The following is a 57,671-nucleotide window of genomic DNA, read 5'->3' on the forward strand; positions in this document are numbered from 1 at the left end:
GCCATCACCCAGGCCGTCGTCGGCGATACGGCGCTGCGCACCCTAGCGCTCATGCGTGCGGACGTCGCGTTCATCGGAACCAACGCGCTCACCCTCGACCACGGCCTGTCGACCGCCGATTCGCAGGAGGCCGCGATCAAGTCGGCCATGATCACCAACGCCCACAAAGTGGTCGTGCTGTGTGACTCGACGAAGATGGGCACTGACTACCTCGTGAGCTTCGGCGCCATCTCCGAGATCGACGTCATCATCACCGATGCCAACGCTCCGGAGTCCTTCGTGCAGGCACTGCGCGACAAGGGCGTGGAAGTGGTCATCGCGCCGTAGGCGTCGACAAGCAGCAAAAAGCCGGTCGTTCCCCTCTTGCATAGAAGGGAGCGACCGGCTTTGCGCGTTGCTTAGCTCGGCTGGATGACCGCGCGAACGGCGGCGCGGGCCTCGGTGGCACCCTCGGCGTCGAGCGCCGCCTCGGCTGCCTTCTGGCAGGTCTCGAGGTCGACGGCTGCCAGCTGCGCGCCTACGCCGGCGATGGCGGTGGATGCGGCGGACAGCGAGTTGACGCCAAGGCCTGTCAGCACGCACGCGAGCAGCGGGTCGGCAGCGGCCTCGCCGCACACGCCCACGGCGGTGTTGAAGCGCTTGCCTTCCTTACAGGTGTGCGAGATGAGGCGAAGCACCGCGGGCTGCCACGGGTCAGTGAGGTACGCCAGCTGCGGGGACATACGGTCGGCAGCCATGGTGTACTGGGTCAGGTCGTTGGTGCCGATGGAGACGAAGTCGAGGTACGGCATCAGCTTGTCGGCCATGAGCGAGGCGGCGGGCACCTCGATCATCGCGCCCGCGGTGAGGTTGCGCTCGGCGCACAGGCCCGCGAACCACTTCGCCTCGCGGGCGGTGGCGACCATCGGTGCCATGACCCAAGTGGGCGAGTTCTCGTCGCGGCCCAGCTCCTTGGCAGCCAGCGCGATAGCGTCGAGCTGGCGGGTGAGCAGGTCCTCGTTGGCGCGGGCGACGCGAAGGCCGCGGACGCCCAGGGCCGGGTTCATCTCGTCCGCCATGGACGCGAACGCGACCGGCTTGTCGGAACCGGCGTCGAGGGATCGGACGACGACCTTGGAGTGCGGGAACTGCTCGAGCACCTTCTTGTACACCGCTGCCTGCTCCTCCACGCTCGGCTCCTCGGTGGCGGTGAGGAAGCACATCTCGGTGCGGAAGAGGCCGATGCCCTCTGCCTGGGACTCGGTCGCGGCGATGCGCGCAGCCTTGCCGTCCTGGACGTTCGCCAGCAGCTGGACGCGGTGGCCATCCTTGGTCTGGGCCGGGCCGCGCCACTGGGCGATACGCTCGGCGAGCATCTTGGACTCCTGCTCGGCCAGCTTGGCCACCTCCGGGTCGGAGCCCAGGGTGACGGTGCCGAGAGAGCCGTCGACAAGCACCGGCTCGCCCGCCTTGATGTCCTTCAGCTTGGCGCCCACCGCGACGATGCAGGGGACGTTGAGCTGGCGAGCGATGATGGCGGTGTGGCTGGTCGGGCCGCCGAGCTCGGTGACCAGTCCGACGAACAGGTCCGTGTTCAGCGCTGCGGTATCCGCCGGCGAGAGGTCGTCGGCGAAGAGGACCACGGGCCCCTCGACGTCGGGCAGGCCCGGCTCCGGCTCCCCGCGCAGCTCCGCGATGACGCGGTCGCGGATGTCGCGGAGGTCGGTGGTGCGCTCGGCCATGACACCGCCGGCAGCCTCGAACATGGTGACAAACTTGGTGGTTGCGGCAACCACGGCGTACTCGGCCGGATGGCCGCCCTGGATGCCCTTCCTTACTGCCTTGCGCCAGCCGCGGTCGCTGACCATGCCTGCGGTTGCCTTGAGGACTTCCGCGGCAGCGCCCTGCGCCTTGGAGGAGCGATCCAGCAGGCGGGCGGCGACGGCATCTGCGGCGGTGATGAAGCGTTCGAGCTCAGCCTCGCGCTGGGCCTCGTCGACGACCTCGCCCGCCTGCGGAAGCTCCGGTCGGGGGCTGATCCAGACTGCCTTGGCGTAGCGAACACCAGGAACGACAGCCGTACCCTTGATAACAGTGTCTTTGGTCACGTTTTCCAACGTATTTCCCCTGTCTTCACAGATGGTTTATTTCTTCCCTCTACATCACCACAAAATCCACATTCTCGCAACAAATCAGACAACAAAATGTTGACAACCAAAAAGAAATGGGCATAAATTTAGGGATAGAACCAACATTTTGGGTTCTACTCATGAAAGAAAACCCATTATTTCCTCGGAAGATTCCGAGAAATCAGGCACCCGCCCTGAGAAATGGGACATTGCACGGTAGGAGGTGACGATGGCCACAGTCGCTGAGGTACAGCACAGGCAGTCAACAATCGTTGCCCTCACTCGGGAATTGGGCCGCTGCTCGGTCTCCGATCTCGCAGCCCAATTCGACGTCACGCCGGAGACCATTCGGCGCGACCTCAAGGTCTTGGAGAGCCAAGGCCTGCTCCGCCGCGTCCACGGCGGTGCGGTCATTGGCGCGCCAAGCAATCACGCGGACCTACTCGCGGTCGATGACGACGATGAGCTTCCGGTTCACCAGTCGCAGCGCCGCAAGCAGTCCATCGGACAGAAGGCCTTGAGCCTCATCCCCGGCCCGCACGCGTCGATGCTCATCGACGCCGGGTCGACCACCGAGGCCTTCGCGAACGTGCTGGCGAGGAACTACCTCGGCCAGGATTGGTCAGTTGTTACAACATCACCGAACATCGCGAAGTCGCTCGCCTCAGCTGGCGTGCCGCACGTGAGCATGATCGGCGGCACCGTCAAGCCGCGGACCCAAGCGATCGTAGGTCCGAGGGCGCAAGACGAGCTTCGCGTCCTCCGCGCGGACATCGCCTTCCTCGGAACCAGCGGCTTCAGCCTAGAGCGGGGTTTTACCACCTCCGACTCCCGCGAGGCGGAGATCAAAAAGCTCATCATCAACCAGGCGAACTTCTCGGTCGTCCTGTGCGACTCCGCAAAGATTTCCAAGGATTCCACACTCACTTTTGCAATGCCCGACGACGTGGAGGCGATCATTAGCGATCGCAACGCTCCGAAGTCGTTGGAAGACGCGTTGCTTCCAACCCACACAAGACTGGTGATCCCGTGATTCTCACACTCACACCCAACCCCAGCATCGACACGACGCTGTCCATCCCCCACCCGCTCAAGCGGGGCGAGGTCCAGCGAGTATCCAGCTCTGAGTCCGTCGCCGGTGGCAAGGGAGTCAACGTTTCCCTCGCCGTCCTGCGCGCTGGCCTGGATAGCCTCGCGCTCTTCCCCGCCGCCGAGCGCGACACCTTCCTCGACCTGCTGCGCCAGGTGGAGGTGCCCTTCGAGAGCGTTCAGGTCCCGCTGCCCGTGCGCGTCAACACCGCCATCACGGAGCCCGACGGCACCACCACCAAGGTCAACGGCCGCGGCGCCACCCTCGACGAGGCCGTGATCGCCAAGGTCGAGGAGGCCCTCGTCCAGCACTACGACGACGCAAGCTGGGTCGTCCTCGCGGGCTCCTTGCCCCCGGGGGCCCCGGTGGACTGGTACGCCCGGCTGGTCGCGCTGCTGCGCCAGCACAACCCAGCGCTCAACATCGCGGTGGATACCTCCGATGCCCCGCTGGTCGCCCTCGGTGAGAATTTTCACACCGCCGCCCCGTCGCTCATCAAGCCCAACGGGCTGGAGCTCGGGCAGCTGGTCGGTGTCGACGGGCAGGCCTTGGAGGACCAGGCGGAGAAGGGCAACTTCACCCCGGTCATCGAGGCCGCCCGCAAGGCCATCGAGCTGGGTGTGGAAACGGTCCTCGTCACCCTGGGCGCCGCCGGCGCGGTGCTGGTCACCGCGGATCAGGCGTTCAAGGCCACCCCTCCCCCGTGCGTTGCCGTTTCCACGGTTGGCGCGGGTGACTGCACCCTAGCAGGATTCATCATGGGACGGGTCCGTGGACTTTCCCTCGCCGACAGCCTGAAGCAGGGCGTGGCGTACGGAACGGCGGCGGCCTCCCTGCCCGGAACCACCATCCCGACCCCAGAACAAATCAACCTGGCCGAGACTTCGGTCGAAGAAGTGTTCTGACCACAACTTCATCCTCACTAACAAAGGCCACAAGCTGGTAGTAGATGCTTGAGGCCACCTACTATCGAAGGATTCAGGGAATCATGTCCGAATCTATTATCAACACGAAGTTGGTGCGGCTCGATGCCGACTTGGGCGCCGACAAGCAGGAGGTCATTACCTCCCTTGCTGGCGTCGTCGCCGATGCTGGCCGCGCCGCCCCCGTCGAAACCCTCGCCGCCGACGCGCTTGCCCGCGAGGCCAAGTCCCCCACCGGCGTCCCCGGCGGAATCGCCATCCCTCACTGCCGTTCCGAGGCCGTGACCGAGCCGACCCTGGGCTTCGCCCGCCTGTCCCGCGCGGTTGACTTCGGCGGCCCCGACGGCGACGCCAACATCGTCTTCCTCATCGCGGCCCCCGCTGGCGGCGGCAAGGAGCACCTGAAGATCCTGTCCAAGCTGGCGCGCGCGCTGGTTCGCCAGGACTTCACCGACGCCCTGCGCAACGCCTCCTCGGAGGAGGAGATCGTCACCCTCGTCACCGACGTCGTCAACGCGGCGCCGAAGAAGAAGGCCGCACCCGCCGCGGCTGAGGCTGCGGCACCGGCCAAGGCTGGCGTGACCAAGATCGTGGCCATCACCGCCTGCCCGACCGGCATCGCCCACACCTACATGGCGGCCGACTCGCTGACCCAAACCGCCGAGAAGCGCGACGACGTCGAGCTCGTCGTCGAGACCCAGGGCTCCTCCTCGGTCACCCCTCTGGACCCGGCCGTCATCGAGGCCGCCGACGCCGTCATCTTCGCCACCGACGTGGGAGTCAAGGACCGCGAGCGCTTCGCTGGCAAACCGGTCATCGAGTCCGGCGTCAAGCGCGCGATTAACGAGCCGGTCCAGATGATCGACGAGGCCATCGCGGCCTCCAAGAACCCGAACGCCCGCCGCGTGGCCGGCACCGCGCAGGCCGCCTCCAGCACCGCGGAAGAGGGCGAGGGCCTGTCCGTGGGCAAGCGCATCCAGCAGTCCGTCATGACCGGCGTGTCCTACATGGTCCCCTTCGTCGCGGCTGGCGGTCTGCTCCTAGCCCTGGGCTTCCTGTTCGGCGGCTACGACATGGCCAACGGCTGGAAGGCGATCGCCACCGGCTTTAGCCTCACCGACCTGCCGGGCCACACCGTCATGGTCGACGGTGCAGAGATGACCTTCGAGCGCTCCGGCTTCCTGCTCTACATCGGCGCCGTCCTCTTCGCGACCGGCCAGGCGGCGATGGGCTTCATCGTCGCGGCCCTGTCCGGCTACATCGCCTACGCCATGGCCGGACGCCCCGGCATCGCACCAGGCTTCGTCGGCGGTGCCATCTCCGTCACCCTCGGCGCAGGCTTCATCGGCGGCCTCATCACCGGCCTGCTCGCTGGCTTCATCGCCCACTGGATCGGCTCCTGGAAGGTCAACCGCATGGTCGCCTCCCTCATGCCGGTTGTGATCATCCCGCTTCTGACCTCGCTCATCGTCGGCCTGCTCATGTTCCTGCTGCTGGGACGCCCGCTGGAGTCCATCATGACCGGTCTGCAGAACTGGCTGTCTAGCATGTCCGGCTCCTCCGCCGTGGTCCTCGGCATCATCCTGGGCCTCATGATGTGCTTCGACCTGGGCGGCCCCGTCAACAAGGCGGCCTACCTGTTCGCTACCGCTGGCCTGTCCACCGGCGACCAGGCCTCCCTGCAGATCATGGCCGCCGTCATGGCAGCCGGCATGGTTCCGCCGATCGCTATGTCCCTGGCCACCTTCCTGCGCAAGAACCTGTTCACCCCGGCGGAGCAGGAAAACGGCAAGTCCGCGTGGCTGCTGGGCCTGTCCTTCGTCTCCGAGGGCGCCATCCCGTTCGCCGCTGCTGACCCGTTCCGCGTGATCCCGTCCATGATGCTCGGTGGCGCCACCACCGGCGCTCTGTCAATGCTCTTCGGCGTCGGCTCCCGCGCTCCTCACGGCGGTATCTTCGTCTTCTTCGCCATCGACCCGCTGTGGGGCTGGATCGTCGCCCTGCTGGCTGGCATCGCGGTGTCCACCGTCGCGGTCATCATGTTCAAGCAGTTCTGGCCGAACAAGACCATCCAGGCCGAGGCCGCCAAGGCCGAGGCTCAGAAGGTCGCCGCGTAGCACGCGCTCTGCCCACTACGACTCGCCGATCCGCTCCCCGCGGTCGGCGAGTTCGTCTTTGAGCCTTCCCCAACACACAGGTCACGGCCCTAACGCGACAAAACCGAACCCAATCAGAAATAAGCGCTACAAATCACAGATTTTCCCACAGGAAATGTCTACTTTTTGTGGCAAACCTCCCGGGCTTTGCCTAGAATCGGGCATAGGTTGTTTAGCACCGAAGTGCCCGATCAACAATTCATAACTCGCTGAAACATTCAGCCAAAGGAAAGGACCATCTTATGGCTTCCAAGACCGTCGTCGTCGGCTCCGCTGTCGGCCTGCACGCACGTCCTGCATCCATCATCGCCGAGGCCGCTGGCGAGTACGATGATGACATCTTCCTCTCCCTCGAGGGTGAAGAGGACGACGAGACCGATGCCGCCTCCTCCCTGATGATCATGGCACTGGGTGCCGAGCACGGTGACAAGGTCACCGTCACCTCCGACAACGCTGAGGCCGTCGAGAAGATCGCCGCCCTCATCGAGAAGGACCTGGACGCGGAGTAATTCGCCACCACTTCCTTATAACTTCCTAGGCGCTGGGACGCTCTGCCCCGGCGCCTTTTTCTATCCCTGCTCCCCGTGAGGAAACCACGGGTTAAGTAGCAAAAAGTGTGTCCGGTCGGCGTGTCGCGGACTGGGCGCACTGGGTTAGTTGATGTGGCCTTTTCTGATCCCTATGGAGTGGCTGTACTCGGTTGGGATAGGGCTGTCGTAGACAGGCTGGGTGGCCTGTCGCGGCGTTTTCGTGTGGTCTGGTTGCCACAGCCAGGATCTTCATTTCGCCAGCACTCGGTGCCGGATACGGTTGTGCCGCTTTTCTTCATTGGTCCTGCACAAACAGGACATCGGGGTCGGTTTGTGGTTACAGGAAAAGTCAACCAACGCCCCGATACCACAACCGGTTTTGAAACCGTGGATTGAACGAAAAACAGCCTGGAATAACGATCGAAACGTTATTCCAGACCGACTTAAGTAGCTTGACCAGCGCTAACGCCAAAATCTAGACACACTTTTTGCTACTTAACCCGAAACCACGATGCCGCGCAAGCTCATCACCACCCTCTTCTACTCCGTCAACGGCGTCGCCGAGGCCCCCAACACCTTCCAATTCGATTCCTTCGACGACGACCTAGCCCGCCTCATGAGCGAGGCCATCGCCTCCATCGACACCAACATCCTGGGCCGGGTGACCTACCAGGAGTGGGCGCAGGCGTTCAGCGGCCCCGAGGCCGACCCCTACTTCGGCCCCTTCATCAACAAGACCCGGAAGTTCGTCGCCAGCCGCACGCTCGCGCCCGAGGACATCACCTGGGCCAACTCCGAGCTCATCGAGGGCGACCTCGTGGCCTTCGTCCGGGAGCTGAAAAGCAGCGAGGGAGGGACCATCGCCGTGCAGGGTTCCTTGTCCGTCGTCCGGCAGCTCGTCGAGGCGGGGCTTATCGACGAGCTGACGCTCATCATCCACCCGGTGATCGCCGGCTCCGGGGCCGGGCTCTTCGACGGGCTTGCTACCACGCGTCTGAAGCTCCTGAGCGCGAAGGCCACCGAGAGGGGCAACATCCTGGCCACCTACGCTCCCTTCGAGGCCTAAGCCTCCGCCCAGAACATGGTGACGGAGCGGGTCTCCGCGGCCGGGCCTTGGGCCTCGTCCTCCCAAGCGAGCTGCCCCAGCGACCCGCCCGCGGCGAGCACCGCCTCGCCGAAGCGCTGCCAGGCGTCGCCGATCTCCTCCCGCGGGCCCGACCACTCGGCCCGCCACACGCGCTTGGCGGGGAACTCGGTCAGCTCGGGGGCGTGCTCGGGATCGGCGTCAACGATCGCCTTGGCGTCGGAAAGCAAAGCATCGACGACAACGGTCACCGCGACCTCGAGCGAGCGCCCGGGGGCACCGAAGTAGACCGTGCGAAACTCACTCACCTCGTGGCCGGCGGAGGCCAGCAGACGCGCGAGCTCCTCGCGCACGACCGCGCTAAAGACGCCGAAGTCCTCGGCCGCGAGCTTCCTGCTGCGACCGAGGACGTGAAACGACGGGTGGGAGGCTACTGAGACGTTCATGCCCCCGAGGATAGCCCGGGCTACTTCGGCAGGTGCTGCCCCTCCCCGATCGTGCGGTAGAGCTTGTTGAGCAGCGGGTAGACCACGATGATGCCCACCGAGCCCCACGCGATGCCTTCCAGCTCCACGCCGAAGACGGTGAGCGTGAGGTTGCCGATGCCCGCGACCAGCGCTACGGCGGCCGCCGTGAGGTTGACCGGGTTGTTGAAGTTGACGTGGTTGTCCTGCCAGATGCGCACGCCCAGCATGCCGATGAGGCCGTAGAGGACGAGCGCCGCGCCGCCGAGCACGCCCGTCGGGATGGTGAAGATGAGCGCGCCGAACTTCGGGATGAACGCCAGCACCACGGCGGTCAGCGCCGCCACCCAGTAGGCAGCGGTGGAGTAGACGCGGGTGGCGGCCATGACGCCGATGTTCTCCGCGTAGGTGGTCGTGCCCGAGCCGCCGAAGCCGCCCGCGAGGGTGGTGCCGATGCCGTCGGCGATGAGCGCGTTGCCCGCGAGGTCGTCGAGGTTGCGGCCGGTCATCTCGCTCACGGCCTTGACGTGGCCGACGTTTTCCGCGATGAGCACGATGACCACCGGGAGGGTGACCAGCACGGCGGAGACGGTAAACTGCGGGGTGTGGAACTGCGGCAGGCCGATCCACGCCGCCTGCTTGATCGTCTCCGCCGCGCCGTCGGCGAGGTTGCCCGTCACGGCCGCGAACACCCAGCCGATGATGACGCCGATGAGGATGCCCAGGCGCGCCAGCATGCCGCGCCCAGCCACCGTGAACACCAGGATCGACGCCAGGGTGACGAAGGCGACCAGCGGCTGCGCCTGGAAGTTGGTCACCGCGCTGGGAGCGAGGTTGAGGCCGATGAGCGCCACGATCGCGCCGGTCACCGCCGGAGGCATGACTAGGTCGAGGACCCGCTTGCCCGCGGCCTTGACGATGAAGCCCACCGCGATGAGCGTGAGTCCCGCGGCGAAGACGCCGCCGAGCTGCACGCCGATCCCCTCGCCCTGGGAGGCCATGAGCGGGGCGATGAATCCGAAGGAGCTGCCCAGGTAGGAGGGCAGCCGGTTGCGGGTCAGGAGCAGGAAGATCATCGTGCCCAGGCCCGAGAAAAGCAGCGTCGTGTTGACCGGGAAGCCGGTCAGCGTGGGCACGAGCAGCGTGGCGCCGAACATGGCGATGACGTGTTGCATGCCGATGCCGATGGTGCGTCCCCAGCTCAGTCGCTCTTCCGGCGCGACCACCGCGCCGGGAGAAATGGTCTTTCCGTCACCGTGTAGGGTCCAACCCCAGGTTGCATTACTCACGAAACTGCATTATCGCAGTTCACGGCGGATAACTTCAACTCGTGGGCCGGAAATGACGCAAAAGGATGCCCGATCCCACACTCGGGGTGCGGAAATCGGGCGTCTTGGCTCGAACCGGCGCTGGGCCAGAGAAGGCCCGGCGCCGCGATGGCTAGACCTCCTGCGTTGCCTCCACCTGGAACTCCCTCAGCTCGGCGGCCAGTTCCTGCGGCAGGCGCACGTCGATGAGCGTTCCGGTCTCGGTGTACGACTCTCTTAGGACGGTGCCGAACTCGTGCAGGCGCGAGACGACGTCGCCGCGGGTGAACGGGATCAGCAGGCTCACATGGGCGTCGAGCGAGTTGAGGAACAGCTCCACCCGGGCTTCGAGCTCCGGGATGCCCTCGTGGGTGTGCGCGGAGACGAAGACGACGTCGTCGAGGGCGTGGCGCAGCTCGGCCAGCACCAGCGGGTCCGCGGCGTCGATCTTGTTCACGACGATGATCTCCGGCGGGGCGGGCACGTCGAGCTCGCGCACGATGTCGCCGATGACGGAGTTGACCGCCTCGATCTGCTTGAGCGGGAACGGGTCCGAGCCGTCGACGACGTGGAGCACGAGGTCCGCCTCCACGACCTCCTCCAGCGTCGAGCGGAAGGCCTCGACCAGCTGGGTGGGCAGGTGGCGGACGAAGCCGACGGTGTCGGTGAACACCACGGCGCGTCCGTCGGCGAGCTCGGCGCGGCGGGTGGTCGGGTCCAGGGTCGCGAACAGCGCGTCTTCGACCAGCACGCCCGCGCCGGTCATCGCGTTGATGAGCGAGGACTTGCCCGCGTTGGTGTAGCCTGCGATGGCGATCTGCGGGATCGTCGACGCCCGCCTGCGCGAGCGCTTGACCTCTCGGGCCGTCTTCATACCCGCGATCTCGCGGCGGAGCTTGGCCATGTCCGAGCGCAGGCGGCGGCGGTCCGCCTCGATCTTGGTCTCACCGGGGCCGCGAAGGCCCACGCCGCCGTTCGACCCGGCGCGGCCGCCCGCCTGCCGGGACAGCGCCCCGCCCCAGCCGCGCACGCGGGTGATGAGGTATTCCATCTGCGCCAGCGAAACCTGCGCCTTGCCTTCCTTCGACTTCGCGTGCTGGGCGAAGATGTCGAGGATGAGCATGGTGCGGTCGATGACCTTGACGTCGAGCGCCTTTTCCAGCGCGATCATCTGGCCGGGCGAGAGCTCGCCGTCGCAGATGACGGTGTCCACGCCGGTGGACATGACGATGTCCTTCAGTTCCGCGACCTTGCCGGAGCCGATGTAGGTGCCCGGGTCCGGCTTGTCACGCTTCTGGTAGAGCATCTCCACGACCTCGGAGCCCGCGGTCTCGGCGAGCGCCGCGAGCTCCTGCATGGTGGCCTCGATCTCCGCGGTGGTGCCGGTGGTCCACACGCCGACGAGGATGACGCGCTCGAGGCGCAGCTTGCGGTACTCGACGTCGTATCCGTCGTCCTGGTCGGTGGCGTGGATATCGCTGCCGCGGGTGAGCCTTCTCAGGCTGGAACGCGCCTCGAGGTCGAGCTCGCCGGTCGTGGGCGTGTGCGCGCCCTCGGGGTGCTCGGTGACCGCCTCAAGCCCGGTGAGGTCCACTCCCTTCGGCTCTGCGACGGTGTCATAGTGGTCCTTGAACGCCTCGGCGAGGAGGTCGTTGTGGCGTGAGGGCGAATGTGTGTGATCCACGTGTAGTTGGGTCTTCTCTTTCTACTAGTGCGGTGCGCTTTGCCCCATTCTTGCACGAACCCGCGACAAGTTTCTATCGTCGCTTATCGACGCCTACGGCGCGCCATCGGAAGGCCTTATCCGGATGCGTAGTTTTCAACAAACTCAGCGTAGTATGTGTGCCCATGAGCACTGATCTGCAAAGCCTAGGCATGAACTTTGACAAGTGGCAAGACGCCGTGGAGGCCGCCATTTCCACCAACAAGCTCTCCGTGGCCGGCGAGGTCCGTGGCGGGCAGTTGATCCAGTACGCGGACTCCTCCGGCGCGCAGATCAATATCCTCGCGGTGGAGCCGTTCGCGACCTTCGCGGGCTTCGACTCGGTCGCCCAGTCCTTCGCCCACGTGCAGATGCTCAACGACGTCGTGGCCCTGTGCGAGGTCGTGGATTACAACGGCAACCCGGTGACCACCGTGACCTGCAACCTGGCCCAAGGCCCACTGCTGGTCGACGAGCCGGAGCAGCGCTGGCAGCAGATCGGGCTCACCGCACTCGCCCAAGACGTCACCCGGTACCCGGACGTCGCCGCCTTCGCCGCGGAAAACGGCGAGGACGCGCTGGGGTCGCTCCGCTCCGCTGGCGCCGAGTCCATCAACGACGGCTCCCAGGTTCCGACCGCCGCCGTGGAGTTTAGCGCCCGCGTGCTGGAGTCCGACTACCGGACCAACGCCCTGACCGGCGACCGCTACATCCACGCGACCGTCGATGGCTCCTTCGCCTTCGACGTGTGCCTGCCCGATGAGGGCGAGCTCCCGGCCAAGGACTCCGTGCTCAAGGTCTCCGGCGTCATGGCTGGTTCCCTCGTCGCCCCTGGCGGCTGCGGCGACGGCGGCTGTGGTTCCGGCAGCTGCGGCTGCGGCGGCCACTAGCCAGCGTTTGTGAAAACTACCCCCGACGGCGCAGCGATTGACAGGGGTGCGGGTTGCGATAAAGTGACTTCTCGCACACTGTGGTCGTGTTCACCGACGGGGGTAGTGGTGTTTTCCTCTCTGATTTCCAATGCGCACGGCGTGATCCACATCCGCGATCACCGCCACGTCGCCGACATTCCGAGTACTTTCCTTGCCGCGTGCGTCCAGGGGGAACTCGTCAAGCTCTCGCGCGGCGGCTACGCGCGCCGCCGGCACTTCGATTCGCTCTCGTGCTGGGATCGGCACCGGGTTTGCATCGCGGCCACCGCGGTGGACTTCCCCTCCGCCGTCGTCGTGGGCGGCTCCGCGGCGCTCTGGCACGGGCTGTGGACGATTGATCCCGCGCCCGCCGACATCGAGCTGTACCGGCCGGGTACGAGGGCGCGGATGGCTTCTCGAGCCCTCACCCCGATCCGCCTGGTACACACCCCGGTCCACGAGCGCGAGGTGATCCATCGCGCGGGCGTTCGCGTCACCAGCATCGCCCGAACGCTCCTCGATGTCTGGCGCATCCACGGGCCCGAGGCGGCCTTCGTCTCCATCTGCCACGCGCTACGCAAGGGGGCCATCGACCACGACGGCCTGCGGGCTTCGTTCGAGGAATGCCCGTGGAAGGGGCAGCTAGCGGCGGGAATCCGGATCATCGAGGCGGCAACCTGCGAGCACGAGCACCCCATCAGCGCCCTCCTCCACGCGCAGATCCTGCTCGACGGCCGGTTGAGCGTGAGCGCGGTGAGAGGAACCGTCCTCGACGTCGACCAGATCCGCGATCCCATCTTCGTGAAAGCGCCGGAGTGCCCCATCTCCCATGAGATTGAGCGCTCCGGCGCTTTCGACGAGGAGTGGGACTCCTGCGCCCCGCCGGGCGGCGCCCTCGTGATCGAGCCGGCGTGCATTCACGCCCGGACCGCGGTCACCCGCTTGCTAGCCCACCAATCCTAGAACCAGGCCGTGCCTTCCGCGACGATGCGCGAGGGTCCGGTCAGCGTGGACTCCTCGCCGGCGATGGTGACCTCCACCTCGCCGCCCGGGATGCGAACGCGCACCGTCCCGTCGACCTGGCCGGCGTCGGCAAGCGCCGCGCGGGCGGCCGCCACAGTGCCGGTGCCGCAGCTGCGGGTCTCCCCCACGCCGCGCTCGTAGACGCGCATGTCAACCGTCCCGTCGCTCAGCTCGGTGAGGATCTCGACGTTGACACCCTGCGGGAAGAACTCCTCGTCGAATCGCGGCTTGACCAGGTCGAGCGCCGCGAGGCTTTCGGCATCGAGCCCCGGCACGACGCAGGCGAGGTGCGGGTTGCCCATGTCCACGCCCATGCCCGCGAACTTCGACTCGCCGACAAAGCACGAGGACACGCCCGTGACCGCGGCCTCGCCCATCTCCACGGAAACGGTGGCGCGGTATTGGTCGGCCTCGCTGACGGTGACCTTCTTCGCCCCGGCACGCGTGCCGACGAGGAACTCCGCCTCGCCCACCAGCCCGCGGGAATACACCCAGTGGGCGAAGACACGGGTGCCGTTGCCGCACATCTCCGCGATGGAGCCGTCGGCGTTGTAGTAATCCATGAACCAGTCGGTGCGGGACAGCGCCGGATCGACCTGGTCCACCACACCGGCGTCGAGGAGCGCGCCGACTTGGGCCACGCGCAGCAGCCCGTCGCCGCCGATTCCGGCCCGGCGGTCACACAGGGCAGCGACGAGCGAGGCGTCGAGCGTGAGCTCCGCCTTCTCGTCGGGAAGAATGACAAAGTCGTTCTCGGTTCCGTGGCCCTTGGCGAAGGTGATGGCGCTCAGCTCGTGATTCATTCCACCGATCTTAGCGCCCACATGGCCTCGGTCAAGGTATCGCCCGAGGCTTCCAGCCACGTCGTTCTGGGGTCCCTGCGAAACCAGCTGCGCTGGCGGCGCACGTAGCGGCGGGTGCCCGTGATGGTCCGCTCGAGGACGTCCTCCCACGGGAGCCTGCCCTCCATCGCGTCGAGCACCTGGGCGTAGCCGATCGCGCGGCCCGCAGTGGAGTCGGCCACGAGCCCCGACTCCTCCTTTAGCCGCTCTACCTCCTCGACGAAGCCGGAGTCGAACATCTTCTGCGTGCGCAGCGCGATGCGCGGGTTGAGCCACTGCGCGTCGGTCCGCAGGCCGAAGATGTGGGTGCCCCAGCGCGGCGCGCCGTCCTTCGGCGGCTGGCTCGCCTGGAACGGCTTGCCCGTGAGTGTGATCACCTCGAGCGCGCGCACCGTCCGGCGCGGGTCCTTATCCTCGATGATCCGGGCCGCCTCGGGGTCGATGTCGGCGAGCTCCGCGTGCAGCCTCTCGATGCCGACGTCGTTGAGCCGCTGCTCGAACCTCGCGCGCACCCCCTTGTCCGTGGGCGGAAACTTCCAGTCGTCGACAAGCGACTGCACATAGAGCATCGACCCTCCCACGAGGATTGGGCGCTTGCCGCGGCTCATGATGTCCTCGACGTCCGCGATGGCGTCGTGCTGGAAGCGCGCGACGGACGCGGTCTCCGTCACCTCCCACACGTCGAGCTGGTGGTGCGGGATCCCCTCGCGCTCCCCCAGAGGAACCTTCGCCGTTCCGATGTCCATGCCCCGGTAGAGCTGCATGGAGTCGACGTTGACGACCTCACCGTCGAGCTCGTGGGCCAGCGCGATGCCGAGCCCCGACTTGCCTGAGGCCGTGGGGCCGACCACCGCGATCGGGCGGATGCTCATCGCTCCTCCTCCCAGACGCCCACGTAGCGGCCGACGCCCAGGGGGGCCTCGGACACGAGGCAGCGGCGCCGGAGATCCGCCCGCCTGCTCAGGGCCGCAACCTCGAGCCACGGCGCGGGATCCACGACGCCTCCTTCGCGCAGCCACCTCTCGAGCTCTTCTTCCGGCAGCTGGTCGGCGGCCTCCCCCGCGATGAGGGACCGGCAGAACTCGTGAACCTCCTCGGCGCCGGGCAGCAGGGATAGAGGCGCCCTGGGGGTCAGACCGGCGCTGCCGTCGAGGACCACGAGGGTGAGCGCCTCCCCGCGCGGGGCGCCGATCCGGGCGCGGGAATCACCCACGAGCGGCGCCCAACGCTTTCCCAGGACGTAGTAGGCGAGCAGCTCGGGCAGGTACTCCCCCGCCGCCACCTTCACGTCTTTCCCCCACGCGGCAAAGGAACCCACGTGAGCTGTGCGCAGATGCTCGTCCCGCGCGCCGACGATGTCGATCGCAGTTGGTACGGCCTCGTCGATCAGCTTCCTCAGCAAGGAAACGATGGCGGCAGCGCTCTCGACCCTCGGGGCGAGCTCGCGAACGAGCGCCGGGCTACCGGGCATAAACAGCAGTGTCATGATGCATCGGATTATAGCGAAGCACCCCGACACCACCACCGCGCGCCGGGCGGCGCGGTGCCACGTTGCCTCGCCGCAAGTGCTCCCTTGCTGCTGACATCCCGGGAGGTTTCACGGTATCTTTTAGGTAGGAAACTTGGGCCCCGCGTCGGGGCTTCGGAGTTCCACCCGGAATCTACCTTTGGCAGTCACGTCGCGTGACACCCTGAAGATAAGGAAACATTGACATGACCACTCCTTCCGCACCCAAGCCCGGTCCGCGCCCCGGCCCACGACCAGGAGCGAAGCCGGGCCCTCGCCCGGGAACGCCAGCGGCGCAGGCGGCCAAGGTTGCCAAGGCCAGCGATCCGTCCCAGTGGGGTCGCGTCGCGGAGGATGGTTCCGTCTTCCTCATCACCGCCGACGGCGAGCGGCTCATCGGTTCGTGGCAGGCGGGTACGCCGGCCGAGGGGCTTGCCCATTACGCCGCCCGCTTCGAGGATCTGGTCACCGAGGTCGAGCTCCTTGAGGCACGCCTGCAAAGCCACCCGAACGACGCCGAGCACATCAAGCAGCAGGCGGGAGAGCTCATCGCCTCCCTCCCCGAGGCGACAGTCATCGGCGACGTGGCGGGCGTCGAGAAGCGCCTGAACGCGCTCATTCACGGCGCCGATGACGCAGGCGAGCGCGCCAAGGAGGAGAAGCAGGCGCGCCGCGCGGACGCGATCGCGCGCAAGGAGAAGCTCGCGGAGGAGGCCGAGGAGATCGCCGAAAAGTCGACCGACTGGAAGGACGCCGGCGACCGCATCCGCGCCATCCTCGAGGAGTGGAAGACGATCCGCGGTATCGACCGCAAGACCGACGACGCGCTGTGGAAGCGCTACTCCCGCGCCCGCGATGCCTTCAACCGCCGCCGCGGCTCGCACTTCGCCGAGCTCGATCGCGGCCGCGCCGCCGCGAAGCGGCTCAAGGAGGAGCTCGTCGAGCGCGCCGAGCAGCTCAAGGACTCCACCGAGTGGAACGAGACCGCGCGCGCCTTCCGCGATCTCATGGCCGAGTGGAAGAAGGCGGGCCGCGCCCCGCGCGACATCGACGACAAGCTCTGGGCAGCGTTCAAGGCCGCACAGGACCACTTCTTCAATGCCCGCAACGCCCTCAACGACCAGCGCGATCGCGAGTTCGAGGCCAACGCGGACGCCAAGCTGGCGCTGCTCAAGGAGTACGACCCGCAGATCGACCCGGCCTCCGGCCTTGACGAGGCTCGCGCCAAGCTCCGCGAGCTGCAGCAGAAGTGGGAGGAGATCGGGTACGTGCCGCGCAACCGCGTGCGCGAGTTCGAGGACAAGATCCAGGCCATCGAGGAGCGCGTGGAAAGCGCCGCCAACGCCCAGTGGCGCCGCACCGACCCCGAGGCGCAGGCCCGCGCGGCCCAGTTCGTGGCCAAGGTGAAGGACTTCGAGGCGCAAGCGGAGGCCATGGAGGCCAAGGGCAACACCAAGAAGGCCGAGGAGCTGCGCGCGCAGGCAGCGCAGTGGCAGGAGTGGGCGGACGCCGCCAGCCAGGCCGTCAACGACCTCTAGCACGTGACAGTGGCCCCGAACCGATCGGTCCGGGGCCACTTCTTTGTAGGCTGCAAGCGCCTAGTGATGCTTGCGCTTTTCCGCGGCCTTCTTGCGGCGGTCGTCGACGAGCAGCGGGTTGGTGTCCGAGGTGTTGAGCTGTCGGCTCACGAGCGCGGAGCGCTGGGCGTAGCCCACCTCGTCGAGGTTCTCGTCGGCCGCACGCTTCGCCGCCAGCTCCTTTTGCTCGTCGCTCCTGGCGAGCACCGTGCAGCTGAGCGCGTAGACCTGAAGGATCACGGCGAAGACCTCGAGGTAGAAGCCGTAGCTCACGCCCGCCTCGCCCTGGGTTTCTGCGCTCTGCATGCGCATCCACAGGCCGAAGAGGCTGGTCAACAGCGCCATTCCGGAGAGCAGGAAGCTGATGTTGGCGAAGACGGTGCGCTTGGTGATAAGCAGCAGCCCGTTGAAGACGATGAGCGCGAGGCTGCCTAGGATCACGAAGACGTACTCCGCGACCTTGGTCCCGCCCGCGTGAGACTCCGAGGTGAGGAACAAGACGTCGAGGCCCTTGACTCCCCCCGAGTGTGGGAGCGCCAGCGAGACGAGGAAGGCGCCGAAGGCGATGATCATGAACTTGGCGTAAGAGCCCAGCTCCACCCGCGAATTGGCCTTCCGCTCGCTCCGGGCGAGCGACCGGGTGTTCTCGACGCTTTGTGAATTCTCCACGTGGAATCTTCTTTCCTTAAAGATGCAGCTTAGGTGGGGTCGTCAAGGGCCCGCTTCGTCGATACTACTAGCAGCCGCAGGCGTCCGCCGCGGGCTTGGCCGCCGGTGCCCCGATGCGCGGCAGGCCTAGGCCGACGCCCACCGGCGCCGTCGTGGGAACCTTGCCCAGCTCCGAATTGTCGCCGGCCTTGGTCCTGCGATGGCTCAGCACGCCCTCGTCCGCCAGGAGGAAGTGCGGTGCGGCTTCGGTGAGGCGAACCGTGACCATGTCGCCGGGGCGGATTTCGCCGTCGATTGCGCCCTCGGGCTTAAAGTGCACGAGCCTGCCGTCGCGCGAGCGCCCGGTCATGCGGTGGGTCTCGCTGTTCTTGCGGCCTCCGCCCGCCTGGACGAGGAGCTCCACTTCTCCGCCGACGAGCTTCTGGTTCTCCTCCAGGCTGATGCGCTCCTGGAGCGCGAGCAGGCGCTCGTAGCGCTCCTGGACCACTTCCTTCGGGATCTGGTTCTCGTAGTCTGCGGCCGGGGTGCCGGGGCGCGGGCTGTACTGGAAGGTGTAGGCGCTGGTGAACCGGGCCTTTTCCACGACGTCGAGGGTGGCCTGGAAGTCCGCCTCGGTCTCTCCCGGGAAGCCGACGATGATGTCGGTGGTGATGGAGGCGTTCGGGATCTTCGAGCGAACCTCGTCGAGGATCTTGAGGAACTTCGCCGAGCGGTAGGAGCGGCGCATCTCCTTGAGCACCTTGTCGGAGCCCGACTGCAGCGGCATGTGCAGCTGCGGGCAGACGTTGGGGGTCTCCGCCATGGCGTCGATGACGTCGGAGGTGAATTCGGCGGGGTGGGGGCTGGTGAAGCGCAGGCGCTCGAGGCCCTCGATCTGGCCGCAGGCGCGCAGCAGTTTGGAGAAGGCGGTGCGGTCGCGCTCCAGCTCGGGATCAACGAAGTTCACGCCGTAGGCGTTGACGTTCTGGCCCAGCAGGGTCACCTCGGAGACTCCCTGGTCGACCAGCGCCTGGACCTCGGCCAAGATGTCGCCCGGACGTCGGTCGACCTCCTTGCCGCGCAGGCTCGGGACGATGCAGAAGGTACAGGTATTGTTGCAGCCCACGGAGACCGAGACCCAGCCGGCGTAGGCCGACTCGCGCTTCGCGGGGAGCACCGACGGAAACTGCTCGAGGGAGTCGACGATCTCCACCGCCGCCTTCTTGTTGTGGGAGGCGCGGTCGAGCAGCGCGGGCAGCGAGCCGATGTTGTGGGTGCCGAAGACCACATCGACCCACGGGGCCTTCTTCACCACGACGTCCTTGTCCTTCTGGGCGAGGCACCCGCCCACGGCGATCTGCATCCCTGGATGGTTCTCCTTGACCTGCCGGAGCTGGCCCAAGGTGCCATAAAGCCGCATGTCGGCGTTCTCGCGCACGGCGCAGGTGTTGAAGACGACGAGGTCCGCCTCTTCTCCCTCGGGTGCCGGAACGTAGCCCGCGTCCTCGAGCAGGCCGGACAGGCGCTCGGAGTCGTGAACGTTCATCTGGCAGCCGAAGGTGCGCACCTCATAGGTACGCCCCTGGCCGTTGTCGAGTGGGCTGATAGCTGTTGCGTCCGCGGATGTTTGCACGTCGGCCAATTCTAGCCTTCCCTCGAGCCAATACCTAAACGCCCCGTGCGCGCCGGATCACAGCGGCCGGGAGCCCCTAACCGCCCAGCTCAGCGATGCGTTCCTCGAGCGCTCGCTTGGACACGGCCAGCGCTTGTCCCGAGCCAAAGCCCCTGCGCGCGAGCATCCCCACCACTCGACGCAGCACTTTGTCGTACTCGCCGCGGTCTGCAGGCACGCTGCGAAGAGACCGAACCTTCTTCTCAGCGAGCGCGCGGGCGGTCGATTGCTCGTCTGCGTCGCTGATCTGGGAGAGCGCCTCCGCCCGCGTCGAGCTGTCGACGCCCTTGGCCTTGAGCTCCTCGGCTAGGGCTCGGCGCGACTTTCCGCGTCGGGCGCTGCGCTGGCGAACCCACTCCGCGGCGAAATCGGAGTCGTTGATAAGCCCCGCGCGCTGGAGATCGTCCAACACCCCGCCCACGAGGGCGGGCTCGAACTCCAGCTTCACGAGGCGCCGGTGCAGCTCCTCCCGGGAGCGGGCGCGCTGGTCGAGCAGGAGCAGAGCCCGGTTGCGCACCTTCGCCTTTTCTTCCTCGAGCTGCCGGTCGAAGAGCGGGTTGGCCCCGGGCTGGTACTGCTCCAGGGCCGTGCGTAGCACCTCCAGCTTGGTCTGGTCGGGCGCCGACGCGTGAATGCTACTCATCGTCTTCGTCGTCGAAGTCGATGTTGGGGACCATGTCCACAGGCTCGTCGGTCAGCTCGTCGTTGTCCTCGGCGTTGGCGTACTCGCCGATGCCGAGCTTCTTGAAGATCTTCTGCTCGATCTCATCGGCGAGCTCCGGGGAGTCCTTGAGGTACAGGCGCACCTTCTCCTTGCCCTGGCCCAACTGGTCGCCCTCATAGGTAAACCACGAGCCCGACTTCTTGATGATGCCGTTGTCGACGCCTAGGTCGATGATCGAGGACTCGCGGGAGATGCCCTCGCCGTACATGATGTCGAACTCGGCGATCTTGAACGGCGGGGAGACCTTGTTCTTGACGACCTTCAGCTTGGTGCGGTTGCCGATCGCATCCTGGCCGTCCTTCAGCGTCTGGATCCTGCGGACGTCGCAGCGCACGGAGGCGTAGAACTTCAGCGCCTTGCCGCCGGTGGTGGTCTCCGGCGAGCCGAACATGACGCCGATCTTCTCGCGCAGCTGGTTGATGAAGATGGCCGTGGTCCCGGAGTTATAGAGCGCGCCGGTCATCTTGCGCAGCGCCTGGCTCATGAGGCGGGCCTGGAGGCCAACGTGGCTATCGCCCATCTCGCCCTCGATCTCGGCCTTCGGCGTCAGCGCGGCCACGGAGTCGATGACGATGATGTCGATGGCGCCGGAGCGAACCAGCATGTCCGCGATCTCGAGCGCCTGCTCGCCGGTGTCCGGCTGGGAGACCAGCAGCGCATCGGTGTCCACGCCGAGCTTGCGGGCATACTCCGGGTCGAGCGCGTGCTCGGCATCGATGAACGCGGCGATGCCGCCGCCCTTCTGGGCCTGCGCGATGGCGTGGAGCGCGACCGTGGTCTTACCCGAGGACTCCGGGCCGTAGATCTCCACGATGCGTCCCCGGGGAAAACCGCCGATGCCGAGGGCAACGTCGATGGCCGTGTTTCCGGAGGAAATGGCCTGGATCGGCGGGCGGTTCTCATCGCCCAGGCGCATGATGGCGCCCTTGCCGAAATCCTTTTCGATCATCATAAGCGCGGCATCGAGCGCCTTCTTGCGGTCATCAGCCGAGGCGGGCTTGGCCGACTTGCTGTTCTTCTTCGGGGCCATGGGTTCTCCTTTAATACATGCTTGAGGCTGGGATATGTTCTGCGCGCGAGCGCCTTACTACGTTCGACTGGGAAATTTGGCTCGCGGCTCCCGCGGGGCTCCTCCGCCGCCCTCGGCGGCGTGGCGCTGCGATACTCACCGTGTGTCAAGCACCTATTCCTGTGATGTGCTGCAGCCAATACTAGCGAACAGCACCCCTCCCCTTCGAAAATACACGCACAAATGTTCGAATGACAACTCGAACGGCGCAGTTGCGCCGGGTTGGGAAAGCGACGGACAAGCCTCCTAGTCGTCCCTGCCCAGGTGGCGCTCGGCGGGAATCTGAAAGTCCCGGCACAGCCCCCACCACACCTCGCGCAGATCGGTCCCCTCGTCCATGAGCTGCCGGGCCGTCTTTCCGGTACCGGACACGACGTGGGAGTCGAGGATCCAGGCGCCACGGGCGGAGCCAAACTCATCGGACACCAACTGCTCAAAGCTCGAAAGTCGCATGGGGCCATCATAGTGTGAAATTCGCACAACCTCGGCGGCACGTCGGGGTTGAACAGCGTTTAAGTGTAAAGTCTTGTTGGTGACTACTACGAATACCAATGCAACGTCCCGCAACGGCTTGGTCGACCTCGCCTACATCGCCGTTTTCGCGGCGCTGATCATCGTCCTCGCCTTCGTCTCCATCCCGGTGGGAGCGGCGGGCGTGCCTATCGTCATGCAAAACGCCGCGATCATCCTCGCGGGCCTCATCCTCGGCGGCCGCCGCGGCTTCCTCGCCGCCGCGCTCTTCCTGCTGCTCGGCCTCGCCGGCCTTCCCGTCCTCGCGGGCGGCAAGTCCGCGCTCGCGGCCATTTCCGGCCCCACCGTTGGCTACCTCGTCGGCTACCTTATTTCTCCCCTGGTCGCGGGCAGCATTGCCTACGCCGCACCGAAGAACAACAAGACCGCCTTCACCGGCTTCCTCGTGGTCGGCGCGGTCGTCGCGCTCGCAGTTCAGTACATCTGCGGCGCCATCGGCCTCGTGTACCGCGTCGGGATGGAGTGGGGTCCCGCTTTCGCCGCGCAGCTTCCCTTCATTCCGCTGGACCTGGCAAAGCTCGCAGTGGGCGTGATCATCGCCCTGGGCGTCCACGCCGCCTTCCCCGACCTGCGCCGCAAGGCCTAGGCGGCCTGACCTGACGCTAGCTTTCATGGGGTGCCACGTCGGCGCCCCATTTCTTTCGTGAAAAACTAGAAGTCCTATGAGTACTATTTCTTTCTCCGACGTCACGGTCGCCTACGACGACAAGCTCGTCCTCGACGGCATCTCCCTCACGCTCGAGGAGAACCGAGTCGGGATCATCGGCGCGAACGGCGGCGGCAAGTCGACACTCGTGCGCCTTATCAACGGGCTGACCGACCCCTCCTCCGGCACCGTCACCGTCGACGGGCTCGACGTCGCCACGCAGGGCAAGCAGGTGCGCAAGAAAGTGGGCTTCGTCTTCTCGGACGCGGAGAATCAGATCGTCATGCCGACCGTCGCCGACGACATTGCATTTTCTTTGCGACGGCTAAAGCTTGACCGCCAAGAGAAGCATCGCCGCGTCGCGGCGATGCTGGAGCGCTTCGACCTGGCAGGGCACGCCGACCACTCGCCGCACTTCCTCTCCGGCGGCCAAAAGCAGCTCCTCGCGCTGTCCTCCGTCCTCGTCCTCGAGCCGGACATCATCATCGCCGACGAGCCCACGACGCTGCTCGACATGCGCAACCGCCGCAAGATCGCGGAGGTGTTCGCATCCCTTCCCCAGCAGCTCATCGTGGTCTCCCACGACCTCGGCTTCCTCGCCGGCTTCGACCGAGTCCTGTGCATCGACGATCACAAGGTGGTCGCCGACGGCCAACCGGAAGAGGTCATCGCCTTCTACACCGACCTCATGGACAAGAGGCCACTGTGATCCGCAATATCCCCCTGGGCGTCTACGTCCCCGGCGCCACCGTCATCCATCGGATGCCGCCGCTATGGAAGTTCCTCGTCCTCTTCGCGTTCATCATCTCCTCCTCCATCGTGGTGAAGGACCCGCGCGTCGCGGCCGCCCTCGTGCTCGTTGCCGCGGTTCTCTACACCGTGGCCCGCATCCCGGTTCGCGTGGCGTGGGGCCAGCTGTGGCCCTCGCTCCCCCTGCTCATCTTCCTCGGACTTTTCCAGTGGTGGCAGAAGGACTTCTCCTTCGCGCTCAACGTCACCCTGCTCATCTTCTCCTCGCTGATGATGGCAATGCTGCTCACCCTCACGACCACTCTCGCGGCCATCATGGAGGCCTTCGAGAAGGCGCTTGCCCCGCTGGCCAGATTCGGCGTCCCGGTGGAAAACATCGTGCTCGCGCTCTCTCTGACCCTCCGGCTCATCCCCCTGATGCTCGGCACCGTCAACGAGGTGCTCGACGCCCGCAAGGCCCGGGGAGCCGCCTTCTCCATCACCGCGTTCGGAACGCCGGTGCTCATTCGCTCCATCCGCCGAGCCCGCGCCATCGCCGACGCCCTCTGGGCCCGAGGTGCGGGCGACTAACAGCCCAAAAAGGCGCTTACCCCGGCCGGGGTAAGCGCCTTCCTTATGCCTTCTTAGGCCTCGCCGCGCAGCTCACGCATCTTCTGTGCGACCGCGTCGTCTGCAGCACTCGGGGCTGCCGATGCCTGGGTGCCCTCCGTGATCGCCTGCTGGGTGCTGGAGGTACCGGCGCCCAGCTGACCCGCCATCTCGGCGCGGATCTGCTCCAGGCGGGAGTGGCCAGCGAGCTGCACGCCCGCCTGCTCGATCTCGGCCATGCGCCCCTGCACGGAGTTCTCGGCCAGTTCGGCGGAGCCGAGGGCGTTGGCGTAGCGACGCTCGATCTTCTCGCGGACCTGGTCGAGGTTCGGGGTGTCGCGGTTGGTGATGGAGTTCATCGACTGGATGGACTCGGCGACCTTCTCCTGCATCTTGGCCTGCTCCAGCTGGCTGAGCAGCTTGGTGCGCTCGGCGACCTTCTGCTGCAGCGCCATGGAGTTGCGCTCAACGGCCTTCTTGGCGGCGTCCGCCTGCTGGAGGGCCTGGTCGTGGAGCTTCTTGGTGTCCTCCACGCCCTGCTCGGCGGTGACCAGCTGCGCGGCGAAGGCCTCGGCGGCGTTTTCGTACTCGATCGCCTTGGCGTTGTCACCGGCGGCGCGGGCCTTGTCCGCCAGCTGAATGGCCTGGCGGGTGTTTCCCTGGAGCTTCTCGATCTCCGCGAGGCGGCGGTTGAGCTGCATCTCCAGCTGGCGCTGGTTGCCGATCACTGCCGCAGCCTGCTGGGACAGTTCCTGATGCTGGCGCTGAGCTTCCTCGATTGCCTGCTGAATCTGCACCTTAGGATCAGCATTTTCTTCAATCTTGGAGTCGAACAAAGCCATCAGGTACTTCCAAGCTTTAGAAAATGGGTTCGCCATGCTAAATCAGGCACCTTTCGAAATTGTCGTATTTTTTACCTCCCCAAGCATAGTGGAGAAGCAGTGTCAACGTCGCCCTAATGCAAGGCGGTTGTAAAAGAAAAACCCGGCTTCACAGTCGGGTATGGGGCGCGCCTGCGGCTAGACCCGGGCCACGCGGGCGAGGTCGGCCTCGGCGCTGCGCACGGCCATGGAGCCGGCGGCCTCGATGAGCACGTCGGACACCGTGGTGCCCAGCGCGTGGCACACGGAGGCGAGCAGCTCGGAGGAGACCTCCTTGCGGCCGCGCTCAAGCTCGGACAGGTAGCCGGGCGAAACGCGCGACGCCTCTGCCAGCTCGCGGAGGGTGATCCCCTTGTCCGCACGGAAGGCACGAAGGGCCGCGCCGAGCGCCTCGCGGAGCAACGGCTCCGGCATGGGAGCCTTGCGCGAAGTCACTGGCTTCTCAAGTACTGCGGTATATTTCATCATCACTTACCCCAACGACTCCCCCGCGCTTTTTGTTCCCGAGGCCTCGATTGCCGCCACGAGCAGGCAAATCGCCTCCCGAACCGATTCCCTTCGGATTTCGTCGCGAGCGCCAGCCAGAAGCCCGCCTGCACCCAGCCGGGTGCTGCGCACGCCATCCGCGGAGGCGATGCCGCACCACACCTCGCCCACGGGGTGCCCGTCCTGGGGGTCGGGGCCAGCCACGCCCGTGAGCGACACGGCCCAATCCGCCCCGCAGGCCCGCCTGGCCCCGAGGGCCATCGCCTCCGCGCACTCTGGCGACACCGGCCCCACTGCCTCGAGGACCTCCGCCGGAACTCCCGCCAGGTCGTGCTTGAGCTCGGTGGCGTAGGTGATGAGTCCGCCGCGCAGGACCGCGCTGGCACCGGGGACCTCGGCGATCGTCGCCGCGAGCAGCCCCGCGGTCAGCGACTCGCAGGTGGCAATCGTCTGCCCTGCCTTCTTCAGCGCCTGCACGAGGCTCGCGTTGTCCCCCATCTCCCCCAAGTCTCCTTACTGCTGGTTGAGCTTGCGCGCGTCGACGAGGTACTGCACACCGGTGACCACGGTGACCACGACGGCCGCCAGCAGCACGATGAACCGCGGGATGTCCATCCACCCGGGCATCGGGCACAGGTAAAGGGCCAGCGCCACCGACTGCAGTGCGGTCTTGATCTTGCCGCCCTTGCTCGCCGGGACCACCCGTCCGCGCCTCAGCTCCGCCATGCGCCAGAGCGTGATGCCCAGCTCGCGGATGACGATGACCACGGTGATCCACCAGTGGAAGGCCCCCACGATGTTGAGCGTGATGAGCGTGGTGATCATGAGCGCCTTGTCGGCGATCGGGTCGGCGATCTTGCCGAAGTCCGTCACCAGCCCGCGCGCCCTAGCGATGTCTCCGTCGAGCTTGTCGGTGATCATGAGCACGACGAAGCACCAGAAGGCCGCCCACATCCACCCGGTGTGGGTGTTGTCGGCCTTCAGCACCAGCCAGGCGAAGAACGGGATGGCGATGATCCGGATGCTGGTTAGCACGTTCGGAAGGTTCCAGTTCGACGGCTTGGGTGCTGCGGGGGAAGGGCTAGTAAGGCTCACGTTAACCAACCCTACCCTGCCGACGGAAAAGGCGGGGAACCTGCACGGGGCGGAGACTGAATCAATGGAGAATGAGGCGTGCGTACCGTAGGCGTCGAAAAGCGGAAAAGAAAACGCCTAGACTTGGGCGCATGACTACTTTTGCCGTTATCTACAAGTACGAGGCGGACAGCGAGAAGATCACCGAGATCCGCCCGAAGCACCGCGAGTTCTTGGGCCAGCTCAAGCAGGAAGGCAAGCTCGTCGGCTCGGGGCCGTTCACCGACGGCGACGGCGGTGCGCTCATCGTCATCCGCCTGCCCGAACCGGCGTCGCTCGACGACGCCATCGCGCTCATGGACACCGATCCGTTCTTCGTGGGCGGCGCGCTCGAGGGCCGCGCGTTCCACACCTGGGATCCGGTGCTCAACATCTGGGACGCCTAGGCGCCCCTCACCGATATACGCCGAAGGAGGCCTCCCCGCGCTGGGGAAGGCCTCCTTTTTCGCAAGCTAAGCCTCGGGATTTGAGGTTGGTCGGTTGTCCACGACCTTCTTCAGCGAAGACATCCGGCGCTGGTCCTCGGCGATGTCATCGTCGTCGTACTCGCGGTTCCACTTCGCGGGCAGGGCGCCCTGGGCCTCGTCGCGCTTGGTCTTGATGACGGAGGCGATCACCGCCAGCGCAAGCACGCCCACGATGAACAGCAGCGAGCCCACTGTGGAGATCTCCGGGACGTGGACGGGCTGGCCGCCGTTGACGAAGCCCAGCTCGTTCTCGTGGAGGGCGTGGAGGACGAGCTTGACGCCGATGAAGCCGAGGATCGCGCCTAGGCCGTACGGCAGGTAGACCAGCTTGTCCAGCAGGCCGTCGAGCAGGAAGTACATCTGGCGAAGTCCCAGCAGCGAGAAGGCGTTCGTGGTGAACACGATGTAGGGCTTGTCGGTGATGCCGTAGATCGCCGGGATCGAGTCGAGGGCGAACATGACGTCCATGAGGCCGATGGCCACGAGCGCGATGAACAGCGGGGTGAGCGCGAACTTCCCGCGCTTGTGCACGTAGAGGTGGTCGGACTCGTAGGTGGCGGTCACCGGGATTACCTTGCGCAGCATCTTGATGATGACCATGTCGTTCGGGTCGGTCTCCGGCTCGTCCCGGATCTCGTCGATGACCAGCTTGATCGCCGTGTACAGCAGGAAGACGCCGAAGATGTAGAACACCCAGCTCCAGGCCTCCAGCGCCGCGGCACCCAAGAGGATGAACAGCAGGCGGAAGATGAGCGAGAGCGCGATGCCGATGAGCAGCACCTTCTGCTGGTACTTGCGCGGGATCTTGAACGAGCCCATGATGAGCGCGAAGACGAAGAGGTTGTCGACGCTGAGCGCCTTCTCGGTCACGTAGCCGGTGAGGTACTCGAGCCCGTGCTGGTGGGGGTTGCCCGGCTCCGACCAGTTCCACCACAGGAACGCGCCGAAGGCGAGGGCGAAGGCGACGTAGAAGATGGTCCAACCCGCCGACTCCTTCAGCGAGGGCTCGTGCGGGGTGCGGACGTGGGAGTAGAAGTCGAACACGAAAAAGCCCGCGATGATGGCTCCCGTGATCAACCAGGTCACAAGGTTGACTTCCATGAAAAAAGACCTCCGGTCTCATTCGAGTTGCGGATGAACCGGAGGTCTCCCCCGCCCCGAGCCGCTTCCGGCTAGGGCCGGTACGACCGGGTCTTTCTCCCTGCACCCGGCGGTTCCACGGCCGGGTACCGAGGAAATTCCGTGTTGACGATCGGTACCGAGGGATGGGGTACTCCCCTCCTATGCAAGGGTTGAGTCTATACCACCGACGGGGCCGGGGCCAGAAAAAGCGGCACCGCCCGCCACAGAATGCTTTCTGCAACGGGCGGGGCCGCAAGTGAAATGGAGCGATCTAGAAGGTTCCCTGCGTCGGGTTGGCGTCGACGACGTTGACGCCGCCCTCGCCCTGGGAGCCCTGCGCGTCCTCCCAGCCGGGCTCCTTCGGGGCCTCGGCGGGGTCTGCGCCCTTGATCATCCACAGGATCGTCTCGAGTTCCTCCGGTTTGACCAGCACCTCGCGGGCCTTGGATCCCTCGGAGGGGCCGACCACGCCGCGGGTCTCCATGAGGTCCATGAGGCGGCCGGCCTTGGCGAAGCCGATGCGCAGCTTGCGCTGCAGCATGGAGGTGGAGCCCAGCTGGGAGGTGACCACCAGCTCCACGGCTTGGAGGAGGTCCTCCAGGTCGTTTCCGATGTCGGCGTCGATCTCCTTCTTGGCCTCGGCGGCCTTGTCCTCGGTAACGCCCTCGGTGTAGTTGGGCTCGCCCTGCGCCTTGGCGGCGTCGACCACGGCCTGGACCTCTTCGTCGGTGACGAAGGCGCCCTGGATGCGCACGGCGCGCCCGCCCTGCGGGATGAACAGGCCGTCGCCCATGCCGATGAGCTTCTCGGCGCCGCCCTGGTCGAGGATGACGCGGGAGTCGGTCAGCGAGGAGGTGGCAAACGCCAGGCGCGAAGGCACGTTGGTCTTGATGAGGCCGGTGACCACGTCGACGGACGGGCGCTGGGTCGCCAGCACGAGGTGAATGCCCGCGGCGCGCGCCTTCTGGGTGATGCGGACGATGGAGTCCTCGATCTCCTTCGGCGCGGTCATCATGAGGTCGGCGAGCTCATCGACCACGCAGACGATGAACGGGTACGGCCGGTACTCGCGCTGGGAGCCAGCCGGCGCCTGGATCTCGCCGCTGCGCACCTTGCGGTTGAAGTCCTTGATGTGGCGCACGCGCGCGGACTTCATGTCCATGTAGCGCTGCTCCATCTCCTCGACCAGCCACTGCAGCGCGGACGCGGCCTTCTTCGGTTGCGTGATGATCGGGGTGATCAGGTGCGGGATGCCCTCGTAGGGGGTCAGCTCCACCATCTTCGGGTCGACGAGGATGAGGCGGACCTCCTCCGGGGTCGCGCGGGTAAGCAGCGACACGAGCAGCGAGTTGACAAACGCCGACTTACCGGAGCCGGTCGAGCCCGCCACCAACAGGTGTGGCATCTTCTGCACGGAGTGCGCGACGAAGTCACCCTCGATGTCCTTGCCTAGGCCGATGAGCATGGGGTCGTGGTCGGCCACGGTCGACGGCGCGTTGAGCACGTCGGCAAGGCGCACCATCTCGCGGTCGGCGTTGGGCACCTCGATGCCCACGGCGGACTTGCCTGGGATCGGGGTGAGCAGGCGCACGTTGTCCGTGGCGGCCGCGTAGGCGAGGTTCGACTGGAGGTTGGTGATCTTGGAGACCTTCACGCCGGGCCCGAGCTCAACCTCGTAGCGGGTGACCGTCGGGCCGCGGGAGAACCCAGTGACGTGGGCGTCGACCTTGAACTCGTCGAAGACCTCGGTGATCGCCTCGATCATGCGGTCGTTGGCGGCGGAGTGGGTCTTCGGCTGCTGGCCGGGAATGAGCAGGCTCGTGCTCGGAAGCTGGTAGTCGCCCTCGCTGCGCGCTGGCAGCGTCTTCGCCCGTTGCGCCGTGTTGGGCAGCGCGTTGGCGGCGGCGGCAACTGCGGCACCCGCTGCGGCCACGGGGGCGGCCTTCATCGCGCTCGCCGCGCCCGCGACCTGGGCCGCGGTGTTTCCCGCCGCCGCGACGGTGCCCGCTGCCGCACCGAGGGTATCGGCGAGGCTCGGCATCGGGGTGACGCGCGCGTTGTTTCGCGCGCGCTGGTCGGCAGCGTCCGCCACCATCGCCTGTCGCGCCTCTACCGCATCCGTGCTTGTCGACGCCTGTCGGCGGCTTGCAGCAGGGGCGCTCGGCGCCTCAAACAGGGTCGGCTCCTCGTCGGCGGCCTCGGGTCGCTGGAAGGACATGGTCGGCTGCGAGTAGAGGTCTTGGTCGGACCGGCGGCCCGCGGCGGCCTCGTCGACCGGGTAGTTGTCCATCGGGGTGCGCCGCGGCGCGGGGCGACGGGACGGTTGACGACGCGGTGCGGCCTCGCGCGGGGCGCGGCGCGGCGCGTCTCCTGCGGCCATGTCCTCGAGCTGGTCGTCGACGTGGGAGTACTGGTCGTCTTCCTCCTCGTCCCAGGCTTCCTGGCGAAGGCGGATCAGCTCGCCAACGGCGTCGACAAGCTCGCGCGCGGAAACGCCGGTGATCTTCTGCGCGCCGAAGACGATGAGCAGGATGAGAAGCGGGACGGCGATGTACTGGCTGAACCCCGCCGCCAGCGGTCCGCCGACGTAGGCGCCGATCGCGCCGCCCGCCGCGCGGCGTTCCTCCCACGTGGTGGGGTTGCCGGCGAAGAGGTGGACGAGCCCCAGCATCGAGGCGGTGATGACGCCGGTACCCAGTGCCACGCGGCCGCGCTCTTCGACCTTGGGCGCGTAGCCCAGCATGAGCGCGAGCGCCAGCCCCACGAGCAGCACGGGAAGGATGAGCGCGCCCGCACCGACGACGGAGTGGGTGATCTCGGCGATGAAGGCGCCGATGGGGCCCGCGATGTCGAACCAGACCGACGCGCCGAGCACGACGGCCAGCGCGATGAGTCCCAGCGCGAGGCTGTCGTAATCGCCCGGCGCCTGATCGTCCGAGTCCTCTTCCCGATCGTCGTGCTGCGGATCGACGTCCTCGTCGCCCGCGGCCCGCTTCCCCGGGCGGCGACCGCGGGTCGGCTGCTCGTCGCGGACGTCATTGTCTGCTGCGTGCTCGTCGAAGCGCTCGTCCTCATCGCCGCCGTTTCGTCCAAGGCGGAGTCCACCCAGAGAGCGCGTCAGCGTCCCCACGCCGCGGGCGGACGCACCGAACATCGCGGAGAAGCCGTGTCCCACAGCCCGAAACGCGCTGCCGGTCCTCTCACTGGACGTGTCGGCAGCGCGGAAGGCTGAGGTAGCGGGGTAACTCAGGCTGTTTCCCGCCCGGCGCCCCTTGGCGCTAGGCGTTGGTCCTGAGCTTCCCTTGCGGGTTCCTTTAGAGTTCGTGTTCTTTCCTGACCGCGATGGAGTTGATGAAGCGCTTCTGACAGTCATGGCCATAAGCTTAGACGCTTAAATCACATTCATCACATCCGCAACACTAATTTCGCTTGATTTTCTTACGTCAGGCCCAAAAACTTGACTTTAAATGCTCGATCGCCGGGCGAGCCCCAGCGGGTCGTCGATGGCGATACCCGGGACGCTGCGCCCGTACAGCCACAAGACGATCGCTCCCGCGCTGCCGCGAACGCAGGCCACCGCGTCTCCTTGTTCTGCGACGCCGAGCCGGTCGAAGGCGACGAACCGCCTGCCCCCGGTGGGTTCGAAGACGACCGGCCCCTTCGACTTCCGCAGCAGCACCTTGGACAAGGCCGTGCCCGCTGTGAAGAGCAACGCGTTTTCCGCCTCGCTCAAGTCGAAGGGCTGCCCTCCCCTGGGCGCGGCGACATCGTAGAGGTGCACGTAGTACTCTGCGGTGTTCATCTTCTCGTCCACGGCACGGGGAAGCTTCGCGCCCCGCCCGTGTGCCCACTCGGACACGAGCTGCTCGTATCCCTTTTGTTTGGCCGTCGCGGTCTCCCGCTCCAGCGTAGAGGCGAGGGCGGGCACGAACATGCCCGCTGCGGCCGCGAGCTTGTTTTCCCTCACGTACAGGTGGGCGGCGAGGTCGGTGGTGGTCCACCCCTCGCACAGGGTGGCGGCGTGCGGTCCGGCGGCGAGCAGCTCCTGCTCGAGGGCGCGGCGAAGTTTCTCAACGAGGCTCATGCCTTCGACTCTAGCCCCGATATCACGCGCGGGCTTGTGCCCAGCACGCACAAAGGTCCGGCCGCGCCATCGCTGGCACGGCCGGACCTGTCGTTGATTCCGAGTTAGAGGCTCTCGCGGGTAGCGCGGATCTCGTCGTCGCCCACGGCCACCTGCGCGGTGGAGGTCGGGATGACGGTCGGCATGATCATCGGCTTGCGGCGCCAGGTCTGCTCCACGTAGCGGGAGACCTTGCGGCGCAGCTGCTGCACCATGCGGTAAGGATCGTTCTCGCCCTCGGAGGCGAGGTCGTTCATGGTGTTCTCGACCAGCTCGGTGACCTCGGGCATCATGGCCGCGGCATCCTCGGAGAAGCCCTTGGCCTGAACGGTCGGGCGCTCCAGCAGGCGGCCGGTGCGGTTGTCGATGACCGCCGTGATGGCGATGAGGCCGCCCTCGCCCAGCGAGGTGCGCTCCTCGAGGACGTCCTGGTCGATGTCGCCCATGGTGACGCCGTCGACGTAGAGGTTACCGACCGGGATCTGACCCACGACACGGGCACGCCCGTCGACCAGGTCGACGACGACGCCGTTCTGGGCGAGCACCACGCGGTCGCGCGGGACGCCGGTAGAGATGGCCAGCTCCTTGTTGGCGCGCAGGTGGCGCCACTCGCCGTGAACCGGCATGGCGTTGACCGGGCGGGCGGCGTTGTACAGGAACAGCAGCTCGCCGGAGTAGCCGTGGCCCGAGGTGTGCACCTTGGCGTCGCGGCTGGTGACCACGGTGGCACCGATCTGGGCCAGCATGTTGATGACGCCGAAGACGGCCTCCTCGTTGCCGGGCACCAGGGAGGACGAGAGGATGATGAGGTCGCCGTCGCGGACGGTGATCTGGCGGTGCTCGCGGCGCGCCATGCGCGACAGCGCGGCCATCGGCTCGCCCTGGGTACCGGTGGTGATGAGCATGACCTTGTGCGGTGCCATCTTCGCGGCATCGTCCATGGTGACGATGGTGCCGCGCGGCGCCTTGAGGTAGCCCAGCTTCTCCGCGATCTCCATGTTGCGGATCATCGAGCGGCCGTTGAAGGCAACCTTGCGGCCTGCGGCGACGGCGGCGTCGACGGCGGCCTGGACGCGGTAGACGTTCGACGCGAAGGACGCCAGGATGACGCGCTGCTTGGCGTCGGCGACGAGCCGCTTCAGGGTCGGAGCGATCTCGGCCTCGGAGCCGGACACGCCCGGCGTGGTCGCGTTGGTCGAGTCGCACAGGAGCAGGTCGACGCCCTCGTCACCGAAGCGGGACAGCGCGGGAAGGTCGGTCGGGCGGCCGTCCGGCGGGGTCTGGTCGAGCTTGATGTCGCCCGTGTGGACGACGAGCCCCGCGCCGGTCTTGATGGCTACGCCCAGGCAGTCCGGGATGGAGTGGTTAACAGCCCAGAAGCGGACGTTGAACGGGCCGCGGTTCTCCACGGACTGCTCGTTGACTTCGATGAGCTTCGGGCGCTGACGGTGCTCGCGGCACTTGGCCGCGATGAGCGCCAGGGTGAACTTCGAGGCGATGATCGGGATGTCCGCGCGCAGCTTGAGCAGCCACGGGATGGCGCCGATGTGGTCCTCGTGGCCGTGGGTGATCACCAGCGCCTCGACGCGGTCGAGGTGGTTCTCGATCGGGCCGAAGTCGGGCAGGATGAGGTCCACGCCGGGCTCGCCGGACGAGGGGAACAGCACGCCACAGTCGACGATGAGCAGGCGGTTGTTGTACTCGAAGACGGTCATGTTGCGGCCGATCTCGGAGATGCCGCCGAGCGCGTAAATGCGCAGGCCGTTCTTCGGGGCCTTCGGCGGCTGAGGCAGGCGCTCGGTGAGGTCGGCGCCCTGCATCGACTTCACGACGTTGCGGCGGCTGCGATTGCCGCCCTTGTTGTTGCCGCCCTTGCCCTTGTTCTCCGAGGCGGCGCTGTTGCCGCCGGAGTTGGAGCCGGAACGGCGGCCGCGGCCGCGGTTGCCGGAGGCGTTCGAGCGGGAGCGGCTGCCACGACGGGAGCCACCCGTACCCTCGTTATCGGACGCGTGAGAAGACTCCTCGGCCGCGGGTGCCGCGACCTCAGGAGCCTGAAAAACGGGGGTCTCCGTCGCTTCCGGCGGGCCAGCCTTGCGGGTGACCTTCCGTGAGCGCGTACGGGGTTCAGTCATATCTATAAAACTCCAGAATTCTCCAAGTCGGCGCGCAGCTCCTCGAGCTCCCGCTCGTTCGGCGGGAGGATCGGCAGGCGCGGATCGCCGACTTCAATGCCCTGCATGCGCAGGGCGGCTTTGGCAAAGCTGACGCCCCCAAGGCGACCTTGGGCGGCGACCAGCGAAGACAGTTGTGCATTGATATCGCGGGCGGTGTCTAGGTCACCGCTCACAAAGCTGTCGCGCAGCTGGCGCAGTTGGCGCGGGGCGGCATGCCCGATCACGGAGATGAAGCCGGTGGCTCCAACGCTCAGCCACGGGAGGTTCAGCGGGTCATCGCCCGAGTACCAGGCGAGGCCGGTCTCGCGGATGAGCGGGGTGGCCACGGGAATGTTTCCCTTGGCATCCTTGACCGCCTTTACCGTGGGGAGCTCCGCGAGACGACGAATCGTGTCCGGGGCGATCTGCACCGCGGTACGACCCGGAATGTCGTAAGCGCAGATGGGCAAGTCCGTGGCCTTCGCGATGGTGGCGAAGTGCTGGTAAATGCCCTCCTGACTCGGCTTCGAGTAGTACGGGGTGACCACGAGCAGCGCATCGGCCCCAGCGTCAGCGGAAGCGCGCGCGAGTTCGACCGAGGCAGCGGTGTTGTTGGTGCCAGCGCCAGCGATGAGCTTCGCGCTGTCCCCCACCTCTTGCCTAACGGCCTTGAGCAGGCTGATCTTTTCTTCCAGCGTGGTGGTCGGCGACTCGCCGGTCGTGCCGGCGAGCACCAGGGAGTCCACCCCGTTTTCCGCCAGGTGCGCAGCAAGTGCGCGGCCCGCGGCGACGTTGAGCTCGCCGTTGGAATCGAACGGAGTAACCATTGCAACCGAAACGGTGCCGAAGTACTCGGCACCGTTCATCGCTGTCAAACCTGTGCTCATGAAAGGTAAGGTTACCTGTTCTGCACACGAAAGTGCACCATTGCCCCGGAAGTAGGCCCGAAATGTTATTCACCCGGGGGCGGCCCGCACACCCCGTGGAGATTAGGTGCGGCGCTTTAGCTGATCGTCGACAAGCAAAAAGCGGGCCCGCGCCTTCCGTTCGTGGAAGATCGCGGGCCCGGTTTGTTTAACAGCAGCGCGTCTGGGGGTTGTTCTCCTGGCTGGAGTACCGCTCGCGCCAGTACTCCTTCTTGCTCAGGATCTCGCAGCCCGGGTGGGTTGCCTTGCAGTGAGCGACGTAGTTGTCGTAGTCGTGGTCGCCGATGATGGCACCCAGGTACCACCACACGCTCTTGGCGACTTTCGTGATGCCCTGCATGCTAGTGCCCCACGTGTCGGCCGGGGTTGCGCGCGTCCCACGCGGCGACCAGCGGCTTCTCGGCGTCGGTGGCGGCCATGCCGACCGGTGCGAAGAGCTTCGACGGGATGAACGGCTCCTCGGAGGTCTCCGGCACCTCGCCGCGAGAATGCTGCTTGGCGGCCTTGATCGTGGCGATGATGCAGGTGAGGACCACGATCGCGGTGAGGATGAGGTAGAGCACCGACAGCGAGCCCTGGACCGCGGTGTTGCGGACCACCGCGGCGATGGCCTCGGGGGTCTTCGCGGTACCGAAGGACGACAGACCCTGCGCCTGGGCGTCCCTGAAGGCCGCGTGCTGGGCCCAGTAGCCGATGGACGGCTTGCTGCTGAAGATCTTCTGCCAGGAGGCGTAGAAGGTGACGATGACGTCCCAGGCCAGCGGCAGGCCCGGAACCCAGGCGTACTTCAGGCCGGTCTTCTTCACCACGACCACGAGGCACAGGCCCAGCGCGAGCGCGGCGAGAAGCTGGTTGGAGATGCCGAACAGCGGGAAGAGCATGTTGATGCCGCCCAGCGGATCGGTCACGCCCATGAGCAGGATGGAGCCCCAGCCGGCGCAGATGATGATGGTGGCGATCCAGGCGCCCGGCTTCCAGTGCGGGTCCTTGAACTTGCCCAGGCCGGGGATGGCGCCGAGGGTGTCGGTGAACAGGAAGCGGGCCACGCGGGTACCGGCGTCGATCGTGGTGAGGATGAACAGCGCCTCAAACATGATGGCGAAGTGATACCAGAAGGCCTGCAGCGAGTCGTTGCCGAAGATGTCGGTGAGGATGTGCGACATGCCGAAGGCGAAGGTCGGGGCGCCACCGGTGCGGGAGACGATGGACTGCTCGCCGATCGCCTGGGCTGCGTTGGTCAGAAGCGACGGGTCGATGTTGTCGCCGCGCAGGCCGAGCCCGTTGACGTAGGCAGCGGCGGTCTCTGCGGTTCCGCCCGTGACGCCCGCGGGGGCATTCATGGAGAAGTAGAGGTGCTGGTCGATGATGCAGGCCGCGACGAGCGCCATCATGGCGACGAAGGACTCGACGAGCATGGAGCCGTAGCCGATCATGCGCATCTGGGCTTCCTTCTCCACCAGCTTCGGCGTGGTGCCGGAGGACACGAGCGCGTGGAAGCCGGACAGCGCGCCACAGGCGATGGTGATGAACAGGAACGGGAACAGGTTACCGGCGAAGACCGGCCCGGTGCCGTCGAGCGCGAAGTGCGTGACGGCGGGCATCTGAACCTCGGGGCGGTCGATGATGATTCCCACGGCGAGCAGTCCGATGACGCCGATCTTCATGAAGGTGGACAGGTAGTCGCGCGGGGCGAGCAGCAGCCACACCGGCAGGATCGCGGCGACCACGCCGTAGATGATGAGTGCCCAGGAGATGGCGACCTTGGACAGGGTGAAGATGTCCTGGCCCCAGTCGGTTCCGGCGACCCAGCCGCCGCCGACGATGGCGAGCACGAGCAGGACCACGCCGATGAGCGAGGTCTCCATGACCGCGCCCGGGCGGATGTAGCGCATGTAAACGCCCATGAACAGGGCGATCGGGATGGTCATGAAGATGGAGAACACGCCCCACGGGGAATCCGCCAGCGCATTGACGACGACCAAGGCGAGAACCGCAATGAGGAAGACCATGATGGTGGCGATGGCGAACATGCCGATCGCGCCGCCAAGCGTGCCGACCTCGTCCTTGAGCATGGTGCCCAGCGAGCGGCCGCGGCGGCGAGTAGAGATCCACAGGGTGAGGTAGTCCTGGATGGCGCCGGCGAAGATCACGCCGATGATGATCCACAGCGTGGAGGGCAGGTAGCCCATCTGCGCGGCGAGGATCGGGCCGACGAGCGGGCCGGCGCCAGCGATCGCGGCGAAGTGGTGGCCGAAGAGCACGCGGCGGTCGGTGGGCATGAAGTCCTTGCCGTCGTTGTCGTACTCGGCCGGGGTCGCGCGGTCGGCGCGCGGCTTGACGATGCGCAGCTCCACGTAGCGGGCGTAGAACGAGTAGGCGATGATGTAGGAGCCGATGGCGGCAAGCACCAGCCACATGGCGTTGATCGACTCCCCTCGGCTGAAGCCGAGGATGCCCCACGCGATAGCGGCGATCACGGCGATGATCGCAAACACGATCTTCTTCTTCGGGCTCATCTTCCGCTTGTCGTCCACGCCGACGGGAAGATCGGTGGCGTCGCTGTAGACGTACTCGACCCCCTCGGGCGCCTCGGCGAGGCCATCGTTCGTTTTCAGGGAACTGGTCACACCACGCTCCTTATCTCTTAGCAGTGTTAGGTATCTACCCCCACGCGACGCAAAGTGACCCACGTCTCGTTTGGTTGAAAATAGTATGCCCTTTAATGGTTTGAGATTCCACCCCGTGGGATTTCCAAGCCCAGAGAGACTGTTTCATGGCAAAACTATCCCACATTAGGAGATGTTGATTTTCTAATGCAAAATAGGCGCAAGAAAAGCTCTCTCATTTAGGCGGGGCTTGTACGCAAGCACCCCCGCGCACCCGTTTTGGCCACGCCGTTTTTATCGATCAAGGCGCGCGCCCTACCCCCACAGGATCGCTCAAAACACAGAATCGCAAGGACCGCCCCACCGGCCCCACAAGGCCGCTCCCCGCCAAATCCCCGGCGCGAAGCGAACGACGCTTGGGTGGGCCAAGTTCCCACCACCCCTAAAGCGGGGGTTGCTGCCGCCGCGAAGCGATCAGCGGGCGGTCCTTGCGTGATCGGTTAAGTCGGCGGCGGGTTGGCTGGTCGCGAGGCCGGGTCGGCTCGCGCCGCGTGGCCCTCCACCCTAATTCAGCACCGAATCAGCCAGTCGCCTGCAAACACGCGCTTTCTTGACGCCCCGTGCGGCGCGAATCCGCAGGTGGTCAAAAGTGAAGCCTGTCAAACAAGCGCTTGTTTGACAGGCGGCGACCGCGGATGGCGACAATGGCCCCAAAGAAACAGCAACGGGAGCCGACCTGCGGTCGACTCCCGTTCCACTGCCCCTCCCAAAGCTAGGTGCGGGGCAATCCCAGCCTAGAAGTCCGTCACGTACGGGCTCGTGGCCATCTTCGAGCCATCCACGAGCGTGGTGATCTCGAAGTCGCCGAAGGCGACCGGGGCCTGCTCCTTGAGCAGCTCGAGGCACTCGACGGCGAGGGTACGGATCTCCACGTCCGCGTGCTCGGAGGCGCGCATCCCGATGAAGTGCCGCCACGTGCGGAAATTGCCGGTGACCACGATGCGGGACTCCATCGCGTTCGGCAGGATGGCGCGGGCCGCCTGGCGGGCCTGCTTCTTGCGCAGCAGGGCGTTGGGCTCGTCCGCGAGCTTCTCCTCCAAAGCCTTGAGTATCTCGTTGTAGGTAAAGCGGGCCTCGTCCACCGCGCGCAGGAACAGCCGCCGCAGGTCCTCGTCCTCGTCGATGAGCGGCGGGACGATGACCTCGGTCTGCTGCTGGTGCACGAAGCGCTGGGACAGCTGCGAGAAGGAGAAGTGGCGGTGGCGGGTCAGCTCATGGGTGGCCGAGCGCGACAGGCCGCGGATGTAGAGGGTCGCCGTCGGGTGCTCGAGCAGCGCCGTGTGGCCGACCTCCATGATGTGGCGCAGGTAGGCCTCGTTCGACGCCGTGCGCGGGTTCGGCTTGTCAAAGCTCTCGTAGCACGCCCGCCCGGCGAACTCGATGAGCGCCTCCGACGGGCTAGCCTCGGTGGACCAGTCCACGTCCGACGGGGGGAAGAAGGAGCTGCACGCCACCAGCTGAACGTTGAGCAGCTTTTGCTTTGCCATGGCTTACAGCCCGAGGTAGTTCTCGAGCCCCACGGTAAGCCCCGGGTGCTGGGCGATCTCGCGGACGCCAACCAGCACGCCCGGGACGAAGGACATGCGGTCGTAGGAGTCCTGGCGGATGGTCAGCGACTGGCCCTGGGCGCCGAAGATGACCTCCTCGTGGGCGACCATGCCGGTCATGCGCACGGCGTGAACGTGAACGCCGTCGACGTCCGCGCCCCGGGCGCCCTCCAGCGACTGGTTCGTGGCGTCCGGCATCGGGGCCATGCCTGCCTCGCGGCGGGCGGTAGCGATGCCCTCGGCGGTGTGGATCGCGGTGCCCGACGGTGCATCCAGCTTGTTCGGGTGGTGGTACTCAACGACCTCGGCGGAGTCGAAGAAGCGCGCCGCCTGCTTGGCAAACTGCATGGTCAGCACTGCGGAAATGGCGAAGTTCGGGGCGATGAGCGCGTTCGCGCCGCCCGCCTTGGCCCACTCCTCAACCTGGGCGAGGCGCTCCGGGGTAAAGCCGGTGGTGCCCACGACGGCGGAGATACCGTTGGTCAGGCAGAACTCGAGGTTGCCCATGACGGCGGCCGGGCTGGTGAAGTCGACGATGACCTCGGCGCCCTTCTCCTTGAGCAGTTCCAACGAGTCCTCTCGGTCGAGCGCGGCGACCAGCTCGAGGTCCTCAGCCGCGGTCACGCCCTCGCAGACCGCCTGGCCGACCCGGCCCTTCGCACCCAAAACGCCCACCTTGATAGTCATTCCTGCTCTCCTTTACTCGGCTGAAGAATTCTTGGCTTTACTTCCTGCGCCAAGCATACCGTTCTCTTCGCCGCGCCTGTCGGTGCCGCCCCAGCCTCGCCGGAGGCAAACAGACACTAAGCTGGCAAGGCATGAGAATTTACATCGCATCCGTCATGGTCGACGACGTCGCAAAGGCACACGATTTCTACGTAGGCACGCTGGGATTCCAGGTCCGCGACGACGTCACCGCAGGCGATTACCGCTGGCTCACCGTGTGCAACCCGGGCGAGCCCGACGGCACCCAGCTCCTCCTCGAGCCCAAGGGCCACCCCGCCGCGGTGCCGTTCACCGCGGCTCTCAAGAGCGACGGCATCCCGCTCACCCAGTTCCTGTCCGAGGATGTCGCCGCCGAGTACGAGGCGCTCAAGGCCAAGGGCGTCACCTTTACCATGGAGCCCACCGACGTCGGCCCGTCCATCATCGCGATTTTCGACGACACGGTGGGCAACCTGATCCAGCTCGTCCAGCTCAAGAAGCAGCTCTCCGTCAGGCCTCGATGAAGAACTAGCGCTCGATCCCCGCCACCGACCGCACGATGCCGAAGCGATGCATCGTCACGGATACCGCCTGCTCGAGGAGGAAGGAGAGCAGCTCCCTTCGGCCGTCGGCAAGCACCTGCCGATCGAGGACCACGGAATCAGACGCCACGGCGGCCTCGCGAACGCCCTCCTCGACCTCGCCGAGGGCGCGCACGCGCGACGAGGCCGCATGACGGACCTCCTCGGCGAAGGACTCCGCGCTGGAGACCCGGACCAATCCCCGCAGCGCGCCGAGCCGGGCGGCGATCGGGGCCGCCGCGGAGAACTCCGTGACCGTGCCCGTCAGCGCCGCCGCCATCTCGAGGCGCACGACGTCGCGGGGCCGGAACCCCTCGCCGATGCGGACGCGCAGGGGCCCCAAGAGCGGGCGGTAGCGGAAGATATTCGCCTCGCTGACAAGGCCCGTGCGGTCGTGCTCGCGCCCGAATTCCTCCTGCCACGCCAGCTGGTCCAGCTCGGCGGCCCGCCACAGCCAGTCCACGTCCTCGCGTCCGAGCCCCAGCTGCTCGGCGCGCTGCGTGAGCAACCGGGCGACCCGCAGCTGCACGTCGACGTCGCGGGGTGCAAGGTCCCCGTCCTCCCAGGTTCCCAACTGCGCCACGTAGTTCGGCCCGCCCGCCTTGGCGCCGGGCCCTATCACCGACTTCTTCCAGCCGCCGAAGGGCTGGCGCTGAACGATGGCGCCGGTGATGCCGCGGTTGATGTAGGCGTTGCCCACCTCGACGTGTTCCTTCCAGTACTCGAGCTCGGCGTTGTCGAGGGAGTGAATGCCGCCGGTCAGCCCGAAACCGGTGCCGTTTTGCCAAGCCACCGCCTCCTCGAGGGTTGCCGCGTGCATGATGCCTAGGACGGGCCCGAAGCACTCGTTGAGGTGGAACCACGAGCCGGGACGGACGTTGTCGCGGATGCCCGGGGACCACAGCGTCCCCTCCTCGTTGAGTTTCTCGGGCTTAAGCAGCCACGTCTCGCCGGGCTCGAGGCGAGTGAGCCCGCGCAGCAGCTTCTCACCCGGCGGCTCGATGAGCCCGTTCATCGTGGTGGTGATGTCGTATCCCGGCCCGACCCTGAGGGTCGTGACGGCGTCGAGCAGCTGCGCGCGCAGGCGCTCCGTCTCGCCCGCGCTTCCCACCAGGATGGCCAGCGAGGCGGCGGAGCACTTCTGCCCGGAGTGCCCGAAGGCGGACTGGTACAGGTCGGCGATCGCGAGGTCGGGGTCGGCCGACGGGGTGATGATGATCGCGTTCTTGCCGGAGGTCTCCGCCATGAGGTTCATCCCGGGCCGCCACGAGCGGAAGAGCGCCCCGGTCTCGCTCGCCCCGGTGAGGACCACGGCGTCGACGTCTGGGTGGGAGATGAGCGTTTTGCCCGCCTCACCCTCGTCGGTGAAGACTAGCTGCACTAGGTCGCGATCGAGGCCGTGCTCGTCGAGCGCCTCGTGGATGCACTCCACCAGCACCTTCGCGCAGTGAACCACCTGTGGGGCCGGCTTGATGATGACGGCCGAACCCGCCCCGAGCGCCGCGACGATGCCGCCGGTGGGGATCGCCACCGGGAAGTTCCACGGCGGGGCCACCACCGTTACCCTGTGAGGGGTGAACCTCGAGCGGGCCTCGGCGAGCAGGCGAACGGAGCGGGCGTAGAAAACGCAGAAGTCGATGGCCTCGGAGACCTCGGGATCCATCTGGTCGATGGTCTTGTTCGCCTCGAACGCCCCGACGCCGATGAGCCGGTCGCGGTTGTCCGCCAGCTTGTCGGCGATCGTCTCCAAGACGGCCGCACGCTTGTCGGTGGCCGTTGCACCCCAGCCTGCCGCAAGCTTCGCGGCCGTGGCGACCGCGCCCTCCACTGCCGTCGGGTCGGAGACCTCGGCGACTCCGTGCGCGCCCGGATCCAAAGCCAGGATCGCCTCGGCCCACGCCCGGTTCGCGGGGAGGACCGGATCGGTGTCGGGCTCGTTTCTCAATCGCCCGCCCCGCGGCGCCCGCCGGCCGAGTCTGCCCGCCTTTTCGCCGCCGCGGTCCTGGGTGCGTTTCGCCCCGGCGAAGGTGTCCCACCGCGCGGCCACGGCGCGGCGATAGACCCGCTCCTGCTGCTCGATCGGCGAAAGGCCCAGCTCGTCGCCCACGGCGTCGGGGTTGACCTCGCCTTCCCCCTCGGGTGCGAAGAGCGCGTGGAGGAAATTTTCGGCCGCCGAGTTCTCCTCGAGGCGCCGCACGAGGTAGGACACGGCGACGTCGAAGTCCTCCGCGTGGACGACCGGAGTGTACAGGATCTGCCTGCCCTCGAAGGCCTCCCGCACCGCCGCCTGCTGGGCGGGGGACATCCCCTGCAGCATCTCGGAGTCGAGCATGTGCAGCACCCCGCGGCGGGTGGCCAGCTCGCACGCGGTGGCGGCGGTGTAGAGGTTGTGCGTCGCCACGCCGACGCGGACCGAGCCGGCGAACTCCTCGCGCACGACGAAGTCCAGCAAGCGGTAGTAGTTGGCGTCCACCTGCTGCTTGTCCGTGTAGGTTGCGGTTGGCCAGCCGCGCGTCTCCCCCGCCACCTTCTCCATGGACAGGTTTGCTCCCTTGACGATCCGGATCTTGATGGGAGCCCCGCCCGCGGCCACCCGCCGCTTCCCGAACTCCCCGAGCTCCCTGAGCGCGTCGAGAGTGTCCGGGAGGTAGGCCTGAAGCACGATCCCGCCCCGGTAGGTGCGGAACTCCTCCTCGCTGAGCAGCTCCTTAAACAGCCGGATCGTGAGCTCGAGGTCGTGATATTCCTCCATGTCGAGGTTGATGAATACCCCCTTCGCGTGCGCCGCCTGGTACAGGGGTCGCAGTCGGTCCTTGAGCCGCGTGATCGAGCCGTCGTGGTCCCAGTGGTTGATCTGCGCCACCATCGAGGAGGCCTTCACCGACACGTAGGTCACGCGCGGGTTGTTGATGAGGTCCAAGGTACGCCGGGCGCGGGCCTTGGCCTCCTCCTCGCCGAGCACGGCCTCGCCCAGCAGGTTGAGGTTGAGCTGCTCGCCGCTGGCCGCCGCCTTGTCCAGCATGGCGTTGAGCGCGTCGGACTCGACGTCGAGGACGAGGTGGCCGACCATCTGCCGCATGCGGGCGCGCGCCAGCGGCATCACGATCCGCGGGGCGTGGGGGCCGACCACCCCGCCCAGTCCCACCAGCGCGTTGTTGATCGGCCCGAGGAAAGAGGAATCGTATTCCTTGGTCATCGCCCTCAGCGCCCGAGCCGCGACCGCTTGGTCCTCGGGGCGCATGACACGATCGACGAAGTCCATGGTGAACTTCACGCCCTGCTTGTCTCGGAGGATTCCGGCGAGCTGCTCGGCGGCCTTGTCGTTAACTCCCTCGGCGGCGCTCAGCCACGCGCGGGCTCGCGCGACGGCGGCCTCGACGCAATCGTCAAGATCATGGGACTCGGGAAGTCGGGTGTGTGCGGGGGTGGTCATGGCGGTGGCTTTGCCTTTCGGGGAGGAGACACGGGCGCCCGCAAAGCGAAGACAGGGAGGGCAGGAAACGCGCGGCCAGCGAGAACGCCGCCGCGAGGCCCGAGTCTGTGAGAAGTGGTTGTCGCGTGGGGTGGCGCGCCGAGACTCGGCGGCCAGTTCTTCAATGGAGTTACGCACGCCCCATGCTCAAAAAAGACGCGCGGGGTGTTCCTACGCGACGTGTGGTCGGTCACCGGTACGGCGCGTGCGTGAACTCTGCGTTCATGGCTTCCACCTCCGGCTTCTTCCCCGCTCCCCGCGGGGCCGCTTCAACACGACGAGCTTCGCCACCAAAAAACTGTGACCTAACTCTCTGAGAGCTAGAGCATATACCCCAGCTCACGAGGTTTCAAGAGGGTGCTCCGTTTTCCCGCAATCGCGAGCGTGCCGCGAAGACAGCGCCGCACTTCTCCGGCGTCCCCTTCGCCGCGGGCAATCAGCTACTTACGCCGGCAGATGCTTGTCGACGGCCAAGGCGAGCAGCAAAAAGGCCCGCGCGGCACCACAGGAATCGGTGCACACGCGGGCCTTGACGCGAGAACTTACTCGGGCTTCACAAGCCCCAGCGAGATCTTGCCGCGGTTGTCGATGTCGAGGATCTCCACCTCGATCTTGTCGCCGACCTTGACCACGTCCTCGACCTTCTCCACGCGCTTGCCGTTGCCCAGCTTGGAGATGTGCAGCAGGCCGTCGCGGCCCGGCACGAGGGAGACGAACGCGCCGAAAGCGGTGGTCTTGACCACGGTGCCGAGGAAGCGCTCGCCGACCTTCGGCAGCTGCGGGTTGGCGATCGCGTTGATCTTCTCGATCGCGGCCTCAGCGGCCTCGCCGGTGGTGGCGGAGACGTAGACGGTGCCGTCCTCCTCGATGGAGACGTCCGCGCCGGTCTCCTCGGTGATCGCGTTGATGGTCTTGCCCTTCGGGCCGATGACCTCGCCGATCTTGGAGACCGGGACGGTGACGGTGGTGATGCGCGGAGCCAGCGGGCTCATCTCATCCGGGCCGTCGATGACCTCGGCCATGGTGTCGAGGATCGTCAGGCGGGCGTCGCGGGCCTGGGAGAGGGCGGCGGCGAGCACCTCGGACGGGATGCCGTCGAGCTTCGTGTCCAGCTGGAGCGCGGTGATGAACTCGGAGGTTCCCGCGACCTTGAAGTCCATGTCGCCGAAGGCGTCCTCGGCGCCGAGGATGTCCGTGAGCGCCACGTAGCGGGTCTCGCCGTCGACGTCGTCGGAGACCAGGCCCATCGCGATGCCCGCGACCGGAGCCTTCAGCGGCACGCCCGCGTTGTACAGCGACAGGGTGGACGCGCACACGGAGCCCATGGAGGTGGAGCCGTTGGAGCCGAGGGCCTCGGAGACCTGGCGGATGGCGTAGGGGAACTCCTCGCGGGACGGGATCACCGGCACGAGCGCGCGCTCGGCGAGCGCGCCGTGGCCGATCTCGCGGCGCTTCGGGGAGCCGACGCGGCCGGTCTCGCCGGTGGAGTACGGCGGGAAGTTGTAGTGGTGGATGTAGCGCTTGGAGGTCGTCGGGGTCAGCGAGTCGATCTGCTGCTCCATCTTGAGCATGTCGAGGGTGGTCACACCCAGGATCTGGGTCTCGCCGCGCTCGAAGAGCGAGGAGCCGTGGGCGCGCGGGACGAGGTCGACCTCGACGCCCAGGTCGCGGATGTCGGTGACGCCGCGGCCGTCGATGCGGAACTGCTCGGTGAGGATCTTCTGGCGGACGATCTTCTTCATCACCGCGTTGTAGGCTGCACGGATCTCCTTGGAGGCGTTCTCGTTGCCCTCGAAGTTCGGGAGCAGGTCGGCCTCGATGGACTCCATGTACTCGTTGGTGGCCTCGTCGCGCTCGAGCTTGGCCTTGATGGTCAGGAGCTTGGCCAGCTTCTTGGAGGCCTTCTTCTCCACCGCGGCGTAGACGTCGTCGGTGTAGGCCGGGAACAGCGGGAAGGTCTGGGTCTCCTTCGCGGCGCGCTCGGCCAGGCCGGCCTGCACGCGGCAGAGGATCTCGATGAACGGCTTGGCAGCCTCGAGGCCGGAGGCCACGACGGACTCGGTCGGTGCCGGTGCGCCGTCGGCGATGCGGGCGACGACCGACTCGGTCGCGCCTGCCTCCACCATCATGATGGCGACGTCCTCGACGGTCTTGTTGCCCTTCTTCTTGTTGACGATGCGGCCTGCGACGACCAGCTCGAACAGCGCCTTCTCGTGCTGCGGCTGGGTCGGGAACGCGACCCATTGCCCCTCGGGGTGCTTGTCATCGGCGATGAGCGCCATGCGCACGCCGCCGACGGCGCCGGAGACCGGCAGGCCGGACAGCTGGGTGGCGGCGGAGGCGCCGTTGATGGCGACGACGTCGTACATGTCCTCCGGGTTCATGGACAAGACGGTGACCACGACCTGCACCTCGTTGCGCAGCCCCTTGACGAAGGTGGGGCGCAGCGGGCGGTCGATGAGGCGGCAGGCGAGGATGGCCTCGGTGGACGGGCGGCCCTCGCGGCGGAAGAAGGAGCCGGGGATGCGGCCGCCGGCGTACATGCGCTCCTCGACGTCCACGGTCAGCGGGAAGAAGTCGAAGCCCTCGCGCGGCTGGTTGGAGGCGGTGGTGGTGGCCAGCAGCATGGTGTCATCGTCCAGGTAGGTGGTGACGGAGCCGTCTGCCTGGCGGGCCAGCTGGCCGGTTTCAAAACGGATAGTGCGGGTGCCAAAGTCACCGTTGTCGATGGTGGCTATGGCCTCGGTTACGCCAAATTCAGCGTCCTCGTTGTACTGAATGTGTGCGTTAGCGTTGCTCAAAATTCACGTCTCCTTGTCGCTTAGACGTTTCCCGGCGATCATCGGTGCCGCCTTTATGGATTCACAATCTCAAAAATCTTCGAACGTGCAACTTTCGGAATTCTAGCATGAAAAAACCCGCGCATCAGCACTGTTACGTGTGATACGCGGGTGAAACGCTGTGACGCTTAGCGACGCAGGCCCAGGCGGGCGATCAGGTCACGGTAGCGGTCAACGTTGTTGGCTGCCAGGTACTTCAGCAGGCCGCGGCGGCGACCGACCAGAAGCAGCAGACCACGGCGGGAGTGGTGGTCGTGCTTGTGGAACTTCAGGTGCTCGGTCAGGTTGTTGATGCGGCTGGTCAGCAGCGCAACCTGGGCCTCCGGAGAACCGGTGTCGGTCTCGTGCAGGCCGTACTCGGCGAGGATGGACTTCTTCTGCTCAGTGGTCAGTGCCATAGAGTAGTACTCCTATAAATATTTCAGTCCACATGAAAAATGCGCGGGTGTTGCCCGCGGCTCCCAACTGCTGTGGACCGCAGTAAAGAAGCCTTAAACACTCTAGCACACGAGCGCGCCGATTTCAGCATTTTCGCTTGTCGACGCCTTCGGCCTCACAGACCGCGGGCTACCCGACCGATGCGCTCCATGAACTCGGCGAGGAAGCGCTCGACGTCGACGGCGACCGCGACCTTGGCGTTTTTCACCGGGTCGTTCAGCCGGGTCTCGTCGCCGATGGTGCGCCCGCGGGTAGCGCCCTCGGTGTCGACCTTGAGGTTGATCGGCAGGGTCGTCACCAGCGACGGGTCGACGGCGACGCCAACGGCCAGCGGGTCGTGCAGGCCGCAGCCGCCGAGGTGCGGCGCGGTGGTGTCGTAGGCCTTGATGTAGTAGTCGGTCGCGTCCGCGAGGAAGGTGCCAGCGGGAGTCCCCAGCGCGCGCCACTGCTTGGTCTCCTCGTAGGTGAGTAGCGTCTGCAGCGTCACGTCAAGGCCGATCATGGTGATGTCGTTTGAATTGCGCACCATGATATCCGCGCCCTCGGGGTCCTGGTTGATGTTGGCCTCGGCCCACGGGCTCACGTTGCCGGGGACGGTCAGCGCGCCGCCCATGAACACGATGTGGGCGTTCTCGGCGAAGGTGGGATCCTTCTTGATCGCGGTGGCGATGTTCGTCATCGCGCCGGTCGGGATGATGACCAGCTCGTCGCCGTACTTCTTCACCGACTCGATGAGGAAGTCCACGGCGCCCTGCTCCTGCGGGGCGGCCTGGGCGTCGGGCACGACGGCCTCGCCGATGCCGTTGTTGCCGTGGATGAAGGCGGAGATCTCCAATACCTCGAAGGAGTCCTTGGCCAGCGCGTGGGGCTCGCCGATGAAGACGGGCACGTCGGCGCGGCCGAAGAGCTCGAGCAGAGCGAGGTCGTTGCGGGCGCCGGTCTCCACCAACACGTTGCCGTAGGTCGCGGTCACGCCGATGAGCTCGAGCTCCGGGGAGCCGAGCGTGTAGGCCAGCGCGAGGGCGTCGTCGATGCCGGTATCGAGGTCGAGGATTACTTTCTTCGCCACGTGGATTCTCCCTTTCTTAGGAAATGATATGTCTGCTGCTAGGGCTCGATGACGCGGTCGCCCAGGATGGCGCGCACGTCGTCGACGTCCTTGTGGATCGCTGTGAGCAGCTCTTCGACGCTGGTGAACTTCTCCATGCCGCGCACGAAGTCGACGAACTCGACCACGACGGTGTGCCCGTAGAGGTCCGCCTCGTGGTCGAGGACGAAGGACTCCACGCTGCGGCGCTCGTCGCCGAAGGTGGGGTTATGCCCCACCGAGATGGCCGCCATGTAGCGCACCTCGTGTTTCATCGTGCCCTCGATCGGCGCCTGCGAGACCACGCGCAGCCAGCCGGCGTAGACGCCGTCGGCGGGAAGCGCCACGGAATCCGGGAAGTAGAGGTTGGCCGTGGGGAACCCGAGCTCCTTGCCGCCGCGGCCCGCGCCGCGCACGACCTGCCCCTTGACCGAGTAGAGCCTGCCCAGCGCCCAGTTGGCGCGGGTGATATTGCCCTCGGCGAGGCAGTTGCGGATGAGCGTCGAGCACAGAACCGTGCCATCCTCGGCGAGCAGCGGGAGGACGTTGATCTCCACGCCGTACTTCTCCCCCAGCTCCTTGAGCGTGTCGGTGGTGCCCGCCGCCTTGTAGCCGAAGGTGAAGTTCTCCCCCACCACGACGGTGCGCGCGCGGAGGGTGTCCATGAGCACCTGAGTGAAGAACTCCTCCGGCTCGAGCCGGGCCATGTCGGCGTTGAAGCTCAGCGCGAGCATGTGATCGACGCCGAGCTCCGCGGCGAGATCCGCCCGCTCGCGCACCGAGCCCAGCATGGGCGGCATCCGGTCGGGGCGCAGCACGGCCAAGGGATGGGGGTTGAAGGTGAGCAGGATGCTCGGGATCTGTTGCTCGCGAGCCTTGGTCGTCGCCAAGCTAATAAGCGTCTTGTGACCGCGGTGAATGCCGTCGAAAACGCCGATGGTGACGACCGAAGCATCGAGCGATGCGGGGACGTCCTGAAGTCCGTGCCAGATATCCACGCCCTATAGCCTACGACATAGACTGGTCGTCATGAGTGATCCCCTTGAAACTTCCGGCCTCGTCGTCGTGGACAAACCCTCCGGAATGACCTCGCACGACGTGGTCGGACGCCTGCGTCGCTACTTTCGCACGAAGAAGGTCGGGCACTCCGGAACGCTCGACCCGATGGCGACCGGCGTGCTGGTTCTGGGGCTCGAGCGCGGCACGAAATACCTCGCGCACATGGTCGCCGACACCAAGTCGTACGCCGCGACCATCCGCCTGGGCGCCGCCACCACCACAGACGACAAGGAGGGCGAGGTCCTCTCGCGGGCCTCGGCCGCGCACGTCACCGACGAGCAGATCGCCGAGGGCATCGCCGCGCTCACGGGCAGGATCATGCAGAAGCCCGCTGCGGTCAGCGCCATCAAGATCAACGGCCGGCGCGCGCACGAGCTGGTCCGCGAGGGCGTCGAGGTGGACATCCCCGCTCGCCCCGTGACGGTCACCCGCTTCGACGTGCTCGACACCCGCCGCGAGGGGGACTACGTCGACCTCGACGTGGAGGTCGACTGCAGCTCGGGCACCTACATCCGCTCGCTCGCCCGCGACCTCGGCGCCGCGCTCGGCGTCGGCGGGCACCTGACAGCGCTGCGGCGGACCGCCGTCGGACCGTTTTCGCTTGCCGACGCCTATCGGCTGGATGACCTCGAGGACAACCCGCGCCTGTCGATGAGCCTCGACGAGGCGCTCATCCGCACCTACCCCGTGCTCGAGGTGACCGCGGATGAGGCCGCCGCGCTCGCGCTGGGAAAGTGGCTCGAGCCGCGCGGCCTCAAGGGCGTCCACGCGGCCGTCGGCCCCGACGGCAAGGCGATCGCGCTGGTCAAGGAGAAGGGCAAGCGGCTGTCCACCGTGTTCGTCGCCCGCCCCGCCACGCTCTAGCGCGGCCGGGCCATCTAGGTCTCTAGGTCTCTAGGTCACAGCCGTGGTGGCGATGATGAACCCGTCCTTGATCATCCATTTGCCCTCGATGAACGGCACGGGGGTGGGGCGAAGCAGCAGGTAGGAGACGAAGGTGCCGTCGTCGCGCAGGTCGATCTCCGCCTGCTCGAAGCCGAGCCAGCGCCTAGTAAGCGGGAACCACGCCTTGTAGGTGGCCTCCTTGGCGCAGAACAGTAGGCGGTCCGCGCAGCCGACCCCCTTGTCCTTCAGGTAGCTGAGCTGCGCCAGCTCGCTGGGGCGCGAGATCGACGGGAGCACGCCGTCTGGCAGCGGCTCGGCCACCTCGGCGTCCAGCCCCATCGAGCGCACCAGCAGCCGGGGCGCCACCACCGCGGCGCGCAGCCCGTCGGTGTGGGTGAGCGACCCGGACACCGAGGCAGGCCACAGCGGCATCCCGCGCTCGCCGCGCAGGATCGGCTCGCCCGTGTCGCGGTCGAGCGCCTTGAGCGCCTCGTGCGCGCACCAGCGCGCGTCGCCGAACTCCGCCTTGCGCACGTCGACAGCGTGGGCGACGAGCGCGCGCTCGAGAGGATGCAGGTTGCGGAAGTTGGTCAGGTCGTGTTGGTCGGTGGGCACGAGCTTGACCACGTACTTGGCGCTGGGTGGGAAGAGATCCGCCTCGAGCATCAGTTCACCTCCAACACGGGCACGGGCCAGGGACGATCGGCGGGCAGCCGCTCCCACTCGCGGGGATAACCGAGGGACACCTCCATGTGATCGATGCCGTCGACGGTGGTCACGCCCGGCGTGTGCAGGTGCCCGTACACGACTTTGACCGCATTATATCGTTGCGCCCACGTGCGGGTATGGCGGGTGCCGCACCACAGCCCCAGCTCCTTGAGCCGGAGCTTGTTCACCGGTTCCGCGATGAGCGGCCAGTGGTTGATGAGCAGCGTCGGGCCCGTCACGCGGCTGAGCCGTTTCACCGAGTAGGCCAGGCGATCCCAGCACCAGGCGCGCACGTCGACGAACGGGGCGATGGCGAACTCGTCGGTCAGCATGACCTGCTTGTCGCGGGCCGCCTGGACGGCCTGCTCCACGGTAAGCTCCTGCGGCTTGAAGGAGTAGTCGTACAGGGTAAACAGCGGGACGATGGTGACCCCGCCGAAGACCGGGTACGGGTCCTCCGGGGTGAGCACGTCGATCTTGCGGCAGGCAGCGACCAGCTCCTCGTACTTCCCGCGGCCCTGATGGCGGTCGGTGGAACGGGAAAACAGCTCGTGGTTGCCCGGCACCCAGATCACCTGCGCGAAGCGTTTGCGCAGCTGGTTGAGCACCTGGATGACCAGCTCGGTGCGCTCGGCGACGTCACCCGCGACGATGAGCCAGTCGCTGGGGTCCTTGGGCTGGATCGCGTCGATCCACTGCGCGTTGGCCTTGACCGCCGCGTGCAAATCAGCGACAGCCCACAACGTCTGAGTCACTGCGTTTACACCTTTCGTTCATGGCCACTGGCCCATAACCAAAGCGGGGCGCAAAAGCGAAGGCCCCAGCCCCCACTACTGTGGCACACTCACGCGACACCGGCCCTGCACGACGCGAGAGTAGCCCCTCGAACTTGGGGATTCCTAGGAAGTCGCTGCCCATTTCATCGATTGAAAGCGGTAGACAACCCCCGAAAGGCGTAGGACGACGAAGACGAAGAGCCCCACCCACACACCCGTGAGCCCCCAGCCGAAGACCAGAGACAGCCAGACGAAAGGCAGGAACCCGAACAGCGCCGAGGCCATCGAGATGTTGCGAAGGAAGGCAGCGTCCCCGGCGCCGAGGAGCACACCGTCCAGGGCGAAGACCACGCCGCCCACCACGATGAGCGCGATGAGTAGCCACCACGGGTGTGCCATGGCGCCCAAAACCTCCCCGTCGCGGGTGAACGCCCGCGGGATGAGCCGGTAGCCCGCGGCGAAGACGAGCGCCAAGACCACCGCGACCCCGCTCGAGTACGCGACCACCTTCAGCCCCACGGCGCGCGCCCGGGCGACCGCACCGGCACCCAGCGCCGCGCCGGTGAGCGTCTGCGCCGCGATGGCCAGCGAGTCGAGCACGAGCGTGAGGAAGTTCCACAGCTGCAGCATGACCTGGTGGCCTGCCAGCGAGGCGGCGCCGAAGCGACTGGCCACCGCCGCAGCCGACACGAAGGAGACCTGGAAGGACAGCGATCGAAGAATGAGGTTCGAGCCCAGCTTCAGCTGCTCGCGGATGACCGACCACGACGGCTTCCACGGCCCCTCGTGGAACTTCGCCAGGCACCCCGCGAACAGCGTCGCGGTAATAACCGTGCCCATGAGGTTGGCCGCGGCCGAGCCGACAAGCCCCCACTTGGCCACGAAGACCGGGATGGCGATCGCGCCGGGGATCACGCCCGCCAGCGTGAAGACGAGCGGCAGCCGGGTGTTCTGGATCCCGCGCAGCCAGCCGTTTCCGGCCATCTCGATGAGGACGAGCGGGATGCCGAAGGCGGTGATCCTCAGCCAGTGGGAGGCGGCGTCGGCCACCTGCGGGTCGGAGCTCAGCCACCAGGCAAATCGCCGCGCGTTGAAGAAGACGATTGCACACAACACGATGCCGACGCTCAGCGCCACCCACGTCGCCTGCACCCCCTCGGCGATGGCCGCGGATCGCCTGCCCGCGCCGAAAAGCCGCGAGCTGCGCGCGGTCGTGCCGTAAGACAGGAAGGTCAACTGGGTGGTGACCTGCGAATAGACGGTCGTTCCCGCACCCAGCGCGGCAAGGTTGAGCGCGCCGGTGTGCCCCACCACGGAGGTGTCGAGCAGGAGGAACAGCGGGGTCGCCGACAGCACGCCGAGGGCGGGCAGCGCCAGGTTGAGGAGGATCGCCAGGCTCACCTTGTCCGAGGCGGGCCGGGAATCTTCGTCGGTGTCTTGGGTACGCACTCGGGCCAGTCTATCCGCTTTGGGATCGCGCGTGCGAGAACGCCCCGGGCGCCTAGATGCGCCTGAGGCACTCCCCCACGATGGAGTCGATGATCCGGGCGACCACGTGCTCGGTGGTGCCGAAGGCCGTCACCCCGGCGGAGTGGCGGTGCCCGCCGCCGCCCATGTTCTTGGCCACCTGGGAGACGTCGTAGGTAGTAGACCGGAAGGAGATGGCGAAGTCGCCGGGCGCGTACTCCTTCAGCACGACGACGATGTCCCCGTCGGAGACGCCGCGGATCATGTCCGCGATCCGCTCGACCGCTGCCTGGGAGTGCCCGCGGATGCGGTCGCGGGATGCGACCGCGAAGACGACGTTGAGGCTGCCGACCTTGACCTGCCGCAGGTCCTCCAGGACCCGGCCGATCATCACGAGGTCCGACACGGTACCGCCGTCGAAAAGCTCATTGCCGATCTTCCTGATGTCCAACCCCGTGTCCACCAGCTCCTTGGCGAGCGTGTGCATCTGGGGGCGGCCCCAGCGGAAGCCGTCGGTGTCGGTGCACAGGCCGGCGTACAGGCAGTGCGCGATGGTCTGATCGAGCGTGACGTCGAGGTAGCGGAACCACTCGCGAAGAACCGTGGTGCTGGACTCGGCGGACTTGTCGATGAGGTTGATGCCCGCGAACCCGCGGTTGGTGGCGTGGTGGTCGACGAGCACGACCCGCTCGGGGTTGGCGAGGATCTCCGGCTGCAGGCAGCCCGTGCGCGAGGAGGCGCCGCAGTCGACGACGATGACGACGTCGCACTGGGGCAGCCGGTCGACGACCTCGATATCGCTGGCACCCGGGATGCAAAAGAGCTCCTCGTCGATGGGGATCCGCTGCCCCACCACCCCGCGGGCTTCGATGCCGAGCTGTCCCAGCGCGGCGACGGTCGCACAGACGCTGCCGATGGCGTCCGCGTCGGGGTTGACGTGGCCGACCACCGCAACCTTGTTCGCCGTGGTGACGAGGCGGGTGGCCGATTCGAACGCTTCCCGCAGCTTCGCCGCGGCCAACGCAACTGTCATGACGAGGGACCCTTCTGCTCCGCGAGAGCTCCGAACCGAACGTATGCCTGCACCACCCGCGGGCGATTCCGACCCGCTTCGCATACCCCTACCAGTCTATAGGTTGGCGGCGTATTTATTCGTCTTCTTCGCTCGTCTTGTAGGGATTCGCGTCACCCGCCGGCACCGCGTGCTCCTTGAGCTTGGCCAGCTCCTCGTCGCGGGCGCGGGCCTTGGCGAGCAGCGCCTCCATGTGCGCGGTGGCCTCGGGGACCGAGTCGAACTCGAAGGACAGCGTCGGGGTGAAGCGGACGCTCAGCTGGTCGCCGACGATCTTGCGCAGCTGGCCGCGGGCGCGGTTGAGCGCCTCGGCGGCCCCCTTGACGTCGGGTTCCTGGTCGATGGTGCGGCCGCGGACGGTGTAGTAGACCGTCGCGTCGTGAAGGTCGCCGGTCACCCGGGTGTCGGTCACCGTAACGTACTCGAGGCGAGCATCCTTGATTTCGCGTTCGATCGCCGTGGCGACGATCGTCTGAATGCGTTTGGCAAGGCGCGCAGCGCGTGCGTGATCAGCCATTGTGTACTCCTCAAGTAGAAAGCTCGTGTCGATGCACCCTGGAGGCCTACCCGCGCCCGGTTCTACGGGCCCGCGTGGGTCTCCGGCAGGTGCAATCTTAGTGGGTTTGTTCGCATCGGGTGCAGTGCCCGTGCATAGGTTCAAGGGCAGGGCGGTGTCATCTTCGGCACTACCCTGCCCTTGTTCTTGCCCGCTTGTCGACGCCTACGGCGCCGAGCCTAGGGGCAGCGTCCCGCGATTAGGTGCGCGGAACCTCCACCTGCTCGAAGACCTCGATGATGTCGCCGACCTGGATGTCCGGGTAGCTGAGCACCATACCGCACTCGTAACCGGCGGACACCTCGATGACGTCATCCTTCTCACGGCGCAGCGACTCGATCGTCGCGTTGTCGGCCACGACGTTGCCGTCGCGGATGAGGCGGATGGACGCGTTGCGGCGGACCTTGCCGGTCTCGACCATGCAGCCCGCGATGAGGCCGACGGCGGAGGCCTTGAAGATGGCGCGGATCTCGGCGCGACCAACCTCGTGCTCCTCGTAGATCGGCTTGAGCATGCCCTTAAGGGCCTGCTCGACCTCTTCGATGGCGCGGTAGATGACCGTGTAGTAGCGGATGTCGACGCCATCGGCATTGGCCTCCTCGGTCGCCTTGCCCTCGGCGCGAACGTTGAAGGCGATGATGACGGCATCCGAGGCCGCTGCCAGCGAGACGTTGGTCTGCGTGACGGCACCGACGCCGCGGTCAATGATGTTCAGCTGAACCTCGTCGTCGACCTCGATCTTGAGCAGGGCCTCTTCCAGGGCTTCCACCGAACCGGCGTTGTCGCCCTTGAGGATGAGGTTGAGGGTCGAGGTCTCCTTGAGCACCGCATCCAGGTCCTCGAGGGAGACGCGCTTGCGGGTCTTCGCGGCCAGGGCGTTGCGCTTGCGCGCGTTGCGCTGATTCGCGATCTGGCGAGCCACGCGGTCGTCCTCCACCACGAGCAGGTTATCGCCGGCGCCGGGGACGCCGTTGAGGCCCTGCATCTGGACCGGGCGGGAAGGACCGGCCTCCTCGACGTCGTTGCCGAACTCGTCGACCATGCGGCGCACGCGGCCGTAGGCGTCGCCCGCGACGACGGAGTCGCCGACGCGGAGGGTACCGCGCTGGACGATGACGGTCGCAACCGGGCCGCGGCCGCGGTCGAGGTGCGCCTCGATGGCGACACCCTGGGCGTCCATGTCCGGGTTCGCGCGCAGGTCCAGGGAGGCGTCCGCGGTGAGCAGGACCGCCTCGAGCAGGCCATCGATGTTGATGTTCTGCTTCGCCGAGATGTCGACGAACATGGTGTCTCCGCCGTACTCCTCGGGCACCAGGCCGTACTCGGTGAGCTGGCCACGGATCTTCTCCGGGGACGCGCCCGGCTTGTCGATCTTGTTCACGGCGACCACGATCGGCACGTCGGCGGCCTTCGCGTGGTTGATGGCCTCCACCGTCTGCGGCATGACGCCGTCGTCGGCGGCGACGACCAGAACCGCGATATCGGTCGACTTCGCTCCGCGGGCACGCATGGCGGTGAACGCCTCGTGGCCCGGGGTATCCAGGAAGGTGATCTTGCGCGGGTTGCCGTCGATGTTGACGGTGACCTGGTAGGCGCCGATGCCCTGGGTGATGCCGCCGGCCTCGTCGGACCCGACGTTGGTCTTGCGGATAGTGTCCAGAAGGCGGGTCTTACCGTGGTCGACGTGACCCATGACGGTGACCACCGGCGGGCGCTGGGCGAGGTCCTCCTCGGTGCCCTCGTCCTCGCCGAACTGGAGGTCGAAGGACTCGAGCAGCTCGCGGTCCTCATCCTCCGGCGAGACGACCTGAACCTTGTAGTTCATCTCGTCGCCGAGCAGCATGAGGGTCTCCTCGCTGACGGACGCGGTAGCCGTGACCATCTCGCCGAGGTTGAACAACGCCTGCACGAGTGCTGCGGGCTCCGCGCCGATCTTCTCGGCGAAGTCGGACAGGGAGGCGCCGCGCGCGAGGCGGACGGTGGCGCCGCCACCGTCGGGCAGGCGAACGCCACCGATGACGTTCGGCGCCTGCATTGCCTCGTACTCGTTGCGCTTCTGACGCTTCGACTTACGACCCTTGCGCGGTGCGCCACCCGGACGACCGAATGCGCCCGCGGTGCCGCCGCGGCGACCGCCACGACCTGCTCCGCCGCCACGACCGCCGAAGCCGCCCTGGCTCGGGCCGTGCTGACCGCCCTGGCCACCGCGACCGCGGTTACCGCCCTGCGCGCGCGAGGGCATCTGGCCCGGGTTCGGGTGCGACGGCATCATGGCCGGCGACGGGCGACGACCGCCACCCTGACGCTCCTGACCACCCTGCTGGCTGCCCTGCTGCGGACGCGAATCGCGACGCTGCTGGCCACCGCGGTTGCCGCCCGGGCGCGGTGCGCGCTCGCCGGAGGCGTTGTTGCCGCGGTTGCCGCCGGGACGGGGGCCGCCGCCCGGACGCGGTGCCGGACGCTCGCCGCCACCGGTCGAGAACGGGTTGTTGGCCACGCGCGGCGCGCGGCCGCCCGGCTTCGGGCCGGGGCGGTTCGCGTTCGCACCCGGGCGCGCCTGCGGGCGGGGCATGGCGCCGGGGGTCGCCTGCGGCTTCTCGGCAGGCTTCTGGCCGGACTCGAACTTCGGCGCGGCAGGCTTCGGCGCAGCGGGCTTGGCGTGGGTGCC

Annotated in this window: 50 protein-coding genes and 1 pseudogene (2 of these 51 running past the window's edge); 15 read left to right on the forward strand and 36 right to left on the reverse strand. The window is 66.7% G+C overall.

Annotated elements, in window-relative coordinates:
- A protein-coding gene (locus B843_RS08090) for a DeoR/GlpR family DNA-binding transcription regulator (RefSeq protein WP_025253003.1) crosses the window boundary here: on the forward strand, nt 1–327 show its end. The gene continues 453 nt to the left of window position 1, outside the view; only the last 327 of its 780 coding nucleotides appear in the window; the start codon falls outside the window, past its left edge; its stop codon occupies nt 325–327.
- Nucleotides 328–398: 71 nt separating this feature from the next.
- On the opposite strand, the gene ptsP is transcribed toward B843_RS08090, so the two are convergent.
- The gene (gene ptsP, locus B843_RS08095; protein ID WP_025253004.1) at nt 399–2,096 is read right to left on the reverse strand and encodes a phosphoenolpyruvate--protein phosphotransferase; all 1,698 of its coding nucleotides are present in this window, start codon (nt 2,094–2,096) and stop codon (nt 399–401) included.
- Nucleotides 2,097–2,337: 241 nt separating this feature from the next.
- Between ptsP and B843_RS08100 the strand changes: the two genes are divergently transcribed.
- From B843_RS08100 to B843_RS08120, 5 genes are all read left to right on the forward strand, one after another.
- Complete coding sequence (locus B843_RS08100; RefSeq protein ID WP_025253005.1) at nt 2,338–3,141, forward strand: DeoR/GlpR family DNA-binding transcription regulator; 804 nt, start codon at nt 2,338–2,340, stop codon at nt 3,139–3,141.
- Nucleotides 3,138–4,103, forward strand: coding sequence for a 1-phosphofructokinase family hexose kinase (locus B843_RS08105; RefSeq protein ID WP_025253006.1), 966 nt, complete (start codon nt 3,138–3,140; stop codon nt 4,101–4,103). The genes B843_RS08100 and B843_RS08105 overlap by 4 nt, the downstream gene beginning before the upstream one ends.
- 83 nt (nt 4,104–4,186) lie before the next feature.
- The gene (locus B843_RS08110) at nt 4,187–6,238 is read left to right on the forward strand and encodes a PTS fructose transporter subunit IIABC (protein ID WP_025253007.1); all 2,052 of its coding nucleotides are present in this window, start codon (nt 4,187–4,189) and stop codon (nt 6,236–6,238) included.
- A gap of 281 nt (nt 6,239–6,519) precedes the next feature.
- The gene (locus B843_RS08115) at nt 6,520–6,786 is read left to right on the forward strand and encodes an HPr family phosphocarrier protein (protein ID WP_025253008.1); all 267 of its coding nucleotides are present in this window, start codon (nt 6,520–6,522) and stop codon (nt 6,784–6,786) included.
- 532 nt (nt 6,787–7,318) lie between these two features.
- Nucleotides 7,319–7,873 (forward strand): dihydrofolate reductase family protein, encoded by a 555-nt coding sequence (locus tag B843_RS08120; protein WP_025253009.1) that lies wholly within the window; start codon nt 7,319–7,321, stop codon nt 7,871–7,873.
- Here the strand turns inward: B843_RS08120 and B843_RS08125 are convergent.
- The 3 genes from B843_RS08125 to hflX all read right to left on the reverse strand — a co-directional run bounded on the left by B843_RS08125 (nt 7,870) and on the right by hflX (nt 11,346).
- On the reverse strand, nt 7,870–8,337 hold the full coding sequence (locus B843_RS08125; protein WP_025253010.1) for a hypothetical protein: 468 nt from the start codon (nt 8,335–8,337) through the stop codon (nt 7,870–7,872). The two genes, B843_RS08120 and B843_RS08125, sit on opposite strands and share 4 nt — an antisense overlap.
- Nucleotides 8,338–8,357: 20 nt before the next feature.
- Nucleotides 8,358–9,644, reverse strand: a complete 1,287-nt coding sequence (locus tag B843_RS08130; protein ID WP_025253011.1) for a uracil-xanthine permease family protein — start codon at nt 9,642–9,644, stop codon at nt 8,358–8,360.
- A gap of 151 nt (nt 9,645–9,795) precedes the next feature.
- Nucleotides 9,796–11,346, reverse strand: coding sequence for a GTPase HflX (hflX, locus tag B843_RS08135; protein ID WP_025253012.1), 1,551 nt, complete (start codon nt 11,344–11,346; stop codon nt 9,796–9,798).
- Nucleotides 11,347–11,510: 164 nt separating this feature from the next.
- On the opposite strand from hflX, the gene B843_RS08140 reads away from it, so the two are divergent.
- Both B843_RS08140 and B843_RS08145 read left to right on the forward strand, forming a co-directional pair.
- Nucleotides 11,511–12,254 carry a hypothetical protein gene (locus B843_RS08140; RefSeq protein WP_025253013.1) on the forward strand — a complete coding sequence of 248 codons (744 nt, stop codon included), beginning with the start codon at nt 11,511–11,513 and terminating at the stop codon, nt 12,252–12,254.
- 141 nt (nt 12,255–12,395) lie between these two features.
- Entirely contained in the window at nt 12,396–13,238 is an 843-nt protein-coding gene (locus B843_RS08145) for a hypothetical protein (RefSeq protein WP_155895128.1), read from the forward strand.
- On the opposite strand, the gene dapF is transcribed toward B843_RS08145, so the two are convergent.
- From dapF to B843_RS08160, 3 genes are read right to left on the reverse strand one after another with little or no spacing between them, the layout of a single operon-like run.
- Nucleotides 13,235–14,101: a diaminopimelate epimerase gene (dapF, locus tag B843_RS08150; RefSeq protein ID WP_025253015.1), complete on the reverse strand. Its 867-nt coding sequence runs from the start codon at nt 14,099–14,101 to the stop codon at nt 13,235–13,237. The genes B843_RS08145 and dapF overlap by 4 nt on opposite strands.
- Nucleotides 14,098–15,012, reverse strand: coding sequence for a tRNA (adenosine(37)-N6)-dimethylallyltransferase MiaA (gene miaA, locus B843_RS08155; protein ID WP_038595401.1), 915 nt, complete (start codon nt 15,010–15,012; stop codon nt 14,098–14,100). Before miaA ends, dapF begins: the two co-directional genes overlap by 4 nt.
- Nucleotides 15,009–15,626, reverse strand: a complete 618-nt coding sequence (locus B843_RS08160; RefSeq protein ID WP_025253017.1) for a hypothetical protein — start codon at nt 15,624–15,626, stop codon at nt 15,009–15,011. Before B843_RS08160 ends, miaA begins: the two co-directional genes overlap by 4 nt.
- 227 nt (nt 15,627–15,853) lie before the next feature.
- Here B843_RS08160 and B843_RS08165 point away from each other — a divergent pair, with 227 nt between their 5' ends.
- Complete coding sequence (locus B843_RS08165; protein ID WP_025253018.1) at nt 15,854–17,185, forward strand: DUF349 domain-containing protein; 1,332 nt, start codon at nt 15,854–15,856, stop codon at nt 17,183–17,185.
- A gap of 60 nt (nt 17,186–17,245) precedes the next feature.
- On the opposite strand, the gene B843_RS08170 is transcribed toward B843_RS08165, so the two are convergent.
- From B843_RS08170 to B843_RS08190, 5 genes are all read right to left on the reverse strand, one after another.
- Nucleotides 17,246–17,893, reverse strand: coding sequence for an Rv2732c family membrane protein (locus B843_RS08170; RefSeq protein ID WP_025253019.1), 648 nt, complete (start codon nt 17,891–17,893; stop codon nt 17,246–17,248).
- 67 nt (nt 17,894–17,960) lie between these two features.
- Nucleotides 17,961–19,505, reverse strand: coding sequence for a tRNA (N6-isopentenyl adenosine(37)-C2)-methylthiotransferase MiaB (miaB, locus tag B843_RS08175; protein WP_169729843.1), 1,545 nt, complete (start codon nt 19,503–19,505; stop codon nt 17,961–17,963).
- Nucleotides 19,506–19,581: 76 nt separating this feature from the next.
- On the reverse strand, nt 19,582–20,187 hold the full coding sequence (gene recX / locus B843_RS08180) for a recombination regulator RecX (protein ID WP_025253021.1): 606 nt from the start codon (nt 20,185–20,187) through the stop codon (nt 19,582–19,584).
- The gene (recA, locus tag B843_RS08185) at nt 20,180–21,298 is read right to left on the reverse strand and encodes a recombinase RecA (RefSeq protein WP_025253022.1); all 1,119 of its coding nucleotides are present in this window, start codon (nt 21,296–21,298) and stop codon (nt 20,180–20,182) included. Before recA ends, recX begins: the two co-directional genes overlap by 8 nt.
- Before the next feature lie 285 nt (nt 21,299–21,583).
- Complete coding sequence (locus B843_RS08190; protein WP_025253023.1) at nt 21,584–21,790, reverse strand: DUF3046 domain-containing protein; 207 nt, start codon at nt 21,788–21,790, stop codon at nt 21,584–21,586.
- A gap of 79 nt (nt 21,791–21,869) precedes the next feature.
- Between B843_RS08190 and B843_RS08195 the strand changes: the two genes are divergently transcribed.
- From B843_RS08195 to B843_RS08205, 3 genes are all read left to right on the forward strand, one after another.
- Nucleotides 21,870–22,454, forward strand: a complete 585-nt coding sequence (locus tag B843_RS08195; RefSeq protein WP_034648309.1) for a biotin transporter BioY — start codon at nt 21,870–21,872, stop codon at nt 22,452–22,454.
- A 76-nt stretch (nt 22,455–22,530) separates the two neighbouring features.
- On the forward strand, nt 22,531–23,223 hold the full coding sequence (locus B843_RS08200) for an energy-coupling factor ABC transporter ATP-binding protein (RefSeq protein ID WP_025253025.1): 693 nt from the start codon (nt 22,531–22,533) through the stop codon (nt 23,221–23,223).
- Nucleotides 23,220–23,834 (forward strand): energy-coupling factor transporter transmembrane component T family protein, encoded by a 615-nt coding sequence (locus tag B843_RS08205; protein ID WP_025253026.1) that lies wholly within the window; start codon nt 23,220–23,222, stop codon nt 23,832–23,834. Before B843_RS08200 ends, B843_RS08205 begins: the two co-directional genes overlap by 4 nt.
- Before the next feature lie 53 nt (nt 23,835–23,887).
- Here the strand turns inward: B843_RS08205 and B843_RS08210 are convergent, their stop codons facing one another.
- The 4 genes from B843_RS08210 to pgsA form a co-directional block, all read right to left on the reverse strand.
- Nucleotides 23,888–24,730, reverse strand: a complete 843-nt coding sequence (locus tag B843_RS08210) for a PspA/IM30 family protein (protein ID WP_025253027.1) — start codon at nt 24,728–24,730, stop codon at nt 23,888–23,890.
- Nucleotides 24,731–24,871: 141 nt separating this feature from the next.
- Nucleotides 24,872–25,201 (reverse strand): helix-turn-helix domain-containing protein, encoded by a 330-nt coding sequence (locus B843_RS08215; protein WP_025253028.1) that lies wholly within the window; start codon nt 25,199–25,201, stop codon nt 24,872–24,874.
- Nucleotides 25,202–25,204: 3 nt separating this feature from the next.
- Entirely contained in the window at nt 25,205–25,717 is a 513-nt protein-coding gene (locus B843_RS08220) for a CinA family protein (protein WP_025253029.1), read from the reverse strand.
- A 15-nt stretch (nt 25,718–25,732) separates the two neighbouring features.
- A complete protein-coding gene (pgsA, locus tag B843_RS08225; RefSeq protein ID WP_025253030.1) occupies nt 25,733–26,323 on the reverse strand; it encodes a CDP-diacylglycerol--glycerol-3-phosphate 3-phosphatidyltransferase in 591 nt (196 codons plus the stop codon).
- Between the two features lie 122 nt (nt 26,324–26,445).
- On the opposite strand from pgsA, the gene B843_RS08230 reads away from it, so the two are divergent.
- Entirely contained in the window at nt 26,446–26,739 is a 294-nt protein-coding gene (locus B843_RS08230) for a YciI family protein (RefSeq protein ID WP_025253031.1), read from the forward strand.
- Between the two features lie 66 nt (nt 26,740–26,805).
- Here the strand turns inward: B843_RS08230 and B843_RS08235 are convergent, their stop codons facing one another.
- The 9 genes and pseudogenes from B843_RS08235 to dapB all read right to left on the reverse strand — a co-directional run bounded on the left by B843_RS08235 (nt 26,806) and on the right by dapB (nt 40,044).
- Entirely contained in the window at nt 26,806–27,921 is a 1,116-nt protein-coding gene (locus B843_RS08235) for a TerC family protein (RefSeq protein ID WP_025253032.1), read from the reverse strand.
- A gap of 292 nt (nt 27,922–28,213) precedes the next feature.
- Nucleotides 28,214–31,315, reverse strand: a complete 3,102-nt coding sequence (locus B843_RS08240) for an FtsK/SpoIIIE family DNA translocase (RefSeq protein ID WP_025253033.1) — start codon at nt 31,313–31,315, stop codon at nt 28,214–28,216.
- Between the two features lie 90 nt (nt 31,316–31,405).
- A complete protein-coding gene (locus B843_RS08245) occupies nt 31,406–32,026 on the reverse strand; it encodes a TIGR03085 family metal-binding protein (protein ID WP_025253034.1) in 621 nt (206 codons plus the stop codon).
- Between the two features lie 104 nt (nt 32,027–32,130).
- Nucleotides 32,131–33,930 (reverse strand): annotated as a pseudogene (locus B843_RS08250) (ribonuclease J); the annotation flags it as partial.
- 269 nt (nt 33,931–34,199) lie between these two features.
- Complete coding sequence (gene dapA, locus B843_RS08255; protein WP_025253036.1) at nt 34,200–35,105, reverse strand: 4-hydroxy-tetrahydrodipicolinate synthase; 906 nt, start codon at nt 35,103–35,105, stop codon at nt 34,200–34,202.
- A gap of 187 nt (nt 35,106–35,292) precedes the next feature.
- Entirely contained in the window at nt 35,293–35,484 is a 192-nt protein-coding gene (locus tag B843_RS08260) for a YbdD/YjiX family protein (RefSeq protein WP_025253037.1), read from the reverse strand.
- A 1-nt stretch (nt 35,485) separates the two neighbouring features.
- On the reverse strand, nt 35,486–37,660 hold the full coding sequence (locus B843_RS08265; RefSeq protein ID WP_155895193.1) for a carbon starvation CstA family protein: 2,175 nt from the start codon (nt 37,658–37,660) through the stop codon (nt 35,486–35,488).
- 884 nt (nt 37,661–38,544) lie between these two features.
- Complete coding sequence (gene thyX, locus B843_RS08270; protein ID WP_025253039.1) at nt 38,545–39,297, reverse strand: FAD-dependent thymidylate synthase; 753 nt, start codon at nt 39,295–39,297, stop codon at nt 38,545–38,547.
- A 3-nt stretch (nt 39,298–39,300) separates the two neighbouring features.
- The gene (gene dapB, locus B843_RS08275) at nt 39,301–40,044 is read right to left on the reverse strand and encodes a 4-hydroxy-tetrahydrodipicolinate reductase (RefSeq protein ID WP_025253040.1); all 744 of its coding nucleotides are present in this window, start codon (nt 40,042–40,044) and stop codon (nt 39,301–39,303) included.
- Between the two features lie 131 nt (nt 40,045–40,175).
- Here dapB and B843_RS08280 point away from each other — a divergent pair, with 131 nt between their 5' ends.
- Nucleotides 40,176–40,586: a VOC family protein gene (locus B843_RS08280; protein ID WP_025253041.1), complete on the forward strand. Its 411-nt coding sequence runs from the start codon at nt 40,176–40,178 to the stop codon at nt 40,584–40,586.
- Nucleotides 40,587–40,590: 4 nt separating this feature from the next.
- Here the strand turns inward: B843_RS08280 and B843_RS08285 are convergent, their stop codons facing one another.
- The 5 genes from B843_RS08285 to B843_RS08305 form a co-directional block, all read right to left on the reverse strand.
- Nucleotides 40,591–44,076 carry a proline dehydrogenase family protein gene (locus B843_RS08285; RefSeq protein WP_025253042.1) on the reverse strand — a complete coding sequence of 1,162 codons (3,486 nt, stop codon included), beginning with the start codon at nt 44,074–44,076 and terminating at the stop codon, nt 40,591–40,593.
- A 581-nt stretch (nt 44,077–44,657) separates the two neighbouring features.
- Complete coding sequence (locus tag B843_RS08290) at nt 44,658–46,916, reverse strand: polyribonucleotide nucleotidyltransferase (protein WP_025253043.1); 2,259 nt, start codon at nt 46,914–46,916, stop codon at nt 44,658–44,660.
- 167 nt (nt 46,917–47,083) lie between these two features.
- Nucleotides 47,084–47,353, reverse strand: a complete 270-nt coding sequence (gene rpsO, locus B843_RS08295; protein ID WP_025253044.1) for a 30S ribosomal protein S15 — start codon at nt 47,351–47,353, stop codon at nt 47,084–47,086.
- A 155-nt stretch (nt 47,354–47,508) separates the two neighbouring features.
- Complete coding sequence (locus B843_RS08300; RefSeq protein WP_025253045.1) at nt 47,509–48,462, reverse strand: nucleoside hydrolase; 954 nt, start codon at nt 48,460–48,462, stop codon at nt 47,509–47,511.
- Nucleotides 48,463–48,500: 38 nt separating this feature from the next.
- The gene (locus B843_RS08305) at nt 48,501–49,478 is read right to left on the reverse strand and encodes a bifunctional riboflavin kinase/FAD synthetase (protein WP_025253046.1); all 978 of its coding nucleotides are present in this window, start codon (nt 49,476–49,478) and stop codon (nt 48,501–48,503) included.
- A gap of 31 nt (nt 49,479–49,509) precedes the next feature.
- Between B843_RS08305 and truB the strand changes: the two genes are divergently transcribed.
- Nucleotides 49,510–50,403, forward strand: coding sequence for a tRNA pseudouridine(55) synthase TruB (gene truB, locus B843_RS08310; RefSeq protein ID WP_025253047.1), 894 nt, complete (start codon nt 49,510–49,512; stop codon nt 50,401–50,403).
- 30 nt (nt 50,404–50,433) lie between these two features.
- Here the strand turns inward: truB and B843_RS08315 are convergent, their stop codons facing one another.
- From B843_RS08315 to infB, 6 genes are all read right to left on the reverse strand, one after another.
- Nucleotides 50,434–51,090 (reverse strand): 4'-phosphopantetheinyl transferase family protein, encoded by a 657-nt coding sequence (locus B843_RS08315; RefSeq protein ID WP_025253048.1) that lies wholly within the window; start codon nt 51,088–51,090, stop codon nt 50,434–50,436.
- A complete protein-coding gene (locus B843_RS08320) occupies nt 51,090–51,887 on the reverse strand; it encodes a metallophosphoesterase family protein (protein ID WP_025253049.1) in 798 nt (265 codons plus the stop codon). Before B843_RS08320 ends, B843_RS08315 begins: the two co-directional genes overlap by 1 nt.
- A gap of 144 nt (nt 51,888–52,031) precedes the next feature.
- Nucleotides 52,032–53,309: an MATE family efflux transporter gene (locus B843_RS08325; RefSeq protein ID WP_034648532.1), complete on the reverse strand. Its 1,278-nt coding sequence runs from the start codon at nt 53,307–53,309 to the stop codon at nt 52,032–52,034.
- 100 nt (nt 53,310–53,409) lie between these two features.
- On the reverse strand, nt 53,410–54,408 hold the full coding sequence (locus B843_RS08330; protein WP_034648318.1) for a DHH family phosphoesterase: 999 nt from the start codon (nt 54,406–54,408) through the stop codon (nt 53,410–53,412).
- Between the two features lie 115 nt (nt 54,409–54,523).
- Nucleotides 54,524–54,964 carry a 30S ribosome-binding factor RbfA gene (rbfA, locus tag B843_RS08335; protein ID WP_025253052.1) on the reverse strand — a complete coding sequence of 147 codons (441 nt, stop codon included), beginning with the start codon at nt 54,962–54,964 and terminating at the stop codon, nt 54,524–54,526.
- Nucleotides 54,965–55,202: 238 nt separating this feature from the next.
- Nucleotides 55,203–57,671, reverse strand: the 3' portion of a protein-coding gene (gene infB, locus B843_RS08340) for a translation initiation factor IF-2 (RefSeq protein ID WP_025253053.1). The gene runs 333 nt beyond the window's last position; the window shows 2,469 of its 2,802 coding nt (coding positions 334–2,802); the start codon falls outside the window, past its right edge; the stop codon is at nt 55,203–55,205.

The sequence above is a fragment of the Corynebacterium vitaeruminis DSM 20294 genome, from assembly GCF_000550805.1.
Taxonomy (GTDB): domain Bacteria; phylum Actinomycetota; class Actinomycetes; order Mycobacteriales; family Mycobacteriaceae; genus Corynebacterium; species Corynebacterium vitaeruminis.

Excerpts from the sequence above, each read along its gene's own strand:
- B843_RS08235 (WP_025253032.1), bottom strand. The coding sequence starts at position 27,921 with ATGGAAGTCAACCTTGTGACCTGGTTGATCACGGGAGCCATCATCGCG.
- truB (WP_025253047.1), top strand. The coding sequence starts at position 49,510 with ATGAGTGATCCCCTTGAAACTTCCGGCCTCGTCGTCGTGGACAAACCC.
- B843_RS08190 (WP_025253023.1), bottom strand. The coding sequence starts at position 21,790 with ATGCGACTTTCGAGCTTTGAGCAGTTGGTGTCCGATGAGTTTGGCTCC.
- B843_RS08215 (WP_025253028.1), bottom strand. The coding sequence starts at position 25,201 with ATGATGAAATATACCGCAGTACTTGAGAAGCCAGTGACTTCGCGCAAG.
- B843_RS08165 (WP_025253018.1), top strand. The coding sequence starts at position 15,854 with ATGACCACTCCTTCCGCACCCAAGCCCGGTCCGCGCCCCGGCCCACGA.
- B843_RS08245 (WP_025253034.1), bottom strand. The coding sequence starts at position 32,026 with ATGAGCCTCGTTGAGAAACTTCGCCGCGCCCTCGAGCAGGAGCTGCTC.
- B843_RS08230 (WP_025253031.1), top strand. The coding sequence starts at position 26,446 with ATGACTACTTTTGCCGTTATCTACAAGTACGAGGCGGACAGCGAGAAG.
- B843_RS08210 (WP_025253027.1), bottom strand. The coding sequence starts at position 24,730 with ATGGCGAACCCATTTTCTAAAGCTTGGAAGTACCTGATGGCTTTGTTC.
- B843_RS08100 (WP_025253005.1), top strand. The coding sequence starts at position 2,338 with ATGGCCACAGTCGCTGAGGTACAGCACAGGCAGTCAACAATCGTTGCC.
- B843_RS08260 (WP_025253037.1), bottom strand. The coding sequence starts at position 35,484 with ATGCAGGGCATCACGAAAGTCGCCAAGAGCGTGTGGTGGTACCTGGGT.
- B843_RS08160 (WP_025253017.1), bottom strand. The coding sequence starts at position 15,626 with ATGACACTGCTGTTTATGCCCGGTAGCCCGGCGCTCGTTCGCGAGCTC.
- B843_RS08110 (WP_025253007.1), top strand. The coding sequence starts at position 4,187 with ATGTCCGAATCTATTATCAACACGAAGTTGGTGCGGCTCGATGCCGAC.
- B843_RS08285 (WP_025253042.1), bottom strand. The coding sequence starts at position 44,076 with ATGACCACCCCCGCACACACCCGACTTCCCGAGTCCCATGATCTTGAC.
- thyX (WP_025253039.1), bottom strand. The coding sequence starts at position 39,297 with ATGGCAAAGCAAAAGCTGCTCAACGTTCAGCTGGTGGCGTGCAGCTCC.
- B843_RS08115 (WP_025253008.1), top strand. The coding sequence starts at position 6,520 with ATGGCTTCCAAGACCGTCGTCGTCGGCTCCGCTGTCGGCCTGCACGCA.
- dapF (WP_025253015.1), bottom strand. The coding sequence starts at position 14,101 with ATGAATCACGAGCTGAGCGCCATCACCTTCGCCAAGGGCCACGGAACC.
- B843_RS08240 (WP_025253033.1), bottom strand. The coding sequence starts at position 31,315 with ATGACTGTCAGAAGCGCTTCATCAACTCCATCGCGGTCAGGAAAGAAC.
- B843_RS08265 (WP_155895193.1), bottom strand. The coding sequence starts at position 37,660 with ATGAGCCCGAAGAAGAAGATCGTGTTTGCGATCATCGCCGTGATCGCC.
- B843_RS08220 (WP_025253029.1), bottom strand. The coding sequence starts at position 25,717 with ATGGGGGACAACGCGAGCCTCGTGCAGGCGCTGAAGAAGGCAGGGCAG.
- B843_RS08315 (WP_025253048.1), bottom strand. The coding sequence starts at position 51,090 with ATGCTCGAGGCGGATCTCTTCCCACCCAGCGCCAAGTACGTGGTCAAG.
- dapA (WP_025253036.1), bottom strand. The coding sequence starts at position 35,105 with ATGAGCACAGGTTTGACAGCGATGAACGGTGCCGAGTACTTCGGCACC.
- B843_RS08330 (WP_034648318.1), bottom strand. The coding sequence starts at position 54,408 with ATGACAGTTGCGTTGGCCGCGGCGAAGCTGCGGGAAGCGTTCGAATCG.
- recX (WP_025253021.1), bottom strand. The coding sequence starts at position 20,187 with ATGAGTAGCATTCACGCGTCGGCGCCCGACCAGACCAAGCTGGAGGTG.
- dapB (WP_025253040.1), bottom strand. The coding sequence starts at position 40,044 with ATGACTATCAAGGTGGGCGTTTTGGGTGCGAAGGGCCGGGTCGGCCAG.
- B843_RS08125 (WP_025253010.1), bottom strand. The coding sequence starts at position 8,337 with ATGAACGTCTCAGTAGCCTCCCACCCGTCGTTTCACGTCCTCGGTCGC.
- B843_RS08280 (WP_025253041.1), top strand. The coding sequence starts at position 40,176 with ATGAGAATTTACATCGCATCCGTCATGGTCGACGACGTCGCAAAGGCA.
- rbfA (WP_025253052.1), bottom strand. The coding sequence starts at position 54,964 with ATGGCTGATCACGCACGCGCTGCGCGCCTTGCCAAACGCATTCAGACG.
- rpsO (WP_025253044.1), bottom strand. The coding sequence starts at position 47,353 with ATGGCACTGACCACTGAGCAGAAGAAGTCCATCCTCGCCGAGTACGGC.
- B843_RS08140 (WP_025253013.1), top strand. The coding sequence starts at position 11,511 with ATGAGCACTGATCTGCAAAGCCTAGGCATGAACTTTGACAAGTGGCAA.
- B843_RS08120 (WP_025253009.1), top strand. The coding sequence starts at position 7,319 with ATGCCGCGCAAGCTCATCACCACCCTCTTCTACTCCGTCAACGGCGTC.
- B843_RS08200 (WP_025253025.1), top strand. The coding sequence starts at position 22,531 with ATGAGTACTATTTCTTTCTCCGACGTCACGGTCGCCTACGACGACAAG.
- recA (WP_025253022.1), bottom strand. The coding sequence starts at position 21,298 with ATGGCCCCGAAGAAGAACAGCAAGTCGGCCAAGCCCGCCTCGGCTGAT.
- miaA (WP_038595401.1), bottom strand. The coding sequence starts at position 15,012 with ATGAGCATCCGCCCGATCGCGGTGGTCGGCCCCACGGCCTCAGGCAAG.